This window comes from Achromobacter sp. MFA1 R4 (assembly GCF_900156745.1).
GTDB lineage: Bacteria > Pseudomonadota > Gammaproteobacteria > Burkholderiales > Burkholderiaceae_B > Achromobacter.
Genome location: NZ_LT707065.1, coordinates 5,786,975 through 5,844,645, shown reverse-complemented (window position 1 = coordinate 5,844,645; position 57,671 = coordinate 5,786,975). Strand labels below are relative to the sequence as shown.

Below are 57,671 nucleotides of genomic sequence, written 5' to 3'. Positions count from 1 at the left end.
CGAAATCGTGACCTGCGCGGTGGACCTGGCGATGTTCCACGATTCCAGCGGTCCGCGCCGGCTGCAGCCCATGCTGCAAGAACTGGGCGCCACGCTGTGGGACCCGTCCAAGGTGGTGCTGGTCATCGACCACTACGTGCCGGAGTCCGACGACGAATCGCGCCGCATCGTGCGCATCGCGCGCGACTGGGCCGCGGAAAAGCAACTGCCCAACGTGTACGACTCCGTCGGCATCTGCCATGTGGTGGTGCCGCAGCACGGCCATATCCGGCCCGGCATGTTCTGCGTGGGCGGCGATTCGCATTCGCCCACGGGCGGGGCGTTCGGCGCCTACATGTTCGGCATCGGCAGCACCGAGATGCTGGGTGTGGCGGTCACCGGCCAGATCTGGGTCAAGGTGCCCAAGACGCTGATGATGGATTGGCGCGGCCGCCTGGCCGACGGCGTCACGGCCAAGGACATGATGCTGCACATGATCGGCCGCTACGGCATGAATGGCGGACGCTACCAGGCCGTGGAGTTCTGCGGCGAAGCCGTGCGCGCGCTGTCCATGCAGGAGCGCATGACGCTGTCGAACATGAGCGCCGAGCTGGGCTCGCAGGTGGGCCTGATCGCCCCGGACGAGACCACCGCTGCCTATCTGCGGGCGGCGGGCGTCACGGCGGAACTGGACCTGGCGCACTGGCAGGGCGACGCGGACGCCGATGCCGAGTGGCACGACTTCGACGCGGCCGCGCTGGCGCCGCAGGTCGCCGCGCCGCACAGCCCCGCCAACGCGCGCGCCGTGGACGAATACCCGGACGTGCCGCTGCAGGTGGCCTACATCGGCGCCTGCACGGGCGCCAAGCTGGAGGACCTGCGCGCCGCGGCCCGCGTGCTGCGCGGCCGCCGCCTGGCCGACGGCATGCAGCTGATGGTGGCGCCGGCCAGCCGGCTGGACCAGGAGCAGGCGGACCGCGAAGGGGTGATGCAGGTGCTGCGCGACGCCGGCGCGCAGGTGCTGGCCACCTCGTGCGGCGCCTGTGCGGGCTACGGCGGCTCGATCCCGGATGGCGCCAGCGTCATCTCCACCACCGCCCGCAATTTCAAGGGGCGCATGGGCTCCGAGACGGCCCAGGTCTACCTGGCGTCGCCCTACACGGTCGCGGCCTCGGCCGTGGCCGGCCGCGTCGCCGATCCCCGGGAGTTCCTGGCATGAACGATCAGACCACGACGCACCGCGTCTGGCGCGTGGGCGCGGACATCGACACCGATGCGCTGGCGCCCGGCGCCTACATGAAATTCGGCATCGACGAGATCGCCCGCCATTGCCTGCAGCGCGTGCGGCCCGAATTCGCCAGCCAGGTCCAGCCCGGCGACGTGCTGGTGGCCGGCCCCAACTTCGGCATCGGCTCGTCTCGCGAACAGGCCGCCGCGGCGCTGGTGCGGCTGGGCGTGGCCGCGGTGATCGCCCCGTCCTTCAACGGCCTGTATTTCCGCAATGCTTTCAACGTGGGGCTGCTGCTCCTGACCTGCGAACAGGCCGGGACGCTGGCCGAAGGCGAACGCATCACCCTGGACCCCGTCGCCGGCCGCATCGGCCGCCCGGGCGGCGCGCCGGACGCATTGCACTGCGAGACCGTGCCCGGCTTCCTCCTTGACATGGTTCGGGCCGGCGGACTGCTGAATCTGCTGAAACAGCGTCAAACCTCTTAGGAATCACATCATGCTCGACCCCGTCACCCTGGCGGTCCTGAAGGGCCGCCTGGAACAGATCGCCGACGAAATGGACGCGACGCTGTACCGCAGCGCATTCAATCCCATCATCGCCGAGGCTCACGACGCCTGCCACGGCATGTACGACGCCGCCACCGGCGCCACGCTGATCCAGGGCAAGTCGGGCCTGCCCGTCTTCGTGGGCGCGATGGCGTTCGCGGTGAAGGCCGCGGCCAAGGCCGCGTCCGAGCGCGGCGGCATGGTGGACGGCGACGTGTGGCTCTTTAACGATCCGTACGAAGGCGGCACGCACGCCAACGACTTCAAGCTGGTCAAGCCGGTGTTTCGCGGCGGCAGCCTGTTCTGCTTCCTGGCGTCGGCGGCGCACTGGCACGACGTGGGCGGCGCGGTGCCCGGCAACTACAACCCGGCCGCCACGGAATGCTGGCAGGAAGCGGTGCAGATCCCGCCCGTGCGCATCGTGCGCGCGGGCGTCCTGGACCAGGACGTGCTGGCCATCCTGAAGGCCAACACGCGCCTGCCCGACAGCCTGTGGGGCGACCTGAACGGCCAGCTCGCGGCGCTGGAACTGGGCGCGCGCCGGCTGGACGGGCTGCTGGACGAATACGGCGACGCCACGGTGCTGGAATCCCTGGACACGCTGCGCGAGCGGGCGCGCCGCCTGATGCGCGACCATATCGCCAGCCTGCCGGACGGCGAATACGTCTTCGAGGACATGCTGGACAACGACGGCGTGCGCGACGCGCCGCTGCGCATCGCGCTCAAGCTGTCCATTGCCGGCGACCGCCTGTCGCTGGACTTCACCGGCACGTCGCCCGCCTGCGCCGGCCCGGTGAACATCTCGCGCGCCACGGCCATCGCGGCCTGCTACGTGGCGCTGAAACACCTGTTCCCGGACGTGCCGGCCAATGCCGGGGTGCTGGACGCGGTGGACGTGGTCCTGCCCGACGGCCTGGTGATCTCGGCCGACCGGCCGCGCCCGGTGGGCGGCTATACCGAGACCATCCTGCGCATGATCGACGTGATCTTCTGCGCCATGGCCCAGGCCGCGCCGGAACGCGCCATGGCCCAGGCCTACGGCACCATCAACGCGCTGTCCATCGCCGGCTACCGCAGCGATGCCGCCCGCAAGGGCCAGCGCTGGGTGATGTTCAGCTTCTTCGGCGGCGGCCACGGCGGCCATTCGGACGGCGACGGGCTGAGCCACGGCAACGCGCCCATCTCCACCGCCACCATCCCGCCGCTGGAAATCCTGGAAGCGGCCTACCCGGTGCGCTTCACGCAATGGGCGCTGCGCCCGGATTCGGCCGGCGACGGCACGCACCGCGGCGGGCTGGGCGCCATCTATGAAATCGAATTGCTGGAAGACAGCGCCGAAGCCTTCATCTTCGGCGAACGCGGCCGCAGCGCGCCCAAGGGCATCGCGGGCGGCGGCCAGGCCGCGCTGAATGTCTTCCGTTACCAGCAGGACGGCCAGTGGCTGTCCCCGCCCATGAGCTCCAAGATGCTGGGCATCCGGCTGCAACGCGGCGACCGCGTGCGCCTGGAAACGCCGGGCGGAGGCGGCTACGGCGAGCCCGCGCGGCGCGATCCGGCGGCCCGCGAGCACGACCGCAAGATGGGCTATGTCAGCGATATTCAGAAGGAGCAGTCGGCATGAGCGCGGCGCAAGGATTGGTGGTGGGGGTGGACGTGGGCGGCACGTTCACGGATCTTTTCGTGCTGGACGAGGCGGGCGGCAGCGCGCGCGTCGTCAAGGTGCCGTCGACCCGCGGCGAGGAAGCGCGCGGCTTCATGAACGGCATCGCCCGCGTGGCCGACGGCGCGGGCGACATCGCGACCATCGTGCACGGCACCACGGTGGGCACGAACGCGCTCCTTGAGCGCAAGGTGGCGCGCACCGGCATCATCACGACGGAGGGTTTCCGCGACGTGCTGGAAATGCGCCGGCGCGACCGGCCCCAGACCTGGGGCCTGCGCGGCAACTATGAACCGGTGGTGCCGCGCGACCTGCGGCTGGAAGTGCGCGAACGCGTGCTGGCCGATGGCGCGCTGCACACGCCGGTGGACCTGGATCAGGTCGAGGCCGCCGCGCGCACGCTGCTGGAACAGGGCTGCGATGCGGTCTGCGTGTTCTTCGTCAATGCCTACGCCAACCCGGTCAACGAAGCCCAGGCCGCGGCGCGCGTGCGCGCGATCTGGCCGAACGGCAACGTCACGGCGGCGACCGAAGTGCTGCCCGAGATCCGGGAATTCGAGCGCTGCTCGACGGCCGTGCTGAACGCGGCGCTGCAGCCCGTGGTGGGCAGCTACCTGACGCGGCTGGAATCGGACCTGCAGCAGCATGGGTTCGAGGGCGAGCTGCTGGTGGTGCAGAGCAACGGCGGCGTGATGTCGCGCCAGACGGCCTGCGACGTGCCCGTGCGCACGGCCCTGTCGGGGCCTGCGGCCGGCGTGATCGCCTGCGCGGCCATCGCGCGCGCCGCGGGCTTTCCCAATGTGGTCACGGGCGACATGGGCGGAACCTCGTTCGACGTGTCGCTGGTGGCCGAGGGCGAGGCTTCGCTGTCGGCGCAGACCGCCATCGACTTCGGCATGGTGGTGCGCGCGCCGATGATCCAGATCGAAACCATCGGCGCGGGCGGCGGCTCGATCGCCAGCGTGGACGCGGGCGGCCTGCTGCAGGTCGGACCCGAGTCCGCCGGCAGCATCCCCGGCCCCGCCTGCTACGGCCGCGGCCATACGCGCCCCACGGTCACCGACGCGAACGTGCTGCTGGGCCGCATCGCGGCCGAGCGCCCGCTGGGCGGCGGCCTGCTGGCCAAGATGGATGTGGAACTGGCGCGCGCCGCCATCGAGGAACACGTGGCCCGCCCGCTGGGCCTGGACGTGCATGCGGCGGCCGAGGCCATCCTGACCGTCGCCAACGCCAAGATGGCGGGTGCGATCCGCGTGGTCTCCATCGAACGCGGCCACGATCCGCGCAAGTTCGCCTACATGCCGTTCGGCGGCGGCGGCGCCTTGCACGTGTGCGCCATGATGAACGAGGTGGACGCCGCGCATGGCATCGTCCCGCGCTATCCGGGCGTGACCTCGGCGCTGGGCTGCGTCATGGCCGACATGCGCCATGACGGGGTGCAGACCCTGAACGTGGCGCTGGACGCGCTGGACGCCGCCGACCTGCTGGCGCGCATCGACGCGCTGGCGCACGCCTGCCAGGAACGGCTGGATTCGGCCGGCGTGTCGTTCGAAGGCATCCGCGAGAGCATCGAACTCGACATGCTGTACGTGGGCCAGAGCCACACCGTGCGCGTGGAAGTGTCCCGCGCGGACCTGCACCGCGACGGCATCGCCGCCGCGTTCGACCGCGCCTATCGGGCCGCCTTCGGCCGCAGCCTGACCGGCATCGCCGTGCGCATTCTGAACCTGCGCTATGCCCGCATCGGCCAGCGCCCCAAGTTCGACCTCGCGCTGCTGGCGCCCACGGGCAAGGACATGCCCGCCTCGCTGGGCACGCAGCGGGTCTTTCACGCCGGGCAATGGCGCGACGCCGTGCGCTTTGCGCGCCTGGACCTGCCGGTCGGCGCCGAGGTGGCGGGCCCCGCCATCCTGGAGCAGCCGGACACCACCATCTGGATCGAGCCGGGCTTTGCCGGCCGGGTCGATTCGCTGGGCAATCTGCTGATCGCCCGGACCGATTCGTAGGAGCGGACCATGCATTCCTTCGATCCCCGCACGACCGCGCTGGTCATCATCGACCTGCAGAACGACTTCCTGGCGCCGGGCGGCGCCTATGACCGCGGCGGCGCGGTCAGCCCACAGGCGCGGGCGCTGCCGGCGCGCGTGGCGCCGGTGGCCCGCGCGCTCAAGGCGCAGGGCGGCTTCGTGGCCGCCAGCCAGTTCACGCTGTGGCCCGACGCGCACGGCGAGCCCATGATCTCGCCGCATCTCAAGCAGTTGCGGCCGTTTCTTCGCAAGGGCGATTTCGTGGCCGGCTCGCCGGGCCAGGCCAATGTGGCCGAGCTGGACGGGCTGGTCGACGTGTCGGTCTGGAAGGTCGCGTATTCGGCATTCTTCAACACGCAGCTCGACTGGGTGCTGCGGCGCGCGGGCATCTCCAGCGTCGTGGTGGCCGGCATCGTCACCAACGGCGGGGTCGCCAGCACGGTGCGCGACGCCCACATGCGCGACTACCACGTGACGGTGCTAGCCGACGGCTGCGCCGCGCCCACGCCCGCCATGCACGATGCCGCGCTGGCGGACCTGCGCACGGTGGCCGACGTGGTGTCGTGCCAGGACCTGCTGGACAGGCTGGCGCCGTGAGCGCGCCGGTCGTCAGAAGCGGCGCGGCGCCCGGCGCGGACGCGATGCACGTGCCGGTGGTCATCATCGGCGCGGGCGCATGCGGCCTGACCGCCGCGCTGCGGCTGGCCAGCGCCGGCATCGAGACGGTGCTGATCGAACGCGACGCGGCGCCCAGCGGCTCGACGGCGCTGTCCTCGGGCTTCATTCCCGCGGCCGGTTCCGCGGTGCAGCGCGCCGCCGGCATCGAGGACGACGCGGCGCGCTTTGCCGCCGACATCCAGGCCAAGGCGGGGGGCACGGCCTCGCCCGAACTGGTGGCCGCCTACACGGGCGCCGCCGCCGCGGCCATGGACGCGCTGGCGCGGCACGGCCTGCGGTTCGAAGTGCTGGACGGCTTTCTGTACCCGGGCCACACCGCGCGGCGCATGCACACGCTGCCCGAACGCACGGGCGCGGCGCTGGTGGCGGCCCTGGAACGCGCGGCCACCGAAGCGGGCGCCTATCTGCTGACGCGCGCGCTGGCCCGCGAACTCTGGACCGACGCCGAGGGCCGCGTGACCGCCGTGGGCTGCGAACGTCCGGACGGCTCGGTCGACGTGATCGGGTGCGACGCGCTGATCCTGGCCTGCAACGGCTTCGGCGGCAATGCCGCGATGGTGGGCCAGTACCTGCCCGCCATGCGCGAGGCGGTCTATGGCGGCCACGTCGGCAACGACGGCAGCGCCATCCAGTGGGGCACGCAGCTTGGCGCCCGGCTGGCCGACCTGGGCGGCTACCAGGGCCACGGCTCGTGGGCCACGCCCCAGGGCGCCTTGATCTCCTGGGCCGTGATGATGGACGGCGGCGTGCAGATCAACCGCGACGGCCGGCGCTTTCACGACGAGACCCACGGGTATTCCGAGGCGGCGGTCCATGTGCTGGCGCAGCCGGGCTCGGTGGCCTGGAATGTCTTTGACGACCGCACCCTGGCGCTGGCGCGCGGGTTCCCCGATTTCGTGCAGGCCGAGGCGGGCCACGCGCTCAAGACCTGCGCCGACGTGACGGCGCTGGCCGCCCTGATCGGCTGCGATCCGGACGTGCTGCGCCAGACGCTGGACGCGGTCCGGCCGGACGGACAGGACCCGCTGGGCCGCCGCTTTGAACGGACGCTGCAGGCGCCGTATCACGCGGTCAAGGTCACCGGCGCGCTCTTTCACACGCAGGGCGGACTGGATATCGACGCGCATTGCCGCGTCCTGGACACCGCGGGTCGGGCGCTGCCCAACCTGCTGGCCGCGGGCGGTGCTGCCCGCGGCGTTTCGGGCAACGACGTGTCGGGCTACCTGTCCGGCAACGGCTTGCTCAGTGCGGTCGCGGGCGGCCATATCGCCGCGGCGACCGCGGCGGCGCTGCTTGGGCGCCGCCTGGATTAGGAACACACGATGCAGACACAGAACCTGAAAGCGCAATTGGCGGCCGGCCCGGTGCTGGCCCCCGGCGTCTACGACGCGCTGTCCGCGCTGGTGGCCGAGCAGGCGGGCTTTTCCGCGCTGTACCTGTCGGGCGCGTCCATCGCCTACACGCGGCTGGGCCGCTCGGACGTCGGGCTGACCACGTATTCCGAGGTCGAGGACACGCTGGCCCGCATCGCCGAGCGCGTGTCGGCCGCCGTCATCGTCGATGCCGACACGGGCTTTGGCAACGCGCTGAACACGCAACGCACGGTGCGCGGCTTCGAGCGCGCCGGGGCGGCGATGATCCAGCTCGAAGACCAGACCTTTCCCAAACGCTGCGGCCACCTGGACGGCAAATCGGTGATTCCGGCCGCCGAAATGTGCGGCAAGCTGCGCGCCGCCGTCGACGCCCGCGTCAGCGCGTCCACGCTGATCCTGGCGCGCACCGACGCCCTGGCGTCCGAGGGTCTGGAAGCGGCGCTGGACCGCGCCGAATCCTATCTGGAGGCCGGGGCGGACGCGCTCTTCATCGAAGCCCTGCGCACGCCGGACCAGATGCGCGCGGCCTGCGACCGCTTCGCGGCGCGCGTGCCGCTGCTGGCCAATATGGTCGAGGGCGGCAAGACGCCGGTGCAGGGCGCGCAGGCGCTGTCCGAGCTGGGGTTTCGCATCGTCATCTTCCCGGGCGGCACCGCGCGCGCCGTCGCGCACACGCTGCAGGGGTATTACGGCAGCCTGCGCGAGCACGGCACGACGGGGCCGTGGAAGGACCGGATGCTGGACTTCGATGGGCTGAATGACGTGATCGGGACGCCCGAGCTGCTGGAACAGGGGCGGCGCTACGAGGGCTGAACGCCCGCGCCGGGCCGGGCGGCCGACCGCCGGGAGATCCCGGCCTTCGCCGCGGCGGCGCCCGCGTCAGCGCGGCGTACGCTGGTGCGGCACGAGCGGCGGCACGGGCTGGCCGGCTATCAGATCCCAGAAGCCCGGCAGGAACGCCTCGGCCACCAGCAAGGGCTGGCCCTGGCGCCAGAACACCGAGCGGCGCGCCCAGATGCGGCCGGCCTCCCGGGCGTGCCGTTCGGGCGCCAGCGCGCCCGAGGCGGTGGCGTAAAACGGCACGGGCGAGGCCAGGCGGCGGCAGGCAAAGGGCGACCGGATGACGGTGCTGTCGTGATACAGCATGTCGGCCAGCGGCCGGGTCAGCAGGCGGCGCATGCCTTGCCAGGCGCCGTGCGAGGCCGTCAGCGGGGTCAGGCTGCGTGCCGGCACGCTGTCCACGCCGTTCACCGACATCAGCACCTCGCGCACCCATACGGGCGAACCCGGGGCGATATGCATCGCGCGCGCCTCGTCGTCCGGGGCGCCGTCGGCGTACTCGGCCAGCACCCGCAGCCGCACCTGGCCGACCTGGCGCAGGCCCGCGGTGAGCGCGCCCGGACGGAACAGCCAGTGTCGTTGGGCAGGGGACAGAATGGCCGGGGCGTGCGCCAGCCAGCCGGCGGCGAGAGGGGGGCGATGGGCTGCGGGTGTCGTCATGGCTGCGTATTATGCCAAGCCCCGGGGGGCGGCCGTCTGCGTCGCAGTGCCGCAGGGCGGGGCGCACAAGCCCTGCGCATACAATACGGCCCATGGAAAAAGTACGTATCTCCAAGCTCATGTCCGAGCGCGGACTCTGTTCCCGCCGCGAGGCGGACAGCTATATCGAGCGCGGCTGGGTCCGCGTCGACGGCGTCGTCGTGTCCGAACTGGGCGCGCGGGCCTATCCCGACCAGGTCATCACCCTGGAGCGCGCCGCGCATGCGCGCCAGACGTCCCGCGTCACCATCCTGATCAACAAGCCGGTCGGCTATGTGTCCGGCCAGGCCGAAAAGGGCTACACGCCCGCCGTGGCCCTGATCGACGCGCGCTCGCGCTTCGCCGGAGACCGCGCGCCCCAGCGCTTTGAACGCGCGCACCTGGACGGGCTGGCGGTGGCGGGACGCCTGGACATCGATTCGCAGGGCCTGCTGGTGCTCACGCAGGACGGCCGCGTCGCCAAGCAATTGATCGGCGAGGATTCCACGATCGACAAGGAATACCTGGTCCGCGTGCAGGGCGACCTGTCCGACAACGGCCTGGCCCTGCTCAATCATGGGCTGTCGCTGGACGGCAAGGCGCTCAAGCCGGCGCAGGTGCGTTGGCAGAACCACGACCAGTTGCGTTTCGTGCTGCGAGAAGGCAAGAAGCGCCAGATCCGCCGCATGTGCGAACTGGTCGGGCTGAAGGTGGTGGGCCTGAAGCGCGTGCGCATCGGCCGCGTGGCCCTGGGCGACCTGCCGCTGGGCCAATGGCGCTACCTGCGCGAGGACGAATCGTTCTGAGCCGGCGTCTGACACGACCCCAGGCTCAGGCATTGGTCATTTCTCCCGACATCTGATGTCGGCGGCTTCTGGATTTTTCAGTCGGTTTCGGGCTCAGACGGACCGCATGAAAACAGGCGTATCCTTCGCCTGCCAGTGACTGCCCAGCCGCTCCATCAGGAACTCGATGAAGATCCGCGTCTTGGCGGGCAGCAGCCGCGTCTCGGTGACGGCATGGACCGGAAACGGCCCTAGCTGCCAGTCCGGCAACACGCGCTGCAACTGGCCGGATTGCTGCTCCGCCAACTGACCGCCGACCAGCACCGCGATGCCCGCGCCCAGCATGGCCAGGCGCCGCGCCATGGCGACGCCGTTCACGGAAAACCGATTACCCGGCGTGAACTCGATGTGCTGCTGGCCGTTGGTCAGCGGCCAGCGCGTCACGCGGCCGGCGCCTTCCGCGCGGAACTCGATGCACTCGTGACGGGTCAAGTCGCTGGGATGCTTCGGTTCGCCGTGCTTTTCCAGGTACTCGCGCGAGGCGTACAGGTAGGCGGGCAGCATGCCCAGCAGTCGTGCAATCTGGGTCGAATCGGGCAGGTCGCCGATTTCGATCGACACATCGCAGGTCTGGAACACGCGCGAGGCGTGGTCCGGATTGGCGAGGTCAAGGAAAAACGTCACATCGGGATAGCGCCGGGAAAACTCCATGAATGACTCTGCCAGGAAGTCCGTGCCGAAGTCCGCGGGCATGTTCACCCGCAGCGGCCCGGTCGGCGTATCGACCAGCTTCTGCAGTTCTTCATGGGCGATCTGCGCCTCGGCCACGATGCGCTGGCAGCGCTCGAAATACAGCCGGCCGGCATCGGTGAGCTCCACTTTGCGCGTGGTGCGGCTCAGCAGCCGCAGCCCCACCGATCGCTCCAATTCGGCCACCTGGCGAGACAAGGTCGACTTCGGCACGCCCAGCGTTGCCGCAGCGCGGCTAAAACTGTGCGTCTTGGCCACCTCGACGAAGAGTTCCATACCCTGTAGGCGTTTCATGTCGGCATTTTGTCACAGTGGGGGGAGTTCCAGATTGTCCCATAAATGGAATGATGTTTTCTCAACATGCCCCTTTGTTTCTAAAGCGGGATAACTCAGAATGCGAGTTCTGCAATGCAGCAATGCGATAAGTAAGTGTCCAGCCTTGCGTGTTCAACGCGACTCCACCAAAGCCGAGCCACGCGGTCCGCGTCAAAGCGGTCTGAAGGGCTGATGTTCTTCGCAGGATCGCCCCAACTGATCAGGCCCGTCCAGGGCAACCGGGCACGCGGCGCATGCGCCGCGTGGGGCTACTTTTATTGAAATCGGGAATGCAATCTATGAATAAGAAAAGCGCTATGTGGCGCGGCGCGGCTGTTTTTGCGCTGACGGCATCGGCTCTCACACTGGCCGCTTGCGGCAAGAAGCAAGAGGCGCCCCAGGCGGGCAAGCCGCAAGTGACGGTCGTCACGTTGGCGACGCAACCCGTTTCCCTCACCACCGAACTGCCGGGCCGCACGTCGCCATTCCGTGTGGCGGAAGTGCGTCCGCAGGTCAACGGCATCGTCCAGAAGCGTCTCTTCACCGAGGGCGGCGAGGTCAAGGCCGGGCAGCAGCTCTATCAAATCGATCCCGCCCTCTACCAGGCCGATTTCGACAGCCAGAAGGCCGCGCTGGCGCGGGCCCAGGCCCAGCAAAAGACGGCGGCCCTCCTGGCCGAGCGCTACAAGCCGCTGGTTGCGACCCGCGCGGTCAGCCAGCAGACCTACGACAACGCCGTCGCCTCGCGCGACCAGGCGGCCGCCGACGTGCTGGCGGCCAAGGCGGCGCTCGATACGGCGCGCATCAACCTGGTCTACACCAAGGTGCTGTCGCCGATCGCCGGCATCATCGGCCGCTCGGCGGTCACCGAAGGCGCGCTGGTCACGGCCAACCAGACCAACGCATTGGCTGCGGTGCAGCAAATCGACCCGATCTACGTCGACGTCACCCAGTCCAGCGTCCAGCTCCTGCGCCTGCAGGATGCCCTGGCCAGCGGCCAGTTGAAGAAGGCGGACGGCGAGCAGGCCGCGCTGGTCACGCTGACCCTGGAAGACGGCTCGCAATACAAAGAGACCGGCAAGCTCCAGTTCTCGGAAGTGACCGTGGACCAGGGCACGGGCTCGATCACGCTGCGCGCGGTGTTCCCCAATCCGGACCGCCGCCTCTTGCCGGGCATGTTCGTGCGCGCGCGCCTGGCCGATGGCGTCGCCGCCGACGGCCTGCTGGTGCCGCAACGCGGCGTGACCCGCAACCAGCGCGGTCTGCCGACGGCGCTGGTGGTCAATGCCAAGAACCAGGTCGAACTGCGTGACCTGAAGACCGATCGCGCCATCGGCGACAAGTGGCTCGTCACCGAGGGCCTGGCCGCCGGCGACCGGGTCATCGTGGAAGGCCTGCAGATGGTCCGTCCCGGCGTCGAAGTCGTCGCCACCGAGGCCAGCGCCCAGGCGCAGCAGCAGCCGCAGCAGCAGGCCGCCAATGGCGCGGCCAACGCCGCGCCGGCCAAGCAGTAATCAGGGAGCCATGCATGGCAAAGTTTTTTATCGACAGGCCGGTATTTGCCTGGGTGATCGCGATCGTGCTGATGATGGCCGGCGCGCTGTCCATCCTGCAGTTGCCGGTCGCCCAGTACCCCAACATCGCCCCGCCCGCCATCGGCATCGCGGTGACCTACCCGGGCGCGTCCGCGCAGACCGTGCAGGACACCGTGGTGCAGGTGATCGAACAGCAGATGAACGGCCTTGACGGCCTGCAGTACATCTCGTCGGAAAGCAACTCCGACGGCAGCATGTCCATCACGCTGACCTTCAAGCAGGGCACCAACCCCGACACCGCCCAGGTGCAGGTCCAGAACAAGCTGTCGTTGGCGCAGCCGCTCCTGCCGCAGGAAGTGCAGCAGCAGGGCATCCGCGTCACCAAGGCCACCAAGAACTTCCTGATCGTGGCGGGCTTCGTGTCCACCGACGGCACGATGACCAAGGACGACCTGGCCGACTACGTCGCGTCCTACATCCAGGATCCCATCAGCCGCACGCAGGGCGTGGGCGACTTCCAGCTGTTCGGCTCGCAGTACGCGATGCGCATCTGGCTGGACCCGGCCAAGCTCGTCAATTACGGGCTGACCACGGTCGACGTCACCACCGCGATCAAGGAGCAGAACGTCCAGGTGTCCTCCGGGCAGCTGGGCGGCCTGCCGTCCGTGCGCGGCCAGCAGCTCAATGCCACCATCATCGGGCCGTCGCGCCTGGAAACGGCCGAGGACTTCGGCCGCATCCTGCTCAAGGTCAACACCGACGGCTCGCAGGTGCGCCTGGCCGATGTCGCCACGATCGAACTCGGCGGCCAGACCTACGCCATCGACAGCTTCTACAACGGCAAGCCCGCCGCGGGCCTGGCGATCAAGCTGGCGCCGGGCGCCAATGCGCTGGACACGGCGCAGGCGGTGCGTGACACCATCAACAACCTGAAGCCGTATTTCCCGCCGGGCATGGACGTCGTCTATCCGTACGACACGACGCCGTTCGTCAGCCTGTCGATCCATGAAGTGTTCAAGACGCTGGTCGAGGCCATCATCCTGGTGTTCCTGGTGATGTATCTCTTCCTGCAGAACTTCCGCGCCACGCTCATCCCCACGCTGGCCGTGCCGGTGGTGCTGCTGGGCACGTTCGGCGTGCTGGCGGCGTTCGGCTTTTCCATCAACACCCTGACCATGTTCGGGATGGTGCTGGCCATCGGCCTCCTGGTGGACGATGCCATCGTGGTCGTGGAAAACGTCGAGCGGGTCATGGCCGAGGAAGGGCTATCCCCCAAGCAGGCCACCCGCAAGTCCATGACCCAGATCACCGGCGCGCTGATCGGCATCGCCATGGTGCTGGCCGCCGTGTTCATCCCCATGGCGTTCTTCGGCGGCTCCACGGGCGTGATCTACCGCCAGTTCTCCATCACCATCGTGTCGTCCATGGTGCTGTCGGTGATCGTGGCCATCGTCTTCACGCCGGCCCTGTGCGCGACCATGCTCAAGCCCATCCCCAAGGGCCATCATGGCGCCAAGAAGGGCTTTTTCGGCTGGTTCAACCGCACGTTCGAGCGCAGCAGCAACGGCTATGCCAACACCGTGGCGCGCGGCCTGAACCGCACCAAGCGGCTGATGGTGGTGTATCTGGCGCTGGTCATCGCGATGGGCTGGATGTTCACGCGCATCCCGACCGCGTTCCTGCCGGCCGAAGACCAGGGCATCCTGTTTGCCCAGATCCAGACGCCCGCCGGCACCACCGCCGAAGGCACCAAGGCCGTCATCGACGACGCGACCAACTACCTGCTGACCGAGGAAAAGGACGCGGTCACGTCGGTGTTCGCGGTCAACGGCTTCAACTTCGGCGGCCGCGGCCAGAACGCGTCCATCCTGTTCATCAAGCTGCGCGACTGGGAAGAACGCGGCGACGCCAGCCTGAAGGCCGGCGCCGTGGCGGCGCGCGCCAACGCCCACTTCGCCAAGACTGAGCGCCGCGCGCAGATGTTCGTCGTGCCGCCGCCCTCCGTGATGGAACTGGGCAACGTTACCGGCTTTGACTTCCAGCTCATGGACCGCGCCGGCGTGGGCCACGAAAAGCTGCTTGCCGCGCGCAACCAGTTGCTGGGCGAAGCGGCCAAGAGTCCGGTGCTGGTGGGCGTGCGCCCCAACGGCATCGAAGACGCGCCGCAGTACCAGCTGGACATCGACCGCGAAAAGGCGCGCGCCCTGGGCGTGGCCGTCTCGGACATCAACAGCACGCTCGCCACCGCATGGGGTTCGTCGTACGTCAACGACTTCATCGACCGCGGCCGCGTGAAGAAGGTGTTCGCGCAGGGCGAGGCCTCCTCGCGCATGCTGCCGGAAGACCTGAACAAGTGGTACGTGCGCAATAGCGCCGGCGACATGGTGCCGTTCTCGGCCTTCTCCAAGGCGACCTGGAGCTTCGGCCCCCAAAAGCTGAACCGCTACAACGGCGTGCCGTCCTACAACATCCAGGGCCAGGCGGCGCCGGGCTACAGCTCGGGCGCGGCGATGGAGGAAATGGAACGCCTGGCGGCCAAGCTGCCCGTGGGCGTCGGTTTCGAATGGACCGGCCTGTCGTTCGAAGAACGCCTGTCCGGCGCCCAGGCGCCCGCGCTGTACGCGATCTCGCTGATCGTCGTGTTCCTGTGCCTGGCGGCGCTCTATGAAAGCTGGACCATTCCGTCCGCGGTCATGCTGGTGGTGCCGCTGGGGATCATCGGGGCGCTGCTTGCCACGATGCTGCGGGGCCTGTCCAACGACGTGTACTTCCAGGTGGGGCTCTTGACGACCATCGGGTTGGCGGCCAAGAACGCCATCCTGATCGTGGAGTTTGCCAAGGAGCACTACGAGGCGGGCGCCAGCCTGACGGAATCGGCCATCCACGCCGCGCGCCAGCGCCTGCGTCCCATCCTGATGACGTCCCTGGCGTTCATCCTGGGCGTGACCCCGCTGGCCATTTCGTCCGGCGCGGGGTCGGGCAGCCAGAACGCCATCGGCACGGGCGTGATCGGCGGCATGCTGACCGGCACCTTCCTGGCCATCTTCTTCGTCCCGGCCTTCTTCGTGATCATGCTGCGCGTGTTCAAGGTCAAGCGCATGAGCGAAAACGTCGACAAGCACGACACCAGCGCCAAGGCCGCGCACGACGTGCCGGCGGAGGGTCAACCGTAATGAAACTCCAGATGAGAACCTTGCTGTCTGTATCCCTGGCGGCGGCCCTCGCGGGCTGCTCGCTGGCCCCCACGTATGAGCGTCCCGACGCGCCCATCGACGCGGCCTATCCCACGGGCGCCGCCTACAACGCAGCCCAGGTGGCCGCGCCGGGCGGACGGGCGGTGGCCGACATCGGCTGGCGCGACTTCTTCGGCGATCCGCTGCTGCAACAGCTCATCGAGCAATCGCTCGCCAACAACCGCGACCTGCGCGTGGCGGCGCTGAACGTCGAGGCGGCGCGCGCGCAGTACCGCATCCAGCGCGCAGACCTTGCGCCCAGCATCGGCGTGGCGGGGCAGAACTCGGCCCAGCGCACGCCGGCCGACCTGTCGCCCAGCGGCCAGGCCAGCACCAGCCACAGCTATCAGGTCGGCGCCGCGATGTCCGCGTGGGAACTCGACCTCTTCGGCCGCATCCGCAGCCTGAGCGAGCAGGCGCTGGAATCCTACCTGGCGCTGGACGAGACCCGCACGGCCACGCAGCTCACGCTGATCGCCGAGGTCGCCAACGCCTACCTGACGCTGCGCGCGGACCAGGAACTGCTGAGCCTGACGCGCGAAACGCTCAAGAGCCAGGAAGATTCCTACCAGCTCACCAAGCAGAGCTACGACCAGGGCCTGTCCACGGCGCTGGACCTGAGCCAGGCCGAAGTGTCGCTGCGCACGGCCCAGCGCAACCTGTCGCAATACACGCGCCAGGCGGCGCAGGACCGCAACGCGCTGGTGCTGCTGGTGGGCCAGCCCCTGTCTCCCGAGATGACGGCGGCGCTGGACGGCGCGACCACGCTGGAAGACGGCATGCTGCCGACCGCGCTGCCCGCCGGCCTGCCGTCGGACCTGCTGGCGCGCCGCCCGGACATCCGCGCGGCCGAACATCAGCTCAAGGGCGCCAACGCCAACATCGGCGCGGCGCGCGCGGCGTTCTTTCCGACCATCAGCCTGACCGGCTCGGCGGGCACCGCCAGCGCCAGCCTGGGCGGCCTGTTCGAGGGCGGTTCGGGGGCGTGGAGTTTCGTGCCCCAGATCACAGTGCCGATCTTCGCGGGCGGCTCGCTGCTGGCGGGGCTGGATCTGGCGAAGGTGCAGAAGAACATCCAGGTGGCGCAGTACGAGAAAGCCATCCAGACGGGATTCCGCGAAGTCGCCGATGCGCTGGCGGGCCGCGGCACGCTGGACGAGCAGATCCAGGCCCAGCGCCTGCTCGTGGACGCCAACCAGCGCGCCTACGACGCCTCTGAGCAACGTTTTCGCCAGGGCATCGACGACTACCTGAGCGTGCTGGATTCGCAGCGCTCGCTGTACTCGTCGCAACAGGCGCTGGTGGACACGCGCCTGGCGCGCCTGTCCAACCTGGTCACGCTGTACAAGGTGCTGGGGGGCGGCTGGACCGAGCGCACCGAGGCAAATGCCGGGCTGCCGGCGACGCCGGTGACGCCAACCGCGCCGGCTGCGACTGCGGGGTGATCCCCGGCGCTTGGTGCGCAGGCAACAAAGCGCGCAAGCAACAAAAAACGGGCCGATCGCAAAGATCGGCCCGTTTTTTTTGTCCGCCTGGCGGCGGACTTCAGGTGCGCTTCTTGGCGATCAGGCCCACCACGAACAGCACGATGATCGCGCCCACGACGGATGCGATCCAGCCTGCGGGCTCGCCGGGTTGATACCAGCCGAGCGACTGGCCCAGGAAACCGGCGACGACGGCGCCGACGATGCCCAGAATGGTGGTCATGATGATCCCCATGTTCTGGTCCCCGGGCATGATGGCGCGGGCGATCAGGCCCACGATGAACCCGACGATGATCATGATGATGATGCTCATGCGCGTACTCCTGTTAGGGAAAAAAGGGGGCGATGTGGCCTGATGATACCCACGCCCCGCGCGCCGTCGCTGTAACAACTGGTGTGCAGACCCTGCCGGGGGCGGCCCGCGCCGAGCCCGGTCAGGAGGTGAGGTCGATGAGCTGGCGCACGTCCTTGGTCAGCGCCTCGATGCTGTCGGTGTCCGACGCCAGCAGGCGCGCATGGCCGTCCTTGTCGAAAATGTACACGCCACGGCTGTGCGTCACTTCGTACATGTCGGCGTCGTCGCCGGGGCGGGGCTTTTCGATCTGGTAGGCCACGCGGTAGCGGCGCGCCAGGTCGGCGATCTGCCGTTCGTCGCCGGTCACGCCGATGGCGTTGTTGTTGAAGGCATTGACGTAGGCCTGCAGGATGTCCGGCGTGTCGCGGTGCGGATCCACGCTGACGAAGAGGATGCGCACGTCCTTGGCCTTGTCGCCCAGGTTCTGCAGCACCGCGGTCAGCTGCGCCATGGTCGTGGGGCAGATGTCCGGGCAACTGGCGTAGCCGAAAAACAGCAGCACCGTCTTGCCCTTGAGGTCTTCGCTGCTGACCGTCTTGCCGCCCGCGCCGGGCAGCGAGAACTTCAGGTCCGGCAGATGCCCCTTTACGTTATAGAGCGTCCAGTCCACGTTCCTGTCGCCGCAGGCGGCGAGAAACACACACAAGGCCAACAGCAGTCCGCGAAAGGCGCGGCCGGTAATCAGGTGTCGCATGGGTCCAGTAGCCGGAAAGGGGTAAACCTCCCGGATTCTACCCGCTGGGGTCCACGCTAGCGCAGCGGGCGGCGCGTCGGCTTGTGCGGGCGCAAGGGCCGGTCGAAAAAACGGCCCGCGCGGGGGCGGGCCGTATCAGGCGGTGTCTGACACTGCCGACCGCCGTCAGCAGTCAGCGGTCAGCAGTCAGTCGTCAGCCCGCCGTCATGCCGCTGTGGCGCAGCAGCGCGTCGATGCGTGGCGCGCGGCCGCGGAACGCGGCGAAGGACTCGGCCGCCGGGCGTGAGCCGCCCACGGCCAGCACTTCGCGGCGGAAACGCGCGCCGGTTTCCGGGTCCAGCGTGCCCAGGGCGTTGCCGGCCTGTTTTGCGGCGGCCTCCTCGAAGGCCTCGTAGGCGTCGGCCGACAGCACTTCGGCCCACTTGTAGCTGTAGTAGCCCGCGCCATAGCCGCCCGCGAACAGGTGCGAAAAAGCATGCGGCAGGCGATGCCAGGCGGGCGGGAACAGCACCGCCACTTCCTGGCGCACTTCCTGCAGCAGCGCCAGCACTTCGGAAATCGACGCGCCCTTGCTGCGGTCGTGCATCAGCATGTCAAAGAGGGCGAATTCGATCTGGCGCACGGTCTGCATGCCGCTCTGGTAGTTGCGCGCGGCAACGAGGCGGTCGTAGAGCGCGCGCGGCAGCGGCTCGCCAGTGTCCACATGCGCCGACAGCTTCTGCACCACGGCCCATTCCCAGCAGAAGTTCTCCATGAACTGCGAGGGCAGCTCGATGGCATCCCACTCCACGCTGGCGAACGCGGCGGCGCCGGGCTCGTCGACTTCGGACAGCAGCGCATGCAGGGCGTGGCCGGTTTCATGGAAGAGGGTGATCACGTCGTCGTGCGTCAGCACGGCCGGACGGTCACCGTTGGGGCGCGAGAAATTGCACGTCAGGTAGGCGATGGGCGTCTGCACCTTGCCGGCCACGGCGCGGCGCGTGCGTTCGCTGTCCACCCAGGCGCCGTTCTGCTTGCCGGCGCGCGCGTACAGGTCCAGGTACAGGTGGCCGATGAGCGCGCCGTCGGGGCTTTCCACCCGCACGCCGCGCACGTCGCCATGCCATGAGGACACGGGCGTTTCCGCCAGGCGCACGCCGAACAGGGTCTCGATGACCTCGAACAGGCCCGCCAGGACGCGCGGCTCGGTGAAGTACTGCTTGACCTCGTCTTCCGAGTACGCGTAGCGGGACTCGCGCAGGCGCTCGGAGGCGTACGCCACGTCCCAGGGCTGCAGGCTGTCCAGGCCCAGCTCGCCGGTCGCGTAGGCCGTCAGTTCGGCCAGATCGCGCTGCGCAAAGGGCTTGGCGCGCGCGGCCAGATCGCGCAGGAAGACGGTGACTTCCTTGGCGTCGCGGGCCATGCGCGTCTGCAGGCGCAGCGCGGCAAAGGTGCCCAGGCCCAGCAGGCCGGATTCCTCGGCGCGCAGCGCCAGCAGTTCTTCGATCAGCGGGGAGTTGTCGAATTTGGCGTCGCCCTGTTCGGACGCGACCGTGCCGTAGCCGCGGTACAGCGCCTCGCGCAGCGAGCGGTCCTGCGCGTACTGCATGACGGGCAGGTAGCAGGGCATCTTCAGCGTGAGCTTCCAGCCAGCCTTGCCGTCTTCCTCGGCGGCGGCGCGGGCCGCGGCGCGCACGTCAGCCGGGATACCGGCCAGGCGGCCTTCGTCTTCGACGAACAGCGACCAGGCGTCGATGGAATCGAGCACGTTTTCCGAGAATTTCTGCGACGCCTGGGCTTCGCGGTCGGAGATCGCGGCGTAGCGTTCGCGGTCCGCGCCTTGCAGTTCGACGCCGCTCAGGCGGAAATCGCGCAGGGCCATTTCCACGATGCGGCGGCGCACCGGCGTCCAGGACGCGAAATCGGGGGCGGCGGCCAGGCGCTGGTATTGCTTGTACAGGCCTTCGTGCAGCCCGACCCAGGTCGAGAATTCGGTGACCAGCGGCAGCGCGGCGTTATAGGCTTCGCGCAGCTCGGGCGTGTTGACGACGGCGTTCAGGTGGCCGGCCACCGACCAGGCGCGCCAGAGCCGTTCGGAGGCGGTGTCCAGCGGCTCCACCACGGCCTCCCAGGTGGGCGCGAGCGCGGGATCGGCGGCCTGGTCGACGGCCTGGCGGGCGATGCCCAGCAGTTCCTCGACGGCAGGCACGATATGCCCGGGCTTGACGGCCGCGTAATCGACCAGTTCGGAAACGGGAGCGAGCAGGGGGTTCTGGGTCATGGTGTTACCGGCTTGAATGATGGCGGGCGGCGCGGTCGGCGCGCCGGCGAAGGAGATAAGGATCAGGTAGGGGCGGACCGCCCGAATGCAAGGTCGCAATCATTCTGACAGCGCCCCGCGGGAAAGGTGCCGGCGGACCGCCGGATCGCCGGGGGCGCTTTGGCATCGGGCTTGCGGCAGGGACAGGGCATTGCCCATCCGGCAGGTGTCCGACACCCGGGAGGCCCTCGCGCATGTGCCACGAGCCGCGCGCGCGGGTGTCAGACATCGAGATGTCACGAACACCCGCCCGCCAGGGGGCATCCGGCGCGTTCCGCTTTCAGGCGGCAGCAGCCCGTTCAGCCGCTTCGACCGTATTGACCAGCAGCATGGCGATGGTCATGGGACCCACGCCGCCCGGCACGGGCGTGATCGCGCCGGCCACTTCCTTGGCGGAGGCGAAGTCCACGTCGCCGCACAGCTTGCCGTCCGCGCCGCGGTTGATGCCCACGTCAATGACGACGGCGCCGGGCTTGATCATCGAGCCGTCGATCATGCCGGGCTTGCCGGTGGCCACGACCAGCACGTCGGCGCGGCGGGTCTGGGCCGCCAGGTCGCGCGTCTTGGAATTGCAGATCGTGATGGTGGCGCCCGCCTGCAGCAGCAGCATCGCCATGGGCTTGCCCACGATATTGCTGGCGCCCACGATGACGGCCTCGGCGCCGCGCAGCGCCACGCCTTCAGCTTCCAGCATCTTCATCACGCCATACGGCGTGCAGGGACGGAACAGCGGCTGGCCGGTCATCAGCAGGCCCGCATTGCTGACATGGAAGCCGTCCACGTCCTTCTCGGCCGCGATGGCTTCGATGACCTTGTGGGCGTCCATGTGCTTGGGCAGGGGCAACTGCACCAGGATGCCGTGAATGGAAGGATCCTGGTTCAGGACCTCGATGCGGGCCAGCAGTTCGGCCTCGGTCATCTCGGCGGGGTACTGCTCTTTCACGGAATGCAGGCCGGCCTTTTCGCAGGCCGCGACCTTGTTGCGCACGTACACCTGCGAGGCGGGGTCCGCGCCCACCAGCACCACGGCCAGGCCGGGGCGGGTGCCCTTGTCGGCCAGGACCGAAACACGTTGGGCGACTTCTTCGCGAATGCGCTGCGACAGGGCCGCGCCGTCAATAATCCTAGCGGTCATGCATGAGCCTCAGGTTTGGCCAAGGCCACTTTCATCAAATCAGCAACGGTGGTCACTTCAAGTTTTTCCATAATGTTGGCGCGGTGCGCCTCGACGGTCTTGATGCTGATGCCCAGGTCGTCGGCGATCTGCTTGTTCAAGCGGCCGGCGACGATGCGCTCCAGCACCTGCTGCTCGCGCGCGGTCAGGCGCGCTAGCATGGCTTCGTGGTCCTTCTGGGCCTGGTGCTTGCTCACGCGTTGCGTGGCCTGCTCCAGCATGCGCGCCACGATCTCGCGCAGGTCGGATTCGTTGAACGGCTTTTCCAGGAAGTCGACGGCGCCTTTCTTCATGGTCGACACGGCCATGGGCACGTCGCCGTGGCCCGTGATGAACACGATGGGCAGCGGCGCATTGCGGGCAATGAGCTGCTCCTGGAGTTCCAGGCCGCTCATGCCGGGCATGCGCACGTCGGCGATCAGCACGCCAACCTGGCTGGCGTCGTAATCTTCCAGGAAAGATTCGCCGCTGGCGTAGGCGCGAACGCGATATCCGTTGGCTTCCAGCAGCCAGCGCAGCGAATCGCGGACCGCTTCGTCGTCGTCAACAATGAATACCGTGCTCGACAGGTGGGGCGTGTTCATGCGTGCAACTCCTCGGACTGATCGTTCTGGGCCTGCGTCTGGGTCGCAGCGCAGGGCAGGGTAAAGCGGAAGATAGTACCGCCGGCGGGATTCGGGTCGGCCCACAGGCGGCCGTGGTGCGATTCAATAATGGTACGGCAGATGTTCAGCCCCATGCCCAGGCCCTGGGACTTGGTGCTGAAGAAGGGTTCGAACAGGCGCTCGGGCTCGGCCAGGCCATGGCCGCGGTCCACCACGGCTACCTCGATATGCTGCTCGTGCAGAATTACGGCAACCTTAAGCTCGTCGGACTCGCTCTTTTCCATGGCTTCCAGGCCATTCTTGAGCAGGTTCAGCAGGACTTGTTCAATCAGGATGGGGTCGGCCAGGACGTCCGGGGCGTTGGACGGCACGAAGCTGTCGATGCGGATGCGGCGCTTGCGGGCATCGATTTCGGCAAAGCCGATGGCGTTGTCGACGATGCGGCCGATCGCCACGCGCTGGCGGCGCGGCTCGCTGCGCTTCACGAATTCGCGGATGCGGCTGATGATCTTGCCGGCGCGCTCGGCCTGCGAAGCGGCCTTTTCCAGCGCCGGCAGCAGCATGTTGGGGCTGGTGTGGCCGGCCTTGACCAGGGCCACCGCGCCCATGCTGTAGTTGGCGATGGCCGTCAGCGGCTGGTTCAGTTCGTGCGCCAGCGACGAGGCCATCTCGCCCATGGTGGTGAGGCGGCTGGTGAGCTGGATCTTTTCCTGCTGCACGCGCGACGCTTCCTCGTGGCCGCGGCGTTCGGTGATGTCGCGCGCCACCTGCATGCGCACGCGGCGCCCGTCCGTCCAGGCCAGCATGCGGTGGTGCACTTCAAACCAGCGCTGCACCGACGGCGCGAAGACTTCGACCGATTCGTCGGTGAAGCGGCCGCGGCGGCCGGCCAGCAGTTCATCGTGACCGCCCGTCTGCGCGCCGAACACGCGGCGGTACGTGCGGTTGGCGAACAATAGTTCCAGCCCGTCGTGGGTGTCGGCGGTAACCGAAATGGCGTCGTCCAGGCCTTCCAGCACGGTCATGAAGCGCTCGTGCGCGGCGGTCAGGGCCTCGCGGATGCGCTTGGGCTCGGTGATGTCGGTCATGGACGTCATCCAGCCGATCTGGTTGCCATTGGGGTCCAGCAGCGGCGACACATACATGCGCGCCGTGAAGCGCGAGCCGTCGCGGCGCTGCGCCTCGACCTCCAGGCCGCTGCTGGGCGTCTTGCCCGACATCAGCACGTCCAGCGTGTGCTGGTGCTGCTCGTGGCGGCCCGGCACCCAATAGGGGAAGGGCGGGCTGCGGCCGATCAGGTCGGCTTCGTTCCAGCCGATCATCCGGCAGAAGGCGGGGTTCACGTAGGCGATGCGTCCCTCCATGTCGAGCACGCGCATGCCCGTGGACATGGAGTTCTCCATGGCGCGCCGGAAGCCGGTTTCGGCGATGAGCGCGGCCTCGGCGGTGGACCGGAAGCGGGTATAGCGCCAGAGCATCAGCAGGCTGATGACGATGACGCAGGACAGCGCCAGCACCACCCAGATCAGGCGTTGCTGGCGCAGTTCCTGGTCTATCGTGACAAACATGACGCTGTCGTCATGGATGCGCTGCAGCCAGAAGAAGACGCCCATCACACAGATATAGAGGATCAGCACCATCGCGGGCGTGACCCAGTACACCCCGCGCCGCCGGGTACGGGCGTGGTCGTGGAAAGGCGTAGGAATATTGGACTTGGGCGCGCTGGACATGGAATTCGGGCCGGATAGACCGCGCATTTTAGTGCGTGTTGGAAGGGAATTGCCGGGAATCAAGCCCTGCGTTCGGGCTAGGCCATAAAAAGTATGGCGTTCCGGCATTCAGCTTCGGGTCAACTTTCCGTATTATGAAATGCCGTACCGCAACATGAAATTTTCCTTGCGACCGGTTAATCTTCTTTCTTAGAATGCCGCCTGATAGGGAAACCGGCCCTGGCAGGTCCTTAGAACACCCCGACCCCATGCATCACATGGTAGCCCGGATGATCCCGGCTACCATGCAATGTCCGCGAGTAGATAAATAAGCGGGTGTGTGGTCACGACGAACCCCAACAGGAGACACACGATGTCCTCTAACGCCCAGGCTGGCGCCGTGCAGGCCGCCAACGACGAAGACACCCTTGAAACCCAGGAGTGGCTCGAAGCCCTGGCGGCAGTCCTCGACCGCGAAGGACCGCAGCGCGCCCATTACCTGCTGGAACGCCTGATCGACGAAGCCCGTCGCTCCGGCGCCCACATCCCGTTCTCGCCCAACACCGCTTACGTCAACACGATTCCGCCCGGCCTGGAGCCGGCGCATCCCGGCAACCTGGAACTGGAATCGCGCATCCGCTCGTACGTGCGCTGGAATGCCATGGCCATGGTGGTCAAGGCCAACAAGCACAACCCGCCCGACGGCGGCGACCTGGGCGGCCACATCGCGTCGTTCGCCTCGCTGGCCACCATGATCGGCTGCGGCCAGAACCACTTCTGGCACGCTGAAGACGAAGGCCACGGCGGCGACCTGGTCTACTTCCAGGGCCACACCTCGCCCGGCATGTATGGCCGCGCCTACCTCGAAGGCCGCCTGACCGAAGAACAGCTGAACCACTTCCGCCAGGAAGTCGACGGCAAGGGCCTGTCCTCGTACCCGCATCCGAAGCTGATGCCGGACTTCTGGCAGTTCCCGACCGTGTCGATGGGCCTGGGCCCGCTGATGGCCATCTACCAGGCCCGCTTCCTGAAGTACCTGCACGCCCGCGGCATCGCCGACACCAGCAACCGCAAGGTCTGGGTGTTCTGCGGCGACGGCGAAATGGACGAACCCGAGTCCCTGGGCGCCATCGCCCTGGCGGCCCGCGAAAAGCTCGACAACCTGATCTTCGTCATCAACTGCAACCTGCAGCGCCTGGACGGCCCGGTGCGCGGCAACGGCAAGATCATCCAGGAACTGGAAGGCGACTTCCGCGGTTCGGGCTGGAACGTCATCAAGCTGATCTGGGGCGGCTACTGGGATCCGCTGCTCGCGCACGACAAGGAAGGCATCCTGCGCCAGATCATGGAAGAAACCGTCGACGGCGAGTACCAGGCGTACAAGGCCAATGACGGCAAGTTCGTCCGCGAACACTTCTTCGGCAAGCACCCCAAGCTGCTGGAAGCCGTGTCGCGCATGAGCGACGAGGACATCTGGCGCCTGAACCGCGGCGGCCATGATCCCCACAAGGTGTACGCCGCCTTCAAGTCGGCCAGCGACCACACCGGCCAGCCGACCGTCATCCTGGCCAAGACCATCAAGGGCTACGGCATGGGCCACGTGGGCCAGGCCAAGAACCCGACCCACCAGCAAAAGAAGCTGGAGCTGGACTCCATCCGCGAATTCCGCGACCGCTTCGGCATCCCCATCCCGGACGACAAGCTGGCGGACCTGCCGTACTTCAAGCCGGCGGAAGACTCGCCCGAAATGAAGTACCTGCACGAGCGCCGCGCCGCGCTGGGCGGCTATCTGCCGCGCCGCCGCGCCAAGGCCGACGAGCAACTGAAGGCCCCCGCGCTGGACGCCTTCAAGGCCGTGCTGGAGCCCACCGCCGACGGCCGTGAAATCTCCACCACCCAGGCTTTCGTGCGCATCCTGAACCAGGTGCTGCGCGACAAGGAACTGGGCCCGCGCGTCGTGCCGATCCTGGCCGACGAATCGCGCACCTTCGGCATGGAAGGCCTGTTCCGCCAGATCGGCATCTACGCGCCGGAAGGCCAGAAGTACGTCCCGGTCGACAAGGACCAGGTCATGTACTACAAGGAGTCGGCCGACGGCCAGCTCCTGCAGGAAGGCATCAACGAAGCGGGCGCGATGAGCTCGTGGATTGCGGCGGCCACGTCGTACTCCTCGAACAACCGCATCATGATCCCGTTCTTCATCTACTACTCGATGTTCGGGTTCCAGCGCATCGGCGACCTGGCCTGGGCCGCCGGCGACATGCAGGCGCGCGGCTTCCTGCTGGGCGGCACCGCCGGCCGCACGACGCTGAACGGCGAAGGCCTGCAGCACGAAGACGGCCACAGCCACATCCTGGCCTCGACCATCCCGAACTGCGTGTCCTACGACCCGACGTTCGGCCACGAGCTCGCCGTGATCATCCAGCATGGCTTGAAGCGCATGGTGGAAGACCAGGAAAACGTCTATTACTACCTGACGGTGATGAACGAAAACTACCCGCAGCCCGGTCTGACCCAGGGCGACGAGGAAGGCATCATCAAGGGCATGTACAAGCTCAAGTCGCACGGCAAGGGCAAGAACCGCGTGCAGCTCATGGGCTCGGGCACCATCCTGCGGGAAGTCATGGCCGCGCAGGAACTGCTGGCTTCCGATTGGGATGTCGCATCGGACCTCTGGAGCGTCACCAGCTTCACCGAGCTGCGCCGCAACGGCCTGGACGTCGAACGCCACAACATGCTGCACCCCGACGAGAAGAAGCCGCAGGTCGCTTACGTCACGGAACAGCTGGCCAAGACGGAAGGCCCGATCATCGCGTCGACCGACTACATGAAGCTCTTTGCGGACCAGATCCGTCCGTTCGTGCCCAAGGGCCGCGAATACAAGGTGCTGGGCACCGATGGTTTCGGCCGCTCGGATTTCCGCGCCAAGCTGCGCGAGCACTTCGAGGTGGACCGCCACTTCGTCGTGGTCGCCGCCCTGCGCGCGCTGGCCGACGAAGGCAAGGTGCCGGTTGCCAAGGTGGCCGAAGCCATCAAGAAGTACGGCATCAATCCGAACAAAGCCAACCCGCAATACGCCTGAGGGTAAAGAGACATGAGCAACATCGTGCAAATCAAGGTTCCCGACATCGGCGACTTCAAGGAAGTGGAAGTCATTGAAGTGCTGGTTGCCGTGGGCGACACGATCAAGGCGGAACAGAGCCTGATCACGGTCGAATCCGACAAGGCCTCGATGGAAATCCCGGCGTCGCAGGGCGGCGTCGTGAAGTCCATCGCCGTGAAGGTCGGCGACAAGGTCGCCGAAGGCGCGGTCGTGCTGGAAGTGGAAGCCGCCGACGCCGGCGCCGCCAAGGAAGAGGCTCCCAAGGCCGACTCCAAACCGGCCGCCAAGGAAGAACCCAAGCAGGCCGCCGCCGCTGCCCACAAGGCCGAAGCGTCGGCCCCGGCCCCGGCCGCCTCCACGGGCCCGGTCGAGATCGAAGTGCCCGACATCGGCGACTTCAAGGAAGTGGAAGTCATCGAAGTCATGGTCGCCGTCGGCGACACCATCAAGGCCGAGCAGAGACTGATCACCGTCGAGTCCGACAAGGCCTCGATGGAGATCCCGGCCTCGCAGGGCGGCGTGGTCAAGGAAGTGAAGGTCAAGGTCGGCGACAAGGTCGCCAAGGGTTCGGTCGTGGTGGTGGTGGAAGGCGGCGCGCAGCAAGGCGCGGCGCCCGCAGCCAAGGCCGAAGCCGCGCCGGCTGCCAAGTCGGAAGCCAAGGCCGAAGCCAAAGTTGAAGCTGCGCCGGCCGCTGCACCTGCCGCGCGCCCGGCCCCCGCCGCCGCGCTCGAAGACGCCAACCTCAAGCCCGGCCAGTTGCCCCACGCTTCGCCGTCCGTGCGCAAGTTCGCGCGTGAACTGGGCGTGAACCTTTCCAAGGTGAAGGGCACGGGTCCCAAGGAACGCATCACCGCCGACGACGTCCGCGGATTCGTCAAGCAGGCCCTGTCCGCGGCCCCGGCGGCTGCCGCCGCCGGCGGCTCGGCCGATGGCGCCGCGCTGGGCCTCCTGCCGTGGCCGAAGGTCGACTTCACCAAGTTCGGCCCCATCGAAGCCAAGCCGCTGTCGCGCATCAAGAAGATCTCGGGCGCGAACCTGCACCGCAACTGGGTCATGATCCCGCACGTCACCAACAACGACGAAGCGGACATCACCGACCTGGAAGCGCTGCGCGTCACGCTGAACAAGGAAAACGAGAAGTCGGGCATCAAGGTCACCATGCTGGCCTTCCTGATCAAGGCCGTGGTCGCGGCCCTGAAGAAATTCCCCGAGTTCAACGCGTCCCTGGACGGCGACAACCTGGTGCTCAAGCAGTACTACCACATCGGCTTTGCGGCCGACACGCCCAACGGGCTGGTGGTGCCGGTGATCCGCGATGCCGACAAGAAGGGCATCCTGCAGATCGCCCAGGAAATGACCGACCTGTCCAAGAAGGCCCGCGACGGCAAGATCTCGCCCGCCGAAATGCAGGGCGGCTGCTTCTCGATCTCGTCGCTCGGCGGTATTGGCGGCACCTCGTTCACGCCCATCATCAACGCGCCTGAAGTCGCCATCCTGGGCGTGTCGCGCTCCGCGCACAAGCCCGTGTGGGACGGCAAGCAGTTCGTGCCGCGCCTGATGGTGCCGCTGTCGCTGTCCTACGACCACCGCGTCATCGACGGCGCCTCGGCTGCCCGCTTCAACGCCTATCTGGGCGCCTTGCTGGCCGACTTCCGCCGCATCGCGCTGTAAACGGGGAGCCCTATGAGCAATACCGTTCAAATCAAAGTGCCGGACATCGGCGACTTCAAGGAAGTGGAAGTCATCGAGGTGCTGGTGGCCGTGGGCGACACGATCAAGGCCGAACAAAGCCTGATCACCGTGGAATCCGACAAGGCCTCGATGGAAATCCCCGCGTCGCAGGGCGGCGTGGTGAAGTCCATCGCCGTGAAGGTCGGCGACAAGGTTGCCGAAGGCGCCGTCGTGCTGGAAGTGGAAGCGGCCGGCGCCGCCAAGGAAGAAGCCCCCAAGGCGGATGCCAAGTCCGACGCCAAGGCGGCCGCGAAGGACGCTTCCAAGTCTGAAGCGCCCGCCGCCAAGGCTGCCGCGCCTGCCGCCGCCACCTACAGCGGCTCGGCCGACGCCGAATACGACATGCTGGTCCTGGGCGCGGGCCCTGGCGGCTACTCCGCCGCCTTCCGCGCCGCCGACCTGGGCCTGTCCGTGGTCCTGGTCGAACGCTACAGCACGCTGGGCGGCGTCTGCCTGAACGTGGGCTGCATCCCGTCCAAGGCGCTGCTGCACAACGCTGCCATCATCGACGAAGCCCGCGAACTGGCCGCCCACGGCATCAGCTTCGGCGAGCCCAAGATCGACCTGGACAAGCTGCGCGGCTACAAGGACAGCGTGGTCGCCAAGCTGACCGGCGGCCTCGCGGGCATGGCCAAGGCGCGCAAGGTCACCGTGGTCACCGGCGTGGGCGAATTCGCCGACGCCAACCACCTGACCGTCAAGGCGGCCGACGGCAAGACCCAGACCCTGCGCTTCAAGCAGGCCATCATCGCCGCCGGCAGCCAGTCGGTGAAGCTGCCGTTCCTGCCCGAAGACGACCGCATCGTCGACTCCACCGGCGCCTTGCTGCTGCGTGAAGTGCCCAAGAAGATGCTCATCATCGGCGGCGGCATCATCGGCCTGGAGATGGGCACGGTGTACTCCACGCTGGGCGCGCGCCTGGACGTGGTGGAAATGCTGGACGGCCTGATGCAGGGCGCCGACCGCGACCTGGTCAAGGTGTGGCAGAAGAAGAACGCCTACCGCTTCGACAACATCATGTTGAAGACCAAGACCGTGGGCGCCGAAGCCAAAAAGGACGGCATCTACGTCAGCTTTGAAGGCGAGGGCGCGCCCAAGGAACCGCAGCGCTACGACCTGGTCCTGCAGGCCGTGGGCCGCAGCCCCAACGGCAAGAAGATCGGCGCCGACAAGGCGGGCATCGCCGTCACCGACCGCGGTTTCATCGAGGTCGACCGCCAGATGCGCACCAACGTGCCGCACATCTACGCCATCGGCGACATCGTCGGCCAACCCATGCTGGCCCACAAGGCCGTGCATGAAGGCCACGTCGCCGCCGAAGCCGCCGCCGGCCAGAAGTCCTTCTTCGATGCGCGCGTCATCCCGTCGGTGGCCTACACCGATCCGGAAGTGGCGTGGGTCGGCCTGACCGAAGACGAAGCCAAGAAGCAGGGCATCAAGATCGAGAAGGGCGTCTTCCCGTGGGCCGCCTCCGGCCGCGCCATCGCCAACGGCCGCGACGAAGGCTTCACCAAGCTCATCTTCGACGCCGAAACGCATCGCATCCTGGGCGGCAGCATCGTGGGCACCCACGCGGGCGACCTGATCAGCGAGCTGGCCCTGGCCGTGGAAATGGGCGCCGACGTCGTCGACATCGCCAAGACCATCCACCCGCACCCGACCCTGGGCGAATCGGTGGGTATGGCCGCGGAAGTCGCCGAAGGCGTCTGCACGGATTTGCCGCCGATGAAAAAGAAGTAACGTGCAACAGTGACGCGCCGCGGCTTGCCGCGACCGCCACCCGAAAAGCGCCGGCCCTTGCGAGGGCGCGGCGCTTTTTTTATTCAGACGATTTCATGCGGCGATCCGCCGGTACGAGGCGGGCGAAAACCGCAGGGCAAGCGCCAGCAGGACTATGGCGCCGCCAAGCATCACGACCCAGGCCTGGCTCAGGCTGGAAAACCGGTCGCGCAGCACGCCCGCCAGCAGCGGCATGAAACTCGCGATCACATAGCCCCCGCCCTGCACAAACGCCGCCAGCATCCCGGCCTGGGCCGGATCGTCCACATGGTCCATCGCCACGATCAGCGACAGCGGAAAGAGCGCGCCGATGCCCACGCCCAATAGCAGGCAGGCAAGCAGCGCCAGGTTGAGCGGGGCAAGGATCAGGCACGCCAGCCCGCAGATCAGGATGACGAGGACCGCCGCAAGCGGCGTGCGGCGATCGGGAAACCTGCCGATCCAGGCCGAGACGGCAAGGCCGGCCATGACTTCCGCCAAGGTCAGGCCGCCCAGCAGAAAGCCCGCGGCGGAAGGCGCCCAACCCAGACTGGTGTAGAACGGCGGCAACCACGCCAACACCAGCGTGTAGGCGCCGGTGCCGATGCCGAAAAACAGCATCAGCTCCCACGCCCGCAAGTTGCGCCAGAAACTGTGCGGCGCCGGGCGCGAAGCGGGCAGGCGTGGCGATGCGCGGCGGGCCGACTGACCGCGCGACGACTGACCGCGCGCCGCGTTCAGCCACAGGGGCAGCGCCACCACCGCGGGCAGGCTCCAGAATGCCAACGCGGCTGGCCAGCCCATCTGGCCGGCCAGCCCCGCCGCGCCCGCCGCCGCGATGGCCGCGCCCGCCATGATGCCGGTGGTGTAAAGCCCGAAAACCCGTCCCATCTCATGCGCGAAATGGCGCTTGATGAAGGCCGGAAGCAAGGTCTGCACCAACGCAATGCCCACGCCCGCCACCGCTGCCGTCAGCAACAGCCCATAGGTGTCCACCGCCACGTAGCGGGCCAGGCAGGCGAGGGCCACCAGTGCCAGTCCCAGGCCGATTCCGCCGCGTTCGCTCAACCGGCCGGTGACGTGCCGCCCGGCCAGCGCGCAAAGGCCCATCACGAACACGGGCAAGGTGGTCAGCAGGCTGGCCTGCGTGTGGGTCGCGCCGGTGGCCGCCTGGATCATGTCCAGCAGCGGCCCGATCGCCGCCAAGGCGGGACGCAGATTCAGCGCCACCGCCACGATGGCGACGACGACCAGCAGGGGGCGAAACGGCAGGCTCCGCATAAACTATCTCGACGTAAAGTTATTTGATATCGAAGTATATAGATGGGGTTGCTGGTCCTGCAACGGGATATCATTGCTTCCATCCAAAATAGCTTCATATAGAGGCAACCATGAAAGACCGCGCAAGGCGTGCCCGGGAAGAATGGCAGCGCGAACGGCCGGACATCGACGCCAACGTGATGGCGTTGGTGGGACGCCTGCTGGAAGCCACCCACCTGCTGGAGCGCCACTGGTTCCTGCCGCTGGCCGCGCAGTTCGAGCTGCATCAAGGCGAGTTCGACGTCATCGCCACGCTGCGGCGCTCGGGCCACCCCTATGCCATGACACCCACCGAGCTGCATGAAGGCTTGATGCTGTCGTCAGGCGCGATGACCAGCCGGCTCGACCGGCTTGAACGCAAGGGGCTCATCGAACGCGTGCCTTCCCCCAACGACCGGCGCAGCACCCTGGTACGGCTGACGCCGGCCGGCCTGGCGCTCATCGACAAGATGCTGCCGCTGCACGTCGCGAACGAGCAGCAGGCGCTGTCGTCCTTGACGCAGAAGGAGCAGGGGCAACTGGATGCGCTGCTGGCCAAACTGATCGTGGGGTTGGCGGCAAAGCCGGCGGATTGACGGAGGGCGGGGCGCGGAGGCGCGGGTGGGTGCGGGCGTGGGGGCGGGTGCGTCGAGGCATCGGCTGGGCGTCCGGGCACCACCAGCCGGACATAAAAAAGCCGCCCGGTGCGGGCGGCTGATCTTTCATTCGGGACCACGCGGCATGCCGCCGCGCGATGCGGGTTCAGGCGTGCGTATTGATGCGCGAACCCAGCGTCCCGTCGATCGCCAGGACCGGCAGCGATTGCATCAAGGTCGCCACCGAATCGGCCTGCGCATTGATTGCCTTCTTCGTCACGCTGGCCTGAACCTCCATCATGAGGTTCGCGTCGCGCAGGGCCAAGGCGGAATTGACGGTGTTGTTGACGGAAGCATCCATGGTCTAGGTGTCCTGGTGATGTGAGGCCGATTCATTGGCCGAAGCAAGTGGCATTATGGGGCACGCCCTTGGAATGATGCAAAACATTTCGCAATGATTGCGGGCCGCGGTGCATTGTGGCGCGGGTTCGTGGCTGGCATGTGACACGGGCGGCCGGATGCATCAAGGTTGCGCCGGGCATTCCTTCACGACGCCCCAGCCGTGGTTGGCCTCGCAATACTGCTTGCGCGCTGTCCACGCGCAGTCGGGACGCTCGAAAAATCCGAGTTCCGCGCAACGCGCCAACTCGCCGTCGAGCACGGCAACCCAGGCCATCGGGTCGGGGGCGGGGATTTCGGTGATGCGCAGGGTGGGCTGCGGGGCCGAAGGAGCGTGCGGCGATTCGGCGGTGGCCGGCCGGTCCTGCGCGGCAGAAGCCGCAGGCTCTGGCGCAGCGGAAGCGCTGTCCGCGGTGTCCGGCGTGGCAGGAGCATGCTCCACTGCCGGGGCGGAGGGCGACGTGTCGGCCGCCGGCGATGCGGTTCGGGACGGCTCGTCCTGTGTCGTGCCATCAGGCGTCGCGTCCGCGCCCTTGCTGCCCACATCGGGCTCCGGGGGCATGGGCAGCGGCGGCGACGGCGCCAGCGGCACGCGCACCGGGCTGGCGGCGGTCGCGCCCGAGTTCGGGGTGCTGGGCGAATTCCATGACACCACGAGCAGCACCAGGGCGGCATAGATGGCCAGCGTATAGAGCACGGTCAACGTCGCGCACCCCACACGGCGGCGCGTCATGGGTTCGGCCTCATCGCGTCCGAGCAAACTGCGCCACCCGACCAGCGCCGCGCCCGGTGCCGAAATCAGCCACCAGCACAGCCGCTTGAACCAGCCGGGCTCCTGCCGGGGCAGCGAGGCATGCACCTGGGCGGCCAGCAGCTCGCGCAAGGCGCGATTTTCTTCGCGCAGACGCCGGGTCTGCGAGTCCGCGGGCCCCTGGTCATCGTGATCCGGAGTGCTGTCGTGCTGCGTAGCGAGTGGATCGGGAGGCGTGGCGGTCATTGGGTGAAAAATACGGATACAAACGTGCGGAGGCAATTATGGGGCAAGCGACCAGGCAGCCAATGGGCGAATAGCGACGGAAAAGGGCGGCTTGGCGAGGAATCGAACCTACCGGGGAAAACCGGACAGGGTCGATCGTTCCTGAGCCGGGACGACGCGCATGCGCGCTCTCCGGCGGGGGCAATGCGCCGCGGTGCGGGAGGATGTCCCTGCGAGCCACAACAGAAATGCGCGCAAACGAAATGCGTGCAAGAGACACGGGCGCAAAAAGAAACAAGCCGGCGGCTGCCGGCTTGTTTGTTCGACCAGGTGCGAAGCACCCGGTGCGATGAGGAGGGCAGGAGCGTCTTGCGAGCTTCCCGCCCAACCGTCGGGCGTTGCGGCGTGATTAACGCAGCAGCGACAGAACGGTTTGCGGCACTTGGTTGGCCTGGGCCAGAACCGAGGTGCCAGCCTGTTGCAGGATCTGAGCCTTGGACATGTTCGACACTTCCGTGGCGTAGTCCGCGTCTTGAATACGCGAGCGGGCCGACGACAGGTTGTTCACGACGTTGTTCAGGTTGGCGATCGTCGATTCCAGACGGTTCTGCACGGCACCCAGTTCACCGGTCAGCTTGTCCAGCTTGGTGAAGGCAGCGTCCAGGGTCTTCAGCGGATCGGTGGTCTTGTCACCGGCGCTGGTGGTTTCGGTCGTCAGCTTGCCATCCGAACCAACCAGGACCTTGGCGCCATCAGCCGAAGCGTATTGGCCGGCGGTCGCGCTGTTGTCACCGACGACGGTGACTTCACCGGTGTCAGCGTTGATCTTGTACGACGTGTCGAACGTTTGGATGTCCGTCAGTTCGCCCTTGTTGTCGACCCAGGTGTTGTTCGAGTCGGTGGTGGCGATGGCGAACGTCACGGCGGCGGACGTGATGCCCGAGCCGAGGGTCACGGTCGAAACGGCGGTCGAGGAGCCCATGGCGCTCAGGACGTCAGCGGTCGTGGCGACGGCGGTGTACGACAGTTCGTCGGCAGCGCTGTGGCTGTACTTGGTGCCGCCGATGGTGACCGAGCTGTTGGCTTCGGTACCGACCGAGGTCAGGACGTCGTCCAGCGTGGCTTGCGTGAGGGCGCCGCTGGCGTCGTTGGTGGTCAGTTCGCCGTCGGCGTTCAGGAATGCAGCGTTGCCGCCGATCGTGATCTTGCCGGCTGCGTCGACGTCGAACGAGGCGCTCTTGCCCGTCGAGATTTCGTAGCTGCCCGAGATCGTGCCGCTGCTGGGCTTGATCTTGTTGGCCAGAGCCGTCACGTCAGCGCCGACGGTCGTGTCGACAGTCTTCGTGTACGTGAAGTTGCCCTTGGCGGCATCGTACGTGTAGGTGGCGCCGCCGCCCACAGCGACGGTGTTGCCGTCTTCCAGCTTGCTCAGCACGGTTTCAGCGGAGGCAGCGTTGAACGTCGTGGTGGCCTTGTAGGTGCCGTCGCCTTGCAGGGTGCCGCCTTGAGCGATCACGTCCGTCACGGTGGCCGAGCGGTTTTGCGTCACGCCCTTGCCGTTCACGTTGAAGCCGTCCAGACCCAGCGTCTTGACGCTGATTTCCGACAGGTTCAGGGTGATGGTTTCGCCGTCGTTGGCGCCGACTTGCAGCGTCAGGGGCTTGGCGGAGTCGGACAGGACCTTCACGCCGTTGAAGTCGGTTTGTTCCGAGATGCGGTCGATGTCGGCCAGGCGCTGGTTGATTTCGCCTTGGACCGAGTCCAGCTGTTCTTGCGAGTAGCTGCCGTTCGAAGCCTGCACGGTCAGTTCGCGGATACGCTGCAGGTGGGTGTTGACTTCGGAGGCGGCGCCTTCCGTCGTCTGGGCCAGCGAGATACCGTCGTTGGCGTTACGAGCAGCTTGCGTCAGGCCGCGGACGTTGGCGGTGAAGCGGTTGGCAATGGCCATACCGGCGGCGTCGTCCTTGGCGCTGTTGATGCGCAGGCCCGACGACAGGCGCTCGATGGCGGTGCCCAGGGAAGATTGCGACTTGTTCAGGTTGTTCTGAGCAACGAGCGACAAGTAGTTGGTATTGATGACTGCAGCCATGTTTAGGCTCCCAAGAGAGAAAGGCTTCTTCAAACCGGGCAGCTAGGCCGCCCAAACTGTAACGGTGAGGTATCGACTTGCTTGCTGAATCTCTTCCGTTGCCAGGATAACGACAGGGCCAAATCAATCTTTAGGGCAAATTTTCGATATCGGCGAATATTTGCATTTCTCGGGAGGCGGGCCGCCAGGGAATCCCTTGATGACGTGCCCGCGCATAGCGGGGGCGCAGGCACGTCTTGCCTGTCAACAAACGTGGGCTACAGCAGGACGCCCCGCGACCTCAGGACGCCGATCGCATCGGAAAGCAGCGTCTGTGCCGTGGAATCGAGATTGCGCACCCGCTTTAGCGACTTGCCCGACGGGTGGCCGACTTCGCCGCTCGCCAGCGCATCGCGCAGCAGGGTGCGCAGGTCCGTGATCGCGGTCTGGCCGTCGATGTGCCGGATGACAAACTTGCTGACCTCGTCGGCGGGCAACTGGACGTGTTGGTGCCACAAGTTGTAGATACCCACCGGCAGTGTGTCGCTGCTGGCCAGCCGCTGCAGGCACTCCAGGCCGGGAATCCACTGGGGTTTGGCCGCGGCGGGAAGATAGCCCGTCGATTCGATGCGGTACTCCAGCGCGCTGACGTTGAGGATCAGCACTAGGTGGGTCAGCACCAGTTCCGCCAATTCCTCTTGCGATATCCCCTTTTTGGCCTTGGAGCGGGCAGCGTCCATCAGCTCGGCAAAGGGCAGGGCGCGGGGCCAGGCCAGTCGCAGCGCTTCGGCGACGGCAACAAAGGTGGGCTCGATGCTGGCAATGCCTTTGCCGCGCGCGGTGCGGTAATGCCGCTCCTTGGACGGTGCGCCCGCCGGCGCCTTGGCTGCGGTCAGATTCGCGCCGAAGTGCATTTTCTCGAACACATTGACTTCAGGCGTTTCCAGAATCTCCGGTGCGCGTTCCTGGTGGACGAGCAAGCTCTTGCGGAACTGGCGTCCCACCGCGAAGTCCAGATATTGCTCGCGCATTTCCTTGGGCGCGTCGGCCGAAAGCGCGTTATGCAGGACGGCAACATTGTTTCCATAATTGCTGGCCATGCAGGATTGCGGTTCTGCGTCCGTCAGATAAGCCAGGCCAGCTTGCTGCGCCGCCGCCGCAAACTCCAGGAAATAGCAGGGCGAATTAACCGCTTCCAGATATTCGTGAACCAGGTAATAGTCGGAATGCCTGCGCAATTGGCGGGCCGCGTGTTGCAGCGCGGAGCGCAGCGGATTGCCCTCGGCAAGCCCATTTTCCAGCATGCTCAGCATGTCTTTCGCGCGCGACAGGCGTTCCTGCGCGGTTTGGGCGCCGTGGCTGTTCAGAATCATGGCATCGCGCACCACGTCTGACGCCTTCCAGCCTGGATAGGTGTTGTAGCTGATGTACGCGATGCCGTTGGGCGAAAGGTTTTCGCGGCACACGCGCAGGATGGCGTCCCGGACGACCGGCGGCACCCAGCTGAATACCCCGTGCACGATGATGTAATCGAACTGACCGAAATCCTTGCTGATGTCGGTGATGCTCATCGCGCGCAAGTCGATATTCTTCAGCCCCATGGCTTTGATGACGGCCTGCCCGGATTCGACCTGCTGCGCCGACAGGTCGACGCCCGTGGCGTGCGCGCCCGGATGGGCGGCTGCAAAGGGCAGCAGGTTGCCGCCGGCCGCGCAACCCAGTTCCAGGATGCGCGCCGTTTCGATGGCGGGCGCCTGCAATCCGTACAGCGAGGCGACGGCGCGCAAATGGCCAGGCGCGGTCAGCGGGAAGGCATAGGATTCGTATGGCGTTTCGTCGTAGGCGTCGGAAAGCGCCTGCACGATGTCGTCTGTTTGATTCATAACGGATTCCAGGGCGGAAGGAGGGCTGTACCGGCGACATTGCGGAAACCGTCGGTACCTAGATGAATGGTGGCGATAGCCTAGCAGCGGCGTCGGGCTGCAAATGCGGGGAATAGCGCCGGAATTGCAGGGGATTCCGGCATGCAGGGCGGTCGTCAGCGCGTGTGACGGCCGTCCTTAGATGATCTGCGCGATCTGCCCCTCAACCGGCAACTCCTGCCAGGCCTGATCCTTCAACCTCGCCCGGATCCGCGCCGTTGCCTGCGACCGCAGCTGACAAACCCGCGCCTCGGTCACATTCATGATCGCCCCAATTTCCTTCAGGTTCAGCCCCTGCTCGTAGCACAGCGACAGCAGCAGCTTTTCGCGGTCGGGCAGGGCATCGATCGCGTGGACCAACGCCTGGCGGAAATCCCCGGCCAGCAGCGCGTCCAGCGGGTTGCCGCCCGCCGAGCCGTGATTCAGGGTGGCGGACCAGTCGGCCTGGCTGGAAGACGAGTCGGGTTCGGTCGTGAAATCTTCGTAATGGACGATCTGCACGCCTTGCGCGTCGTGCAGGAGCGTCTGGTAATCGCTCAGCGGGATGTCGAGCTGGGCGGCGATCTCGGTCTCGGTGGGCGCTCGCATTAAACGCTGTTCAAGAAGCTGGATTGCCTGTTCAATCTTGCGTGCCTTGGTGCGCACGCTGCGTGGCAGCCAATCCTGGCCGCGCAATTCATCCAGCATCGCGCCACGAATGCGGGTCGTGGCGTAGGTCTCGAATTGGGCGTCCGCGGTTTCCTGGTAGCGGCGGACGGCGTCGAGCAGGCCGATCATGCCGGCTTGTATCAGGTCGTCGAGTTCAACGCTCGCGGGAAGCCGGGCAAGCAATTGCAGGGCCAGCTTCCGAACTAGTGGCGCATATTCGACCAGGCTGTCATCTGCGTGGGGCATTGCGGGAATTCTGGCGGAGTCCATCGTGAAGCGCGGTCGTTGTTGTCAATTTGCGACATTGTCGACAAGCGCGGCTACGGTAAAGCGGACGAATCTGAAGCGTCGGCAAGATGCCATTGTCGGCACTCGAGGGCCTTTCATTTCAGGAAGTACGCAACTTTTTGAATGCTTATTTGGCAAATTGACGAAAATTTGTCACGAACTTCTATGTCAAGGTGTATCTAGAAAGGCACGTTGCGCAACATCAACAAAGATTTGTCATATAAGTCATAGAAAATGACATGACCTGTGGTAAATTTTACTTAAATTGCGAACAAATGATACATTTCGCATTAAAACAGGATGCAGCGAGCGAACAGGTAACAGACGTTGCCTGCGCTATCGGTAATCAAGCCCCTCGGGTGGGATAGGGATAGGGAGTACGGCGTGCAACAAGTAGAAAATTCTTTGCTGGCAGATATTCGCGAAGTGAATCTGTCATATCTGTTACTGGCTCAGCGGATGTTGCGTGATGATTACGCGGCATCGATGTTCCGACTGGGTTTCAGCAACGAGGTCGCTGACATCCTCATGCGCCTGTCGCCCGCGCAGCTCGTGAAGCTGGCCAGCTCCAGCTCGCTGCTGTGCCGTTTCCGTTTCGACGATTACAGCCTGCTGTCCGCGCTGACCCACGACGTGTTGGGTGGTGCGCTGCAGCAAGCGCATGCAACCATCCTGCTCGCCAAACAACCCGTCGAAGAACTGGCCTGACGGCCTGAGAATCCCACTCGGACACACCTGTCATGGCCTCCAAGAGCGTTTCCCAGGAAGCGGACGACATTCTGCTTGCCAGTTCCATGATCACCCTGGGCGCGCGCCTTCAGGTGCTGGAGGCTGAAACCAGCCTCAGCCACGATCGCCTCGCCCGCCTGTATCGCGAAATCCGCGGCTGCTCGCCACCCAAGGGCATGCTGCCTTTTTCGGTTGACTGGTTCATGACCTGGCTCCCGAACATCCACTCGTCGCTCTTCTATAACGTGTATTCGTTCCTGAATACGCGCACCACCAGCAAAGGCATACGCGCCACCATCGACGCCTATCGCCTGTATCTCGAAAACGCGGGGCAGGAAGCCACGGATTCCGGTGAGCCTGTCCTCAGCTTCACCCGGGCGTGGATGCTGGTGCGATTCTTCGACAGCGGCATGCTGCAGCTATCGGCGTGCCGTCAATGCGGCGGCCACTTCATCGCCCATGCCCATGATCCCCAGTCGGATTTTGTGTGCGCCATCTGCCGGCCGCCACCCCGTGCGGGCAAGACGCGCGCGGCGGCCAAGGCGCGGGCGGGTAGCCGTCCCGCACCCGCCGCGACCGTCGCGCCGGCCTGATCGGGCGTCCAAATACATCAAAAGCCCTGGAAAACACCCCCTAACCCGCCTTTTTGGGGCAGGGGGGACAGGGGATCATTGACGCAAGTTATAGACTTCGTTGGCAGGGGCCCGTTGTGTTGATTGTTATCGGTTTTCTCGTGGTGATCGTGTCGGTCGTCGGCAGCTTCATAGCGCTGGGCGGCCACTTGGGCGCGCTTTACCAGCCCTTCGAGCTGACGCTGATCTTTGGAGCGGCCTTTGGCGCGTTCCTGGCGGGCAACAGCAAGAAGTCGCTGGGGCTGGTCAAAAAGGCGCTTCCCGATGCACTCAAGAGCTCGCGCTATAGCAAGGACGTGTACATGGAGCTGATGGCGCTCCTGTATGTGTTGCTGAACAAGGCGCGCCGCGAGGGCCTGATGGCCATCGAATCGCACATCGAGGATCCGGGCTCCAGCCCGATCTTCAGCGAATATCCCCGCATCGCCAAAGACGAGAAGCTCATGGAGTTCATCACGGACTACCTGCGCATCATGATCAGCGGCAACATGAGCTCGTTTGAAATCGAGACGCTCATGGACGAGGAAATCGAAACCTACCGCCACGAGCGCGAAGTCCCGGCCCATGCGCTGCAGCAGATGGCCGACGGCCTGCCCGCGTTCGGTATCGTCGCGGCGGTGCTGGGCGTGATCAAGGCGCTGGCCGCCGTGGACCAGCCCCCCGCCATCCTGGGCGACCTGATCTCCAAGGCCATGGTCGGCACGTTCCTGGGCATTCTGCTGGCGTACGGCTTTGTCGGTCCGCTGGCCTCCCGCGTCGAGCGCCGCACGGACGAAGCCATGAAAGTGCTGGAATGCATCAAGACCACGCTGCTTGCCAGCATGAACGGGTATCCGCCCCAACTGGCGGTGGAGTTCGGCCGCAAGGTGCTGTTCTCGTCGGTGCGTCCGACCTTCGGTGAGCTGGAAGAGCACGTCCGGCAGACCAAGTCGACCGGCAAGGCCTGACGGAGCGGGCCATGAGCACGGTAAACAATCACCGTGTGGTGATCCGCCGCAAGAAGGTCAAGGGCGGCGGTCATCACGGGGGAAGCTGGAAGATCGCGTACGCCGACTTCATCACGGCGATGATGGCGTTCTTTCTGGTGATGTGGCTGATCAGCATCGTGCCGCGCGAGGAACTGAAGGGCATCGCGGAATACTTCCGCATGCCGCTGCGCGTCGCCATCACCGGCGGGCCCAGCAGTTCGGCCGAGACCAGCGCCGTTCCCGGCGGCGGGCAGGACCCGCTGCGCAGCGAGGGCGACGTGCGTCGCGGCCAGGGCAACCGGGTCGAGTCCCAGCCCATGGGCGACGCCGAGCGCCGCGAGCAGCATCGCCTCGAAAACCTCAAGCGGCGCCTCGAAAACGTCATCGAGTCCAGCCCCGTCCTGAAGTCCTTCCGGCCGCAGCTCCTGATCGACCTGACGACCGAGGGCCTGCGCATCCAGATCATCGACAACCAGAACCGCCCGATGTTCGCGACCGGCCGCGCCGAAGTGCAGCCGTACATGCGCGACATCCTGCGCGAGCTGGGTCCGGTCCTGAACGAACTGCCCAACAAGGTCAGCATCTCGGGCCATACCGACGCGTCGCAGTATGCGCGCGGCGAACGCGCCTACAGTAACTGGGAGCTTTCGGCCGACCGGGCGAACGCCTCGCGCCAGGAATTGGTGGCGGGCGGCATGAACGAAAGCAAGGTCATGCGCATCCAGGGTCTGTCTTCCAGCATGAGCCTGGTTAAAGATGATCCGTATGCAGCCGTTAATAGACGCATCAGCCTGGTGGTGCTCAACCAAAGCACCCAGAAGCGCATCGAAAGCGAGAACGCCGCAGCCGCGGACGTGAGCGCCAAGGATGCGCGCGAGGTGGGGACGGCCGTGCAGGCGGTGCAAGCCGCCGGCCAGGCCGCAACGGCAACCAAGCAGGGCGAGGCGGAGAACACCCCGCCCGCCGAAGGGGTTCGATAGCAATGGCGGCAACGATACTCGTGGCGGACGACTCTGCAACGATGCGGATGATCGTGCAGGCGACGCTGACCGGCGCGGGCTGGAAGGTGCTGACGGCCTGCAACGGCCAGGAAGCGCTGGAGGTGGCGATGGCCAATCCGGTGGACCTGGTCGTCAGCGACTGGAACATGCCCGTCAAGGGCGGGCTGGAGTTGATCCAGGGGCTGCGCGAAGCGGACCGGTACATGGATGTGCCGGTGCTGGTGCTGACCACCGAAGACGACGTGGACAGCAAGATGGCGGCCCGGGATCTGGGTGTATGCGGCTGGCTTTCCAAGCCGGTGGATCCCGATGTGCTGGTTGAATTGGCGACCGAACTGCTCGACGAGCAGGCCGGCGCGTAAGCAGGTTCATTTAGGAAGGCGTACGGGTCATGAGTTCTGGTTTGGACCTCAGTCAGTTTTACGAGACCTTTTTCGACGAGGCGGACGAGCTGCTCGCGCAAATGGAGCAGCTTCTGCTCGAGCTCGATGTGGGTGCGCCCGACATCGAGCAGCTCAACGCCATTTTCCGCGCGGCCCATTCGATCAAGGGGGGCGCGGCGACGTTCGGCTGTTTCACGCAGCTGGCGGGCACGACCCATCTGCTTGAAAACCTTCTGGACGCGATCCGTCGCGGCGAAATGGCGCTGCGCACGGACATGATTGATATTTTCTTGGAAACGAAAGACGTGCTCAAAAGCCAACTGGATGCCTATCGGGCCTCCGAAGAGCCCGATGATGCCGTGTTTGAGCGTATCTGCGCCGTGTTGAGGCAGCTTGCGCTGGAGCATAAGGATCCCGCGGCGGCCGCGGCCGCTGCCCCGGCGCCTGCCGCGCCGGCTCCGGCCCCGGCGCCCGCCCCGGTGCAGCAGGCGCCCCAGCCCCAGCCCGAACCCGTGGCGCCCGCTGCCCCGGCCGCGGAATCGGGCGAGTCGGCCGCCGGCCTGCCGCTGCGCGTGCGCATCACCAAGGTATCGGACAAGGACGCCGCGTCCCTGCTCGAAGAAATGGGCAATCTCGGCACCGTCAAGGCGAGCGACCGCAGCAACGGCGCGCTGACCGTGTGGGTCGAAAGCACCTGCACGCCCGACGACATCGAGGCCGTGTGCTGCTTCATCGTCGACGGCGACCAGCTCAGCATCGCCCGCGAGGCGGCTCCCGCCACCGGCGACGCCGCGCCTGCCGTGGCCGAAGCCGCGCCGGCCGCGCAGCCGGCCCCCGCGCCGGTTGCCGCGCCTGTGCCGGAAGCGCCCGTGGCCGAACCGGCCGCTGCCGCCGACGCCGGCGCGCCGGCTGCCCGCGCGGCCGCCCGGCCGGCCGCCGCCGCACCCGCCCACGCGGACAAGGAATCGACGTCGATCCGCGTCGGCGTGGAAAAAGTCGACCAGGTGATCAACCTGGTGGGCGAACTGGTCATCACGCAGGCCATGCTGGCCCAGACCGCCTCCACGCTGGATCCGGTGCTGCACGACCGCCTGCTCAATGGCATGGAACAGCTCGAGCGCAACGCCCGCGACCTGCAGGAAGCGGTCATGTCCATCCGCATGATGCCGATGGATTACGTGTTCAGCCGCTTCCCGCGCCTGGTGCGCGACATCGCCGGCAAGATGGGCAAGCAGATCGAGCTGCAGACCTACGGCCGCGCGACCGAGCTGGACAAGAGCCTGATCGAACGCATCATCGACCCGCTGACACACCTGGTGCGAAACAGCCTGGACCACGGCATCGAAACGCCCGAAAAGCGTATCGCCGCGGGCAAGGATCCGGTCGGGCAGCTCGTCTTGTCCGCACAGCACAACGGCGGCAACATCGTCATCGAAGTCAGCGACGACGGTGGCGGCCTGAACCGCGAAAAGATCCTGAAAAAGGCCATGGCCCAGGGCCTGGCCGTGAACGAGAATTCGCCTGACGACGAGATCTGGCAGCTCATTTTCGCGCCGGGCTTCTCGACCGCGGAAAAGGTCACGGACATTTCCGGCCGTGGCGTCGGCATGGACGTGGTGCGCCGGAACATCCAGGACATGGGCGGCCACGTGCAGCTGTCGTGCGAACCGGGCCACGGCACCACGACGCGCATCGTGCTGCCGCTGACGCTGGCGATCCTGGATGGGATGTCGGTGCGCGTGGGCGAAGAAACCTTCATCCTGCCGCTGAACCACGTCACCGAGTCGCTGCAGCCCACGAACGACCAGATCTATTCGGTGGCCGGCAACGAGCGCGTCATGCACGTGCGCGGCGAATACCTGCCGCTGGTGGAGATGCACCGCGTGTTCTCGGTGGGCGAGGCCCAGACCGATCCCACGCAGGCGATCGCCGTCATCATGCAGGCCGAAGACCGCCGCTTTGCGCTGCTGGTCGATCATCTGATCGGGCAGCACCAGGTGGTCGTGAAGAATCTGGAATCGAATTACCGCAAGGTCCCGGGCATTTCCGCCGCCACCATTCTTGGCGATGGCAGCGTGGCCCTGATTGTCGACGTATTTGCGCTCGCGCGCGCCAACCGGGAACGCTGGTCGCAGCCCGAAGCCGTTCTGAATTGATGGAGCACTAAAAATCATGGCAGCCAAACCGCATGCGCAAGCCGCGCGCAACGAAGATGTCGGCAGCGAGTTCCTGGTCTTCACGCTGGGCGACGAAGAATACGGTATCGACATCCTGAAGGTGCAGGAAATCCGCGGCTACGACGCCGACACGGTTACCCGCATCGCAAACGTTCCCCCGTTCATCAAGGGCGTGACGAACCTGCGCGGCATCATCGTGCCGATCGTGGACCTGCGCATCAAGTTCAACCTGGGCCGCGTCGAATACAACGAGCAGACCGTCGTCATCATCCTGAACCTGGACCGCCGCGTCGTCGGCATCGTGGTGGACGGCGTGTCCGACGTGCTGATGCTCAATTCGGGCCAGATCCGTCCGGCACCCGAGTTCGGCGCCACCCTGTCGACCGAGTACCTCACGGGCCTGGGCACGGTGGATGAGCGGATGCTGATCCTGGTGGATATCGAAAAGCTGATGACCAGCGACGAAATGGCGTTGGTGGAGAAGGTCGCCTCCTGATCGGAGTCCGGCCGGAATGCGGGGTAAGGGCGCCATATTGATCGCGATGTGGCGCTTTCCTTTAACGATTGCAGTCTAGGGATGGTCTTGTGATGCGCAAGTTTTTCGCGAACATGACGATACGCAGCAGCCTGTTGTGGGTGCTGGCGTTTTTCTCATTCATGTTGGTGATCGGAGCCGCGCTGGGTGTGCTGTCGCTGCGCGTCAGCAACGGGACGCTGGCTGAAATCAAGCAATCGCAGGAACTGGACGACGCCGTCAGCCGCGTCGTCTCGAGCTACAAGGACACGCTGAACGGCCTGGGCCGCGCCGCGTCGGCGAACTACGCGGACATCGTGCGCAGCGTGGGCCAGCCGGCCCTGCTGGCGCAAGGGCTGTCGAGCGAGGCCGCCGGCCTGCTGGAGCGCGCGAAGGCGTCGCTCAACAAGGGGCAGGCCGAGTTCGACTTCTTCAAGACGCTGCCCCGGCCCCCCGAAGCGGCCGAGTCGCTCAAGGAAATCGAGGAGTCTTATGCAGTCCTCGTGCAGCAGGGCCTCACCCCGCTGGTCGGCGCGCTGGAGAAGGCGGACATGACGGCCTACCAGACGCAGGTCCAGAAGGTGCAGGACGCGCTGGAAGGCCGTTTCGCGCGCGCCGTCGAAGGCTTCGATTTCTGGCGTGCCAGCAAGATGATGGACGCGTTCGACGTGGCGCAGGTGCGCTACCAGTTCGTCCTGATGGCCGTCGGCGCCGGCGGCATCATCGCCGCGCTGCTGGTCTTTGCCACCTATGTCTTCCTGCGCCGCCGCGTGCTGCAGCCGTTGAAGGAAGCCGGCCACCACTTCGACCGCATTGCGGGCGGCGACCTGACGGCCCGCGTGGAAGTCAGCAACACCAACGAAATCGGCCAGCTCTTTGCGGCGCTCAAGCGCATGCAGGAAAGCCTGACGCGCACGGTCGCCTCGGTGCGCCGCGGCGTGGACGAAATCAACGTCGGGTCGCACGAGATCGCGGCCGGCAACACGGACCTGTCCAGCCGCACCGAGCAGCAGGCCGCTTCGCTGGAAGAAACGGCTGCCTCGATGGAGCAACTGGCCTCTACCGTGAAGCAGAACGCCGACAACGCGCGCCAGGCCAATCAACTGGCCGCCAGCGCATCGGACGTGGCCGAGCGCGGCGGTTCGGCGGTGTCGGAAGTGGTGCACACCATGGAAGGCATTTCGGCCAGCTCGCGCAAGATCTCGGAAATCGTGTCGGTCATTGACGGCATCGCGTTCCAGACCAACATCCTGGCGCTGAACGCGGCGGTGGAAGCGGCGCGTGCGGGCGAGCAGGGCAAGGGCTTTGCGGTGGTGGCGGGCGAAGTGCGCTCGCTGGCGCAGCGCAGCGCGCAGGCGGCCAAGGAAATCAAGGGCCTGATCGAGGATTCGGTGTCCAAGGTGGGCGCGGGTTCGCAGCAGGTGGAACGCGCCGGCGCGACGATGCAGGAAATCGTGGCCTCGGTGAAGCGCGTGACGGACATCATGGGCGAGATCTCGGCGGCGTCCGAGGAACAATCCAGCGGCATCGACCAGGTCAACCGCGCGGTGTCGCAGATGGACGAAGTGACGCAGCAGAACGCGGCGCTGGTGGAAGAGGCCGCGGCGGCCGCCGGCTCGCTGCAGGAACAGGCGCAGCGCCTGGCCGAAGCGGTCGCGGTGTTCAAGATCAACACGGGCGAAGTCATCGAAGTGCCGGCGCATCGCCTGTCTTCGGTGCACGCCACTTATGACGATGCCCGCCTGCAAGCGCCCGATGCGCCTGCGCTGGGACGCTGAGGATACGCGTGGCAACTTCGGCGAATACGGCTCCGTCCATTCCGGTGGACCGCCAGTTTGACTTCCGGGACGCGGACTTTTCCCGCGTCCGCAAGATGATCCACGCGCGCGCCGGCATTTCGCTGGGCACGCACAAGCGCGAGATGGTCTACAGCCGTCTGGCGCGGCGGCTGCGCGCCCTGGGCGGGCAGGACTTCGCCAGCTACCTCGACAGCCTGGAAAACGAGCCGGACGCGGCGGAGTGGGAAGACTTCATCAATGCGCTCACGACGAACCTGACGGCGTTCTTCCGCGAGTCGCACCACTTCCCGATCCTGGCGGACTTTGCCAAGAAGCGCGGCGGACCGGTGTCGGTCTGGTGCTGTGCGGCGTCCACCGGCGAAGAGCCGTATTCCATCGCGATCACGCTGACCGAAGCCCTGGGCCCGCGCGCCGCGGGCTCGACCGTGCTGGCGACGGACATCGACACCAATGTGCTGAACAAGGCGCGTAGCGGCGTCTATCCGTACGAGCGCGTCGCGAAGATGGAAGCCGACCGCCTGCGCCGGTTCTTCCTGAAGGGGCGCGGCGCGAACGAAGGGCACGTGCGGGTCCGGCCCGAGATCGCCGACATGGTGCGCTACGAGACGCTGAACCTGCTGTCGCCGTCGTGGGGGATCACGGAAAAATTCGACGTGATCTTCTGCCGCAACATCATGATCTATTTCGACAAGCCGACCCAGGCCAAGATCCTGGAGCGGTTCGTGCCGCTGATGAAGCCGGGCGGCCTGCTGTTTGCCGGCCACTCCGAGAACTTTACGTACATCAGCCGCGATTTCCGCCTGCGCGGGCAGACGGTCTACGAATGCGCAAATAAGGCCTGACCGGGCCAGGGCAGCAAAGAATATGAAGAAAATCAGTGTTTTGTGTGTGGACGACTCGGCGCTCGTGCGCGGCTTGATGACCGAAATCATCAATAGCCAGCCGGATATGGAAGTGGTCGCCACGGCCCCCGATCCGCTGGTCGCGCGTGAGCTGATCAAGCGGCACAACCCGGACGTGCTGACGCTGGACGTGGAAATGCCCCGCATGGACGGGCTGGATTTCCTGGAAAAGCTGATGCGCCTGCGCCCCATGCCGGTGGTGATGGTGTCGTCGCTGACCGAGCGCGGCGGGGAAATCACCCTGCGCGCGCTGGAACTGGGCGCCATCGATTTCGTCACCAAGCCCAAGCTGGGCATCCGCGACGGCCTGCTCGAATACACCGAACTCATCGCCGACAAGATCCGTGCCGCTTCGCGCGCCAAGCTGCGCGCGCCCGCGCCCCATGCGGCGCAGGCCGCGCCGCCGGCCATGCTGCGGCGTCCGCTGTCCAGCTCGGAAAAGCTGGTCATCGTGGGCTCGTCGACGGGCGGCACCGAGGCCATCCGCGAAGTGCTGCAACCGCTGCCGCCCGACAGCCCCGCCATCCTGATTACGCAGCACATGCCGGCCGGCTTCACGCGCTCGTTCGCGCAGCGCCTGGACGCCCTGTGCGCCGTGACCGTGCGCGAGGCCGTGCATGGCGAACGGGTACTGCCCGGGCACGTGTATCTGGCGCCGGGCGGCGAAACGCACATGCGTCTGGGCCGCAGCGGCGCCAACTACGTGATCGAGCTGGAAGCCAGCGAACCCGTCAACCGCCACCGCCCGTCGGTGGACGTGCTGTTCAACTCCGCGGCCGTCGCGGCCGGCAAGAACGCCATCGGCGTGATCCTGACGGGGATGGGCAAGGACGGCGCCGCCGGCATGCTGGCCATGCACCGGGCGGGCGCGCACACGATCGCGCAGGACGAAGCGAGCTGCGTGGTCTTCGGCATGCCCCGCGAGGCCATCGCCATCGGGGCTGCTTCTGAAGTGGTGCCGTTGTCGGCGATGAGCGAACGCATTCTGACTCGCCTGGGCGACCGTGGGCACCGCGTTTGACGCGGACTGACGCCACGATCGATCTCAAGCAAATTTTTTCTGGAGTGAAAGATGGTAGACAAGGGCCTGAAGATTCTGGTGGTGGATGACTTCCCCACTATGCGGCGGATCATCCGCAACCTGCTCAAAGAGCTGGGTTTCGAAAACGTGGATGAGGCCGAGGACGGCGCCATTGGCCTGGAGAAGCTGCGCAACGGCGGCTTCCAGTTCGTGGTGTCCGACTGGAACATGCCCAACCTGGACGGGCTGGAGATGCTCAAGCAGATCCGCGCCGATGCGTCGCTGGCCTCGTTGCCGGTGCTGATGGTGACGGCGGAAGCCAAAAAGGAAAACATCGTTGCGGCGGCCCAGGCTGGCGCCAACGGTTACGTGGTCAAGCCTTTCACCGCGGCGACGCTGGAAGAAAAGCTGAACAAGATCTTCGAAAAAATTGGCGGCTGAGGTGTGTGATGAGCTCAACGGAAACAGTTGACCCGACAGAGTCGCCCGACCTGATCCATCGCATCGCCTCGCTCACCCGCATGCTGCGCGACAGCATGCGCGAGCTTGGCCTGGATCAGGCGATCAAGGACGCGGCCAATGCCATTCCCGACGCGCGCGACCGTCTGCGTTATGTGGCGCAGATGACCGAGCAGGCGGCCAACCGGGTGCTCAATGCCACCGAACAGGCCGGTCCGATCCAGGACAACATGGCGCGTTCGGCGCAGGCGCTGGATAGCCGCTGGCAGCAGTGGTACGACCAGCCGCTGGAAATGCCCGAGGCGCGCGAACTGGTGAAGGACACGCGGGCCTTCCTGGCCGACGTGCCAAATCAGACGCAGCAGACCCAGTCCAAGCTCATGGAAATCATCATGGCGCAGGACTTCCAGGACCTGACGGGCCAGGTCATCATGCGCATGATGGATGTGGTGGGTGCGATCGAGCGCGAGCTGCTGCAGGTGCTGCTGGACAACGTGCCGCAAGAGCGCCGCGACGAAGCCAACAGCCTGCTCAACGGCCCGCAGATCAACCCGCAGGGCAAGACCGACGTGGTCACCAGCCAGGACCAGGTCGACGACCTGCTGGCCAGCCTGGGCTTCTGAGCCCGGCCGCGATGTCCGGCATGGGCGCAAGACGCAGGTCTTGCCGCCCGCACGCTCCAGAGGTGCCGGACGTCCGCCTCCTGACGTATTCCCTAAGGGCGCAAACGCCGCCCGGCCGATAGACTCCTGCCAACAATAATCGGGGCCTTGCAGCGCGAGACAAGGCGCGCCCACGCGCGCCAGGCCATGGATGCCCGCAGAAGGCGGTCCGGGCCAGGGAAAGGAGGTTCATTGTGGCCAGATCCGTATTCCGCCTGGGCGGCATGTGGGGCTTGTTGCGACGGCTCAACCGCGGCGACGCGATGCTGTCCGAGCGCGCCCTGTCCATCAGTCCGGCCGCATGGCCGCTGTACCGTTTCCTGGCGCAGATCCGCGTGCGGGTCATGACGGTGCGCCAATCCAGTATCGAAATCGCGCTGAACGCGGCGCGCACGCAGTTCCAGGCGGGCCGCTGTTCGCTGCTGGCGCGCGAGCAGGCGCGGGCGGCCGAGGCGCTGGCGGCCAGCGGCGCCCAGATCGCCGATCTGTCCGCCTCGACTTCCACCCACGCCCGCGAGATCGCGGCGGTCTCCGGCCAGAATCTGCATGCCGCGCAGCAGGCGCTGGCCGATCTGACCGATGTCAAGGAGCGGGTCGACCGCATGACGCGGGAGATGGCGGCCTTCACCGAGGTGGTGGGGCAGTTGGCGGCGCGCGCGCAGTCGGTGGGCGACATCAGCAAGGTGATCAAGGACATTGCGCTGCAGACCCAGTTGCTGGCCTTGAATGCGGGCGTGGAGGCGGCCAGGGCAGGGGACGCGGGACGGGGCTTTGCCGTGGTGGCCAGCGAGGTCGGCCGCCTGGCCGAGCGCGTCAACACCGCCACCAGCGACATCGGCCGCCACACGACGCAGATGTTGGACCTGGTTTCGTCGACGCAGCGCCAGACCGGCACGCTGCGCGAGGACGTGGATGCCTCGGGCGCGGTGCTGGACCGCACCTGCGGCGGCTTTGAACGCTTCGTGCGGGATTTCGACAGCATGAACCGGCAGGTCGGCGACGTGGTCCAGGCGATCGGCGAGGTCGACGCCACCAATCACGGCATGAGCCAGGAAGTGGGGCGCATCGCGGCCCTGAGCGCGGACGTGCTGGAGCGGGTGGGCAGCATGTCCGGCGAGATCGACCGCATCCGCCGGCAGACCGAAAGCGTGCAAGAGGTGCTGGCCGACATGCGCACGGGCGACACGGCATTCGACAGCCTGTCCGATTCGCTGGAGGCCTTTGCCGATGCGGCGGGCAGCCTGCTGCAGGAAGCCCGGCGGCGCGGCCTCGACGTGTTTGACCGCCACTACCAGCGCATTCCCGGCAGCGAGCCGCCGCGCTACCACACCGCCTATGACCGGGCCATCGAGGAGCCCCTCACGCGCCTGCTGGACAGCGTGCTGGAGGCCGTGCCCGGCGCCATCTACACCATCCTGGTGGACAACCGGGGCTATGCGCCCGCCCACAACAGCCGCTTCTCGCACGCGCCGACCGGCGATCCCAAGGTCGACATCGCCCGGGTCCGGAACAAGCGGATCTTCGACGATCCCGTCGGCGCGCGGCTGGCCGCCAATACCGGCGCGCAATTGTTCCAGACGTATTCGCGCGACACGGGCGAGATCGTCAACGACATCTCCCTGCCCATTTATCTGGGGCCGGAACACTGGGGCGCGGTGCGCATCGGGCTGGACTACGCCCGCTTCCAGGCCGTCCTGGACGGGCAGGGCGCCGGCCACCCGGTGGCGCAGGCGGCAGGCTGAACCGCCCCGCCCGGGAGGGGCGGCGTAGCCGCCGGCGGCGCATCGGGGAATAGCGCCGCTTTCTTCCCGCTTCTTGGCATATCGCTCAGGCCCGCCGCCTCCTAGAATCTCGGCGGGCGGCTTGCATTTCCACGTCAGCGAGCCGCAACGATCCCGTAGAGCATGTCCGAAGAAAGCGACCTCGAGAAAACCGAAGCCGCCTCTCCAAGGCGCCTGGAAAAGGCGCGCGAGGAGGGGCAGATTGCGCGTTCCCGGGAATTGGGGACGTTCATGATGCTGGCGGTCGGGGTCGGCGCCATCTGGGCGAGCGGCGGATCGCTGTACGAGGGCCTGAGCGGCGTGCTGCGCAGCGGGCTGGCGTTCGACCAGCGCGTGGCGCTGGACCCGGGCGTGATGGTCGAGCAGGCGGTCAGCGGCTTTGGCCATGCCCTGCTGACGCTGCTGCCGATCTTCGGCCTGCTCGCGGTGATCGCCGTGCTGTCCAGCGTCGTGCTGGGCGGGATCATCATTTCGACCAAGCCCCTGCAGCCCAATTTTTCCAAGCTCAGCCCGCTGGCCGGCCTGAAACGGATGTTTTCGGCGCAGACCGTCGTGGAACTGGTCAAGGCGCTGGCCAAGGCATTGCTGGTGGGCGGCGTGGCGGTCTGGGTAATCTGGCGCTATCACGACGACATGCTGGGCCTGATGCACGTGGCGCCGTCGGCCGCGCTGACCAAGGCGCTGAGCCTGGTGGCGATGTGCTGCGCCTTCATCGTCGCGTCCCTGCTGATCATCGTGATGCTGGACGTGCCCTGGCAGATCTTCAGCCACCTGAAGAAGCTGCGGATGTCCAAGGAAGACGTGCGCCAGGAGCACAAGGAAAGCGAAGGCGATCCGCACGTCAAGGCCCGCATCCGCCAGCAGCAGCGCCAGGCGGCGCGCCGGCGCATGATGTCCGAGGTGCCCAAGGCCGACGTGGTGGTGACCAACCCCACGCACTACGCGGTGGCGCTGAAGTACGACGAATCGAAGGGCGGCGCGCCGGTCGTGCTGGCCAAGGGAACGGGCATCATCGCCGCCAAGATCCGCGAGCTGGCCGCCGAGAACCGGATTCCCACATTGGAGGCGCCGCCGCTGGCGCGCGCATTGCATCAACACGTCGAGCTGGGGCAGGAAATCCCGGCCGAGCTGTATACCGCGGTGGCGGAAGTGCTGGCATGGGTTTTCCAGCTACGATCCTGGCGCTCGGGCTGGGGGCATGAACCGACAGCCCCCACCAGACTGAACGTGCCAGCCGAACTGGACCCGCAGGCAAAAACCGCAGCACAAGGAGTTTAAGGAATGAGCGCACTGCTCACCATGTTCAAGAGTAACGGCGCCGCGCATGCGCGGCTGCTGGCGGGTCCCATCCTGATCGTGATGGTGCTGGGCATGATGGTGCTGCCCCTGCCCACGTTCCTGCTGGACCTGCTGTTCACCTTCAACATTGCGTTGTCCGTGATGATCCTGCTGGTGGCCATGTTCACGCGCAAGCCGCTGGATTTTGCCGCGTTCCCGGCCGTGCTGCTGTTTGCCACCTTGCTGCGCCTGTCGCTGAACGTGGCGTCCACGCGCGTCGTGCTGCTGAACGGGCACACGGGTCCGGACGCCGCGGGCAAGGTGATCGAGGCTTTCGGGCACTTCCTGGTGGGGGGCAACTTCACCGTCGGGATCATCGTCTTCATCATCCTGACCATCATCAACTTCATCGTCATCACCAAGGGTGCGGGCCGTATCGCGGAAGTCGGCGCGCGCTTCACCCTGGACGCCATGCCCGGCAAGCAGATGGCGATCGACGCCGACCTGAACGCCGGCCTGATCGGCGAGGACGAGGCGCGCAAGCGCCGCTCGGAGGTCTCGCAGGAATCGGACTTCTTCGGCTCGATGGACGGCGCCAGCAAGTTCGTGCGCGGCGACGCCATCGCCGGCCTGCTCATCATGGCGATCAACATCATCGGCGGCCTGATCGTGGGCGTGGCCCAGCATGACATGTCGATGGGCGACTCGGCGCGCGTCTACACGCTGCTGACCATCGGCGACGGCCTGGTCGCGCAAATCCCGGCGCTGGTGATCTCCACCGCCGCCGGCGTGGTCGTGTCGCGCGTGTCCACGGACCAGGACATCGGCCAGCAGATCATCAGCCAGCTTTTCTCCAACCCCAGCGTCCTGTTCCTGACCGCCGGCATCATCGGCATCATGGGCCTGATCCCCAACATGCCGCACGTCGCGTTCCTGACGCTGGCCGGCGCGCTGGGCTGGGGCGGCTGGATGCTGCGCAAGCGCGCGCTGGCCGCGGCCGTGGCGGCCGAGGAGGTGCCGCCGCAGGCGATCACTCAGGCGCAAGCCGCCGCCGCCGAGGCCAGTTGGGAAGACGTATCCATGGTGGACCAGTTGGGCCTGGAGGTCGGCTACCGCCTGATTCCCCTGGTCGACCACGCCCAGAACGGCGAACTGCTGCACCGCATCCGCAGCCTGCGCAAGAAGTTCGCGCAGGACGTGGGCTTCCTGCCGCCCGTGGTGCACATCCGCGACAACCTGGAGCTCAAGCCGAACGATTACCGCATCCTGCTGTCCGGCGTCGAGGTCGGCAACGGCGTCGCCATGCCGGGCCAGTGGCTGGCCATCGATCCGGGCGGCGTGACGATGCAGATCAAGGGCACGCCCACCACCGATCCGGCCTTCGGCCTGCCCGCGCTGTGGATCGACGGCTCGCTGCGGGATCAGGCCCAGGTGGCGGGTTACACCGTGGTGGATGCCGGCACGGTCGTGGCCACGCACTTGAACCACTTGATGCACCGCCACGGCTCGAACCTGCTGGGCCGCCAGGAAGTGCAGCAACTGCTGGACCGCATCGGCCGCGATGCGCCCAAGCTGGTGGAGGACCTGGTGCCCAAGACGCTGTCGCTCACCGCGCTGCAGAAGGTGCTGCAGGGCCTGCTGTCGGAAGAGGTGCCCATCCGCGACATGCGCACCATCATCGACACGCTTTCCGAGCATGGTCCGCGCCTGGCGGCGCTGGCGGCCGGCTCGGGCGGCCAGCCCGACATCAACGAGCTGATCGCGCTGACCCGCCGCGCGCTGGGCCGGGCCATCACGCAGCAGTGGTTCCCCGGCGAAGGGGAACTGCGGGTCATCGGCCTGGATGTGAAGCTCGAACGCGTGCTGTCGCAGGCCATGACGACCAGCGGGGGCCTGGAGCCCGGCCTGGCCGACACGCTGCTGCGCGAGGCGCAACTGGCGGTCGAAAAGCAGGAATCGCAAGGCAATGCGCCGGTGCTGCTGGTGTCGCCGGTCTTGCGCGCGCCGCTGTCGCGCTTCCTGCGGCATCATCTGCCGCAGCTTGGCGTCTTGTCGAACACGGAAATTCCCGATGAGCGCATCGTCCGCGTGACGGCGCTGATCGGCGGGAGCAACGGGCAATGAAGATCAGCCGCTTTTACGGGGCAAACACCCGTGACGTGATGCGCCAGGTGCGCGAGGCCCTGGGACCGGACGCGTTGATCGTGTCGAACCGCAGCGTCGAGGGCGGCATCGAGGTGCTGGCCACCGTCGATGGCGCGTTCGACGACGCGCCCGCGCAGACGCCGCCGCAGGAGTCGCAGGGTCAGGCGCGGCTGGGCCTGGCGCAGCTGGCTAACATCCCGCAGCCGCACACCCCGCAGCCGCACGCCCCGCAGCCGCACACCTCGCAGCCGCACACCTCGCAGCCCCAGCCGCAGCCGGGTTACGCGCAGCCGTCCTACCCGCATCCGCACCAGGAACGCCAGCCCGCGAGTTCGCCGTTTGCCGCGCCGGCCGGGGCCGAGCGTCCGCTCGCCGCGCCTGCGGCAATGCCGTCGTTCCAGCCCCCCGCCGCGATGCCGGCGGCCGGTTACGCGGCGCCGTCGCGGTCTATCGCCGCGTATCAATCCGCTTACGCCGCGTCGGCCCTGCCGGCGGACGAACCGTCGACGGCGCCGGCGTCGTTTGCGACGCCCGTATCGCAGCCTGTGCCGTCCGCGTCGCAACCGGCCGCGTCCGTATCGCAACCGGCCCCTTCCGTATCGCAGCCGGCCCCGTCCGTGACGGACCCCGTCGCCTTGGCGGCGAATCGCGCCCCGGCCGCGCCGGCCGCGGCATCCGCTCCAGCGACGCCGATGCCGGGCGCCGCGGTGCGGGTCGAACTTCCCGCGCTTGCGCCCGCGTCGGCGCCTGTCGCCCGCATGGCCGCGGCCGCCGCGCCGTCCGTGCACATGGCCACATCGGCCGCGCCGGCGGCCCACATGGCCGCTGTGCCCTCGGCCCACATGGCCGCCGCGCCCGCCACCGCCTACCAGGAATCCCGCCACTACGCCGCGCCGGCGGCGCCGGCCATGCGCGCGCCTGACGTGCCCGCCGTCCCTACGCAACCGCCCGCGCCGCCCGCCATGGCGCGCACGCCGGACGCGCCGGTCCGCCCGCCGCACGGCACCCCCCCCGCCAGTCTGCCCGGCGATACGGCCGCCGGCCTGCAGGACGCGATCAGCGCCTTGCGCGGCGCGCTCGAAAGCCGCATGGATGGCCTGCTGTGGGGCGGCCGCCAGGGGCCGGGCCGCGAACCGGCTGGCGCGGCGTTGTTCCGCAGCCTGCTGGACGCGGGCTTCAGCACGAAGCTGGTCCGCACGCTGGTCGAACGCCTGCCGCAAGGCCTGGGCGCCGAGGCCGCGCTGAGCTGGGCGCGCAACGAGCTGGTGACGCACCTGCCCGTGCTGCGGTCCGAAGATGAATTCCTGGCCGGCGGCGTGTATGCGCTGGTCGGCCCGACCGGGGTGGGCAAGACCACCACGCTGGCCAAGCTGGCGGCCCGCTGCGTCGCCCGCGAAGGGCGCGAACAGGTCGCGATGCTGACGACCGACCTGTTCCGGATCGGCGCGCTGGAACAATTGCAGATCTATGGCCGCCTGATGGGCGTGCCCGCGCATTCGGTGCGCGACGCGGGCGAACTGCGCCGCATCCTGGCCGAGCTGGGCAACCGCAAGATCGTGCTGATCGACACCACCGGCATCAGCCAGCGCGACCGCCTGGTGGCCGAGCAGGCCTCCATGCTGTGCAACGCGGGCAAGCCCGTGCGCCGGCTGCTGGTGCTGAATGCCGCGAGCCAGGGCGACACCCTGGACGAGGTGGCGCACGCCTACCGCAACGGCGTGGGCGAGGACGTGGCCGGCTGCATCATCACCAAGCTGGACGAGGCCACCCGCCTGGGCGCGGCCCTGGACACCGCCATCCGCCACCGCTTGCCGATCCATTACATGTCGGTCGGGCAGAAGGTGCCCGAACACATGGAGCTGGCCCGCGCGGACGTGCTGATCGACCGCGCGTTCTCGATGGTGGAACGCGCCCGCGCGCTGTACACCCCCAGCGAAGCCGACTTGGCATCACTGGTGTCCTCGTCGCGCGAGCCCGACGCCGTGGATCCCGTGCGCCGCCGGCAGTTGCTGGCCTCGGCCATCCTGCCGCAGCAGGGCGGGGCGGCGTCGATCGCCGCCGCGCAGCGCCTGGACGACACCATTGCCTGGCTGGACAACGATGCGGCCTGCCTGCAGGCGCGCACCGCCTGGCGCGAGTATGTTGGCGACGGCGCGGGCGCGAGCCTGGCCGCGCTGGGCGACGAGCCGCTGGCAATGGCGCGCCGCGAGTTCTCGGCGGCCTGCAGCCGCAATCTGCTCGTGATGCACGGCAAGACCGCCATGAAGGGCGAGGGCTTGCCCGGCGGCACGCTGCTGGGCGCGGTCCTGATGAGCGACCGCGGCGCGGCGCTGGCCGCGCCGGCGCAGCAGCTCGTGCTGCCGCACGGAATGCTGACGTCCTTCGCGCCCGCGGCCCCGGCGCAGCCGGACCCGGCCGCGGCGCTGGCGGCGCGCGTGCGCTGGCTGGGCGAACGCCTGCCGTCGCTGCCGCTGGTCCATATG

45 protein-coding genes (2 of these 45 running past the window's edge) are annotated in these 57,671 nt (G+C 67.0%); 31 read left to right on the top strand and 14 right to left on the bottom strand.

Annotated elements, in window-relative coordinates:
- The 7 genes in view from BXA00_RS26775 to BXA00_RS26745 are tightly spaced (at most 10 nt apart) and all read left to right on the top strand, a layout consistent with a single transcriptional unit that may run on beyond the window.
- Positions 1-1,198 carry the 3' portion of a 3-isopropylmalate dehydratase large subunit gene (locus tag BXA00_RS26775; RefSeq protein WP_076521392.1) on the top strand. 71 nt of this gene lie to the left of the window's left edge, so 1,198 of the gene's 1,269 nt are visible here — the last part of the coding sequence; the start codon falls outside the window, past its left edge; it ends in the stop codon at positions 1,196-1,198.
- On the top strand, positions 1,195-1,695 hold the full coding sequence (locus BXA00_RS26770; RefSeq protein ID WP_076521391.1) for a 3-isopropylmalate dehydratase: 501 nt from the start codon (positions 1,195-1,197) through the stop codon (positions 1,693-1,695). Before BXA00_RS26775 ends, BXA00_RS26770 begins: the two co-directional genes overlap by 4 nt.
- Before the next feature lie 10 nt (positions 1,696-1,705).
- Positions 1,706-3,376, top strand: coding sequence for a hydantoinase B/oxoprolinase family protein (locus tag BXA00_RS26765; RefSeq protein WP_076521390.1), 1,671 nt, complete (start codon positions 1,706-1,708; stop codon positions 3,374-3,376).
- A complete protein-coding gene (locus BXA00_RS26760; protein ID WP_076521389.1) occupies positions 3,373-5,421 on the top strand; it encodes a hydantoinase/oxoprolinase family protein in 2,049 nt (682 codons plus the stop codon). Before BXA00_RS26765 ends, BXA00_RS26760 begins: the two co-directional genes overlap by 4 nt.
- Positions 5,422-5,430: 9 nt before the next feature.
- A complete protein-coding gene (locus tag BXA00_RS26755) occupies positions 5,431-6,039 on the top strand; it encodes a cysteine hydrolase family protein (RefSeq protein WP_076521388.1) in 609 nt (202 codons plus the stop codon).
- On the top strand, positions 6,036-7,433 hold the full coding sequence (locus BXA00_RS26750; protein ID WP_076521387.1) for an FAD-dependent oxidoreductase: 1,398 nt from the start codon (positions 6,036-6,038) through the stop codon (positions 7,431-7,433). Before BXA00_RS26755 ends, BXA00_RS26750 begins: the two co-directional genes overlap by 4 nt.
- A gap of 9 nt (positions 7,434-7,442) precedes the next feature.
- Positions 7,443-8,306, top strand: a complete 864-nt coding sequence (locus tag BXA00_RS26745) for an oxaloacetate decarboxylase (protein WP_076521386.1) — start codon at positions 7,443-7,445, stop codon at positions 8,304-8,306.
- A 66-nt stretch (positions 8,307-8,372) separates the two neighbouring features.
- Here BXA00_RS26745 and BXA00_RS26740 read toward each other — a convergent pair whose 3' ends face one another.
- Positions 8,373-8,993 (bottom strand): chorismate lyase, encoded by a 621-nt coding sequence (locus BXA00_RS26740; RefSeq protein ID WP_076521385.1) that lies wholly within the window; start codon positions 8,991-8,993, stop codon positions 8,373-8,375.
- Between the two features lie 92 nt (positions 8,994-9,085).
- On the opposite strand from BXA00_RS26740, the gene BXA00_RS26735 reads away from it, so the two are divergent.
- On the top strand, positions 9,086-9,817 hold the full coding sequence (locus tag BXA00_RS26735) for a pseudouridine synthase (protein ID WP_076521384.1): 732 nt from the start codon (positions 9,086-9,088) through the stop codon (positions 9,815-9,817).
- Between the two features lie 93 nt (positions 9,818-9,910).
- Here the strand turns inward: BXA00_RS26735 and BXA00_RS26730 are convergent, their stop codons facing one another.
- Positions 9,911-10,822, bottom strand: coding sequence for a LysR family transcriptional regulator (locus tag BXA00_RS26730; protein ID WP_076521383.1), 912 nt, complete (start codon positions 10,820-10,822; stop codon positions 9,911-9,913).
- Between the two features lie 338 nt (positions 10,823-11,160).
- Between BXA00_RS26730 and BXA00_RS26725 the strand changes: the two genes are divergently transcribed.
- From BXA00_RS26725 to adeC, 3 genes are read left to right on the top strand one after another with little or no spacing between them, the layout of a single operon-like run.
- Positions 11,161-12,375, top strand: a complete 1,215-nt coding sequence (locus BXA00_RS26725) for an efflux RND transporter periplasmic adaptor subunit (RefSeq protein WP_076521382.1) — start codon at positions 11,161-11,163, stop codon at positions 12,373-12,375.
- A gap of 14 nt (positions 12,376-12,389) precedes the next feature.
- A complete protein-coding gene (locus BXA00_RS26720) occupies positions 12,390-15,569 on the top strand; it encodes an efflux RND transporter permease subunit (RefSeq protein ID WP_076521381.1) in 3,180 nt (1,059 codons plus the stop codon).
- Positions 15,569-17,074 (top strand): AdeC/AdeK/OprM family multidrug efflux complex outer membrane factor, encoded by a 1,506-nt coding sequence (gene adeC / locus BXA00_RS26715; RefSeq protein WP_076521380.1) that lies wholly within the window; start codon positions 15,569-15,571, stop codon positions 17,072-17,074. The genes BXA00_RS26720 and adeC overlap by 1 nt, the downstream gene beginning before the upstream one ends.
- A gap of 100 nt (positions 17,075-17,174) precedes the next feature.
- On the opposite strand, the gene BXA00_RS26710 is transcribed toward adeC, so the two are convergent.
- The 6 genes from BXA00_RS26710 to BXA00_RS26685 form a co-directional block, all read right to left on the bottom strand.
- Positions 17,175-17,426 carry a GlsB/YeaQ/YmgE family stress response membrane protein gene (locus BXA00_RS26710; protein ID WP_076521379.1) on the bottom strand — a complete coding sequence of 84 codons (252 nt, stop codon included), beginning with the start codon at positions 17,424-17,426 and terminating at the stop codon, positions 17,175-17,177.
- 121 nt (positions 17,427-17,547) lie between these two features.
- On the bottom strand, positions 17,548-18,162 hold the full coding sequence (locus BXA00_RS26705; protein ID WP_076521378.1) for an SCO family protein: 615 nt from the start codon (positions 18,160-18,162) through the stop codon (positions 17,548-17,550).
- Between the two features lie 193 nt (positions 18,163-18,355).
- Positions 18,356-20,422 carry a M3 family metallopeptidase gene (locus BXA00_RS26700; RefSeq protein ID WP_076521377.1) on the bottom strand — a complete coding sequence of 689 codons (2,067 nt, stop codon included), beginning with the start codon at positions 20,420-20,422 and terminating at the stop codon, positions 18,356-18,358.
- Between the two features lie 319 nt (positions 20,423-20,741).
- A complete protein-coding gene (folD, locus tag BXA00_RS26695; protein WP_076521376.1) occupies positions 20,742-21,596 on the bottom strand; it encodes a bifunctional methylenetetrahydrofolate dehydrogenase/methenyltetrahydrofolate cyclohydrolase FolD in 855 nt (284 codons plus the stop codon).
- Positions 21,593-22,219 (bottom strand): response regulator transcription factor, encoded by a 627-nt coding sequence (locus BXA00_RS26690; protein ID WP_043545730.1) that lies wholly within the window; start codon positions 22,217-22,219, stop codon positions 21,593-21,595. Before BXA00_RS26690 ends, folD begins: the two co-directional genes overlap by 4 nt.
- Positions 22,216-23,970 carry a PAS domain S-box protein gene (locus tag BXA00_RS26685; protein WP_076521375.1) on the bottom strand — a complete coding sequence of 585 codons (1,755 nt, stop codon included), beginning with the start codon at positions 23,968-23,970 and terminating at the stop codon, positions 22,216-22,218. The genes BXA00_RS26690 and BXA00_RS26685 overlap by 4 nt, the downstream gene beginning before the upstream one ends.
- Before the next feature lie 352 nt (positions 23,971-24,322).
- On the opposite strand from BXA00_RS26685, the gene aceE reads away from it, so the two are divergent.
- From aceE to lpdA, 3 genes are read left to right on the top strand one after another with little or no spacing between them, the layout of a single operon-like run.
- Positions 24,323-27,031: a pyruvate dehydrogenase (acetyl-transferring), homodimeric type gene (gene aceE / locus BXA00_RS26680; protein WP_076521374.1), complete on the top strand. Its 2,709-nt coding sequence runs from the start codon at positions 24,323-24,325 to the stop codon at positions 27,029-27,031.
- Positions 27,032-27,043: 12 nt separating this feature from the next.
- Positions 27,044-28,723 carry a dihydrolipoyllysine-residue acetyltransferase gene (gene aceF / locus BXA00_RS26675; protein ID WP_076521373.1) on the top strand — a complete coding sequence of 560 codons (1,680 nt, stop codon included), beginning with the start codon at positions 27,044-27,046 and terminating at the stop codon, positions 28,721-28,723.
- Between the two features lie 12 nt (positions 28,724-28,735).
- Entirely contained in the window at positions 28,736-30,523 is a 1,788-nt protein-coding gene (gene lpdA / locus BXA00_RS26670; RefSeq protein ID WP_076521372.1) for a dihydrolipoyl dehydrogenase, read from the top strand.
- A 93-nt stretch (positions 30,524-30,616) separates the two neighbouring features.
- Here lpdA and BXA00_RS26665 read toward each other — a convergent pair whose 3' ends face one another.
- Positions 30,617-31,822 carry an MFS transporter gene (locus BXA00_RS26665; RefSeq protein ID WP_076521371.1) on the bottom strand — a complete coding sequence of 402 codons (1,206 nt, stop codon included), beginning with the start codon at positions 31,820-31,822 and terminating at the stop codon, positions 30,617-30,619.
- A gap of 110 nt (positions 31,823-31,932) precedes the next feature.
- Between BXA00_RS26665 and BXA00_RS26660 the strand changes: the two genes are divergently transcribed.
- Complete coding sequence (locus BXA00_RS26660; RefSeq protein ID WP_076521370.1) at positions 31,933-32,436, top strand: MarR family winged helix-turn-helix transcriptional regulator; 504 nt, start codon at positions 31,933-31,935, stop codon at positions 32,434-32,436.
- A gap of 166 nt (positions 32,437-32,602) precedes the next feature.
- Here the strand turns inward: BXA00_RS26660 and BXA00_RS26655 are convergent, their stop codons facing one another.
- From BXA00_RS26655 to BXA00_RS26635, 5 genes are all read right to left on the bottom strand, one after another.
- Complete coding sequence (locus BXA00_RS26655; protein ID WP_076521369.1) at positions 32,603-32,797, bottom strand: putative motility protein; 195 nt, start codon at positions 32,795-32,797, stop codon at positions 32,603-32,605.
- Between the two features lie 162 nt (positions 32,798-32,959).
- Entirely contained in the window at positions 32,960-33,832 is an 873-nt protein-coding gene (locus tag BXA00_RS26650) for a hypothetical protein (protein ID WP_076521368.1), read from the bottom strand.
- A gap of 388 nt (positions 33,833-34,220) precedes the next feature.
- Positions 34,221-35,900 carry a flagellin gene (locus BXA00_RS26645; RefSeq protein ID WP_076521367.1) on the bottom strand — a complete coding sequence of 560 codons (1,680 nt, stop codon included), beginning with the start codon at positions 35,898-35,900 and terminating at the stop codon, positions 34,221-34,223.
- 257 nt (positions 35,901-36,157) lie between these two features.
- The gene (locus BXA00_RS26640; protein ID WP_076521366.1) at positions 36,158-37,762 is read right to left on the bottom strand and encodes a methyltransferase regulatory domain-containing protein; all 1,605 of its coding nucleotides are present in this window, start codon (positions 37,760-37,762) and stop codon (positions 36,158-36,160) included.
- Between the two features lie 177 nt (positions 37,763-37,939).
- Entirely contained in the window at positions 37,940-38,695 is a 756-nt protein-coding gene (locus BXA00_RS26635; RefSeq protein ID WP_076521365.1) for an RNA polymerase sigma factor FliA, read from the bottom strand.
- A gap of 426 nt (positions 38,696-39,121) precedes the next feature.
- Here BXA00_RS26635 and flhD point away from each other — a divergent pair, with 426 nt between their 5' ends.
- The 16 genes from flhD to flhF all read left to right on the top strand — a co-directional run.
- The gene (gene flhD, locus BXA00_RS26630) at positions 39,122-39,445 is read left to right on the top strand and encodes a flagellar transcriptional regulator FlhD (protein WP_006219025.1); all 324 of its coding nucleotides are present in this window, start codon (positions 39,122-39,124) and stop codon (positions 39,443-39,445) included.
- Positions 39,446-39,477: 32 nt separating this feature from the next.
- On the top strand, positions 39,478-40,059 hold the full coding sequence (gene flhC, locus BXA00_RS26625; RefSeq protein WP_076521364.1) for a flagellar transcriptional regulator FlhC: 582 nt from the start codon (positions 39,478-39,480) through the stop codon (positions 40,057-40,059).
- A 116-nt stretch (positions 40,060-40,175) separates the two neighbouring features.
- The gene (motA, locus tag BXA00_RS26620) at positions 40,176-41,045 is read left to right on the top strand and encodes a flagellar motor stator protein MotA (protein WP_076521363.1); all 870 of its coding nucleotides are present in this window, start codon (positions 40,176-40,178) and stop codon (positions 41,043-41,045) included.
- 11 nt (positions 41,046-41,056) lie between these two features.
- Entirely contained in the window at positions 41,057-42,046 is a 990-nt protein-coding gene (motB, locus tag BXA00_RS26615) for a flagellar motor protein MotB (RefSeq protein ID WP_076521362.1), read from the top strand.
- 2 nt (positions 42,047-42,048) lie between these two features.
- On the top strand, positions 42,049-42,429 hold the full coding sequence (locus BXA00_RS26610; RefSeq protein WP_076521361.1) for a response regulator: 381 nt from the start codon (positions 42,049-42,051) through the stop codon (positions 42,427-42,429).
- A 29-nt stretch (positions 42,430-42,458) separates the two neighbouring features.
- Positions 42,459-44,606 (top strand): chemotaxis protein CheA, encoded by a 2,148-nt coding sequence (gene cheA / locus BXA00_RS26605; RefSeq protein WP_076521360.1) that lies wholly within the window; start codon positions 42,459-42,461, stop codon positions 44,604-44,606.
- A gap of 16 nt (positions 44,607-44,622) precedes the next feature.
- Complete coding sequence (gene cheW, locus BXA00_RS26600) at positions 44,623-45,123, top strand: chemotaxis protein CheW (protein WP_076521359.1); 501 nt, start codon at positions 44,623-44,625, stop codon at positions 45,121-45,123.
- A gap of 92 nt (positions 45,124-45,215) precedes the next feature.
- Positions 45,216-46,919 (top strand): methyl-accepting chemotaxis protein, encoded by a 1,704-nt coding sequence (locus BXA00_RS26595; RefSeq protein WP_076521358.1) that lies wholly within the window; start codon positions 45,216-45,218, stop codon positions 46,917-46,919.
- 8 nt (positions 46,920-46,927) lie between these two features.
- Positions 46,928-47,782: a CheR family methyltransferase gene (locus BXA00_RS26590; RefSeq protein ID WP_076521357.1), complete on the top strand. Its 855-nt coding sequence runs from the start codon at positions 46,928-46,930 to the stop codon at positions 47,780-47,782.
- 22 nt (positions 47,783-47,804) lie between these two features.
- On the top strand, positions 47,805-48,863 hold the full coding sequence (locus tag BXA00_RS26585) for a chemotaxis response regulator protein-glutamate methylesterase (RefSeq protein WP_076521356.1): 1,059 nt from the start codon (positions 47,805-47,807) through the stop codon (positions 48,861-48,863).
- Positions 48,864-48,914: 51 nt separating this feature from the next.
- Complete coding sequence (gene cheY / locus BXA00_RS26580) at positions 48,915-49,304, top strand: chemotaxis response regulator CheY (protein ID WP_056316584.1); 390 nt, start codon at positions 48,915-48,917, stop codon at positions 49,302-49,304.
- A gap of 8 nt (positions 49,305-49,312) precedes the next feature.
- A complete protein-coding gene (gene cheZ / locus BXA00_RS26575) occupies positions 49,313-49,945 on the top strand; it encodes a protein phosphatase CheZ (RefSeq protein ID WP_076521355.1) in 633 nt (210 codons plus the stop codon).
- 233 nt (positions 49,946-50,178) lie between these two features.
- A complete protein-coding gene (locus BXA00_RS26570; RefSeq protein WP_231952161.1) occupies positions 50,179-51,726 on the top strand; it encodes a methyl-accepting chemotaxis protein in 1,548 nt (515 codons plus the stop codon).
- Positions 51,727-51,888: 162 nt separating this feature from the next.
- The gene (gene flhB, locus BXA00_RS26565) at positions 51,889-53,043 is read left to right on the top strand and encodes a flagellar biosynthesis protein FlhB (RefSeq protein WP_076521354.1); all 1,155 of its coding nucleotides are present in this window, start codon (positions 51,889-51,891) and stop codon (positions 53,041-53,043) included.
- Positions 53,044-53,046: 3 nt separating this feature from the next.
- Positions 53,047-55,167, top strand: coding sequence for a flagellar biosynthesis protein FlhA (gene flhA / locus BXA00_RS26560; RefSeq protein WP_076521353.1), 2,121 nt, complete (start codon positions 53,047-53,049; stop codon positions 55,165-55,167).
- Positions 55,164-57,671: the 5' portion of a flagellar biosynthesis protein FlhF gene (gene flhF / locus BXA00_RS26555; protein ID WP_076521352.1), read on the top strand. The gene runs 669 nt beyond the window's last position; 2,508 of the gene's 3,177 nt are visible here — the first part of the coding sequence; its start codon is at positions 55,164-55,166; the stop codon falls past the right edge of the window. Before flhA ends, flhF begins: the two co-directional genes overlap by 4 nt.

Coding starts and splice junctions, on each gene's coding strand:
- BXA00_RS26730 (WP_076521383.1), bottom strand. CDS start 10,822: ATGGAACTCTTCGTCGAGGTGGCCAAGACGCACAGTTTTAGCCGCGCT.
- adeC (WP_076521380.1), top strand. CDS start 15,569: ATGAAACTCCAGATGAGAACCTTGCTGTCTGTATCCCTGGCGGCGGCC.
- BXA00_RS26710 (WP_076521379.1), bottom strand. CDS start 17,426: ATGAGCATCATCATCATGATCATCGTCGGGTTCATCGTGGGCCTGATC.
- BXA00_RS26740 (WP_076521385.1), bottom strand. CDS start 8,993: ATGACGACACCCGCAGCCCATCGCCCCCCTCTCGCCGCCGGCTGGCTG.
- BXA00_RS26725 (WP_076521382.1), top strand. CDS start 11,161: ATGAATAAGAAAAGCGCTATGTGGCGCGGCGCGGCTGTTTTTGCGCTG.
- lpdA (WP_076521372.1), top strand. CDS start 28,736: ATGAGCAATACCGTTCAAATCAAAGTGCCGGACATCGGCGACTTCAAG.
- BXA00_RS26700 (WP_076521377.1), bottom strand. CDS start 20,422: ATGACCCAGAACCCCCTGCTCGCTCCCGTTTCCGAACTGGTCGATTAC.
- BXA00_RS26595 (WP_076521358.1), top strand. CDS start 45,216: ATGCGCAAGTTTTTCGCGAACATGACGATACGCAGCAGCCTGTTGTGG.
- BXA00_RS26635 (WP_076521365.1), bottom strand. CDS start 38,695: ATGCCCCACGCAGATGACAGCCTGGTCGAATATGCGCCACTAGTTCGG.
- BXA00_RS26660 (WP_076521370.1), top strand. CDS start 31,933: ATGAAAGACCGCGCAAGGCGTGCCCGGGAAGAATGGCAGCGCGAACGG.
- BXA00_RS26640 (WP_076521366.1), bottom strand. CDS start 37,762: ATGAATCAAACAGACGACATCGTGCAGGCGCTTTCCGACGCCTACGAC.
- BXA00_RS26765 (WP_076521390.1), top strand. CDS start 1,706: ATGCTCGACCCCGTCACCCTGGCGGTCCTGAAGGGCCGCCTGGAACAG.
- flhA (WP_076521353.1), top strand. CDS start 53,047: ATGAGCGCACTGCTCACCATGTTCAAGAGTAACGGCGCCGCGCATGCG.
- BXA00_RS26770 (WP_076521391.1), top strand. CDS start 1,195: ATGAACGATCAGACCACGACGCACCGCGTCTGGCGCGTGGGCGCGGAC.
- BXA00_RS26585 (WP_076521356.1), top strand. CDS start 47,805: ATGAAGAAAATCAGTGTTTTGTGTGTGGACGACTCGGCGCTCGTGCGC.
- motB (WP_076521362.1), top strand. CDS start 41,057: ATGAGCACGGTAAACAATCACCGTGTGGTGATCCGCCGCAAGAAGGTC.
- BXA00_RS26685 (WP_076521375.1), bottom strand. CDS start 23,970: ATGTCCAGCGCGCCCAAGTCCAATATTCCTACGCCTTTCCACGACCAC.
- BXA00_RS26755 (WP_076521388.1), top strand. CDS start 5,431: ATGCATTCCTTCGATCCCCGCACGACCGCGCTGGTCATCATCGACCTG.
- folD (WP_076521376.1), bottom strand. CDS start 21,596: ATGACCGCTAGGATTATTGACGGCGCGGCCCTGTCGCAGCGCATTCGC.
- BXA00_RS26665 (WP_076521371.1), bottom strand. CDS start 31,822: ATGCGGAGCCTGCCGTTTCGCCCCCTGCTGGTCGTCGTCGCCATCGTG.
- BXA00_RS26655 (WP_076521369.1), bottom strand. CDS start 32,797: ATGGATGCTTCCGTCAACAACACCGTCAATTCCGCCTTGGCCCTGCGC.
- flhB (WP_076521354.1), top strand. CDS start 51,889: ATGTCCGAAGAAAGCGACCTCGAGAAAACCGAAGCCGCCTCTCCAAGG.
- cheY (WP_056316584.1), top strand. CDS start 48,915: ATGGTAGACAAGGGCCTGAAGATTCTGGTGGTGGATGACTTCCCCACT.
- flhC (WP_076521364.1), top strand. CDS start 39,478: ATGGCCTCCAAGAGCGTTTCCCAGGAAGCGGACGACATTCTGCTTGCC.
- BXA00_RS26610 (WP_076521361.1), top strand. CDS start 42,049: ATGGCGGCAACGATACTCGTGGCGGACGACTCTGCAACGATGCGGATG.
- BXA00_RS26690 (WP_043545730.1), bottom strand. CDS start 22,219: ATGAACACGCCCCACCTGTCGAGCACGGTATTCATTGTTGACGACGAC.
- BXA00_RS26705 (WP_076521378.1), bottom strand. CDS start 18,162: ATGCGACACCTGATTACCGGCCGCGCCTTTCGCGGACTGCTGTTGGCC.
- cheZ (WP_076521355.1), top strand. CDS start 49,313: ATGAGCTCAACGGAAACAGTTGACCCGACAGAGTCGCCCGACCTGATC.
- aceF (WP_076521373.1), top strand. CDS start 27,044: ATGAGCAACATCGTGCAAATCAAGGTTCCCGACATCGGCGACTTCAAG.
- BXA00_RS26760 (WP_076521389.1), top strand. CDS start 3,373: ATGAGCGCGGCGCAAGGATTGGTGGTGGGGGTGGACGTGGGCGGCACG.
- cheA (WP_076521360.1), top strand. CDS start 42,459: ATGAGTTCTGGTTTGGACCTCAGTCAGTTTTACGAGACCTTTTTCGAC.
- BXA00_RS26650 (WP_076521368.1), bottom strand. CDS start 33,832: ATGACCGCCACGCCTCCCGATCCACTCGCTACGCAGCACGACAGCACT.
- BXA00_RS26720 (WP_076521381.1), top strand. CDS start 12,390: ATGGCAAAGTTTTTTATCGACAGGCCGGTATTTGCCTGGGTGATCGCG.
- BXA00_RS26645 (WP_076521367.1), bottom strand. CDS start 35,900: ATGGCTGCAGTCATCAATACCAACTACTTGTCGCTCGTTGCTCAGAAC.
- BXA00_RS26745 (WP_076521386.1), top strand. CDS start 7,443: ATGCAGACACAGAACCTGAAAGCGCAATTGGCGGCCGGCCCGGTGCTG.
- cheW (WP_076521359.1), top strand. CDS start 44,623: ATGGCAGCCAAACCGCATGCGCAAGCCGCGCGCAACGAAGATGTCGGC.
- aceE (WP_076521374.1), top strand. CDS start 24,323: ATGTCCTCTAACGCCCAGGCTGGCGCCGTGCAGGCCGCCAACGACGAA.
- BXA00_RS26735 (WP_076521384.1), top strand. CDS start 9,086: ATGGAAAAAGTACGTATCTCCAAGCTCATGTCCGAGCGCGGACTCTGT.